The sequence below is a fragment of the Streptomyces iconiensis genome, from assembly GCF_028657195.3.
Taxonomy (GTDB): Bacteria; Actinomycetota; Actinomycetes; order Streptomycetales; family Streptomycetaceae; genus Streptomyces; species Streptomyces iconiensis.
Genome location: NZ_JANCPR020000049.1, coordinates 1 through 57,671 on the forward strand (window position 1 = coordinate 1; position 57,671 = coordinate 57,671).

The 57,671-nt window shown below is 71.9% G+C and carries 40 protein-coding genes and 2 pseudogenes (1 of these 42 running past the window's edge); 9 read left to right on the forward strand and 33 right to left on the reverse strand.

Annotated features, from left to right (window positions below; genetic code table 11):
* The 7 genes from NMN56_RS34505 to NMN56_RS34535 form a co-directional block, all read right to left on the reverse strand.
* Positions 1 to 1,694, reverse strand: a 1,694-nt coding sequence (locus NMN56_RS34505; RefSeq protein WP_283742535.1) for an alpha-amylase family glycosyl hydrolase, incomplete at its 3' end; no start/stop codon positions are given.
* 180 nt (positions 1,695 to 1,874) lie between these two features.
* Positions 1,875 to 3,497 (reverse strand): hypothetical protein, encoded by a 1,623-nt coding sequence (locus NMN56_RS34510; protein WP_274041346.1) that lies wholly within the window; start codon positions 3,495 to 3,497, stop codon positions 1,875 to 1,877.
* 267 nt (positions 3,498 to 3,764) lie between these two features.
* A complete protein-coding gene (locus NMN56_RS34515; protein ID WP_274041345.1) occupies positions 3,765 to 4,670 on the reverse strand; it encodes an SAM-dependent methyltransferase in 906 nt (301 codons plus the stop codon).
* A gap of 632 nt (positions 4,671 to 5,302) precedes the next feature.
* Positions 5,303 to 6,613, reverse strand: coding sequence for a CaiB/BaiF CoA transferase family protein (locus NMN56_RS34520; RefSeq protein ID WP_274041344.1), 1,311 nt, complete (start codon positions 6,611 to 6,613; stop codon positions 5,303 to 5,305).
* A gap of 23 nt (positions 6,614 to 6,636) precedes the next feature.
* Positions 6,637 to 7,812: an acyl-CoA dehydrogenase family protein gene (locus tag NMN56_RS34525; protein WP_274041343.1), complete on the reverse strand. Its 1,176-nt coding sequence runs from the start codon at positions 7,810 to 7,812 to the stop codon at positions 6,637 to 6,639.
* A 3-nt stretch (positions 7,813 to 7,815) separates the two neighbouring features.
* Positions 7,816 to 8,649, reverse strand: a complete 834-nt coding sequence (locus tag NMN56_RS34530; protein WP_274041341.1) for an HpcH/HpaI aldolase/citrate lyase family protein — start codon at positions 8,647 to 8,649, stop codon at positions 7,816 to 7,818.
* Positions 8,649 to 9,167: a MaoC family dehydratase gene (locus NMN56_RS34535; RefSeq protein WP_274041340.1), complete on the reverse strand. Its 519-nt coding sequence runs from the start codon at positions 9,165 to 9,167 to the stop codon at positions 8,649 to 8,651. Before NMN56_RS34535 ends, NMN56_RS34530 begins: the two co-directional genes overlap by 1 nt.
* Before the next feature lie 235 nt (positions 9,168 to 9,402).
* On the opposite strand from NMN56_RS34535, the gene NMN56_RS34540 reads away from it, so the two are divergent.
* Together NMN56_RS34540 and NMN56_RS34545 are read left to right on the forward strand one after the other, a co-directional pair.
* A complete protein-coding gene (locus NMN56_RS34540) occupies positions 9,403 to 10,131 on the forward strand; it encodes an IclR family transcriptional regulator (RefSeq protein ID WP_274041339.1) in 729 nt (242 codons plus the stop codon).
* Between the two features lie 479 nt (positions 10,132 to 10,610).
* A complete protein-coding gene (locus tag NMN56_RS34545) occupies positions 10,611 to 11,945 on the forward strand; it encodes an MFS transporter (protein ID WP_274041338.1) in 1,335 nt (444 codons plus the stop codon).
* A 131-nt stretch (positions 11,946 to 12,076) separates the two neighbouring features.
* Here the strand turns inward: NMN56_RS34545 and NMN56_RS34550 are convergent, their stop codons facing one another.
* From NMN56_RS34550 to NMN56_RS34560, 3 genes and pseudogenes are all read right to left on the reverse strand, one after another.
* Positions 12,077 to 12,841 (reverse strand): DJ-1/PfpI family protein, encoded by a 765-nt coding sequence (locus NMN56_RS34550; protein ID WP_274041337.1) that lies wholly within the window; start codon positions 12,839 to 12,841, stop codon positions 12,077 to 12,079.
* Positions 12,838 to 13,824: a GlxA family transcriptional regulator gene (locus NMN56_RS34555; RefSeq protein ID WP_430542789.1), complete on the reverse strand. Its 987-nt coding sequence runs from the start codon at positions 13,822 to 13,824 to the stop codon at positions 12,838 to 12,840. Before NMN56_RS34555 ends, NMN56_RS34550 begins: the two co-directional genes overlap by 4 nt.
* Positions 13,825 to 14,054: 230 nt before the next feature.
* Positions 14,055 to 14,900: pseudogene (locus tag NMN56_RS34560) on the reverse strand (helix-turn-helix transcriptional regulator); the annotation flags it as partial.
* Positions 14,901 to 15,027: 127 nt separating this feature from the next.
* Here NMN56_RS34560 and NMN56_RS34565 point away from each other — a divergent pair.
* Entirely contained in the window at positions 15,028 to 16,023 is a 996-nt protein-coding gene (locus NMN56_RS34565; RefSeq protein WP_274041335.1) for an aldo/keto reductase, read from the forward strand.
* Between the two features lie 154 nt (positions 16,024 to 16,177).
* Here NMN56_RS34565 and NMN56_RS34570 read toward each other — a convergent pair.
* A pseudogene (locus NMN56_RS34570) lies at positions 16,178 to 16,801 on the reverse strand (MFS transporter); the annotation flags it as partial.
* A 265-nt stretch (positions 16,802 to 17,066) separates the two neighbouring features.
* A complete protein-coding gene (locus NMN56_RS34575; protein WP_274041334.1) occupies positions 17,067 to 17,906 on the reverse strand; it encodes a TetR/AcrR family transcriptional regulator in 840 nt (279 codons plus the stop codon).
* A 173-nt stretch (positions 17,907 to 18,079) separates the two neighbouring features.
* Between NMN56_RS34575 and NMN56_RS34580 the strand changes: the two genes are divergently transcribed.
* Entirely contained in the window at positions 18,080 to 19,276 is a 1,197-nt protein-coding gene (locus NMN56_RS34580; protein ID WP_274041333.1) for an FAD-dependent monooxygenase, read from the forward strand.
* A 12-nt stretch (positions 19,277 to 19,288) separates the two neighbouring features.
* Here NMN56_RS34580 and NMN56_RS34585 read toward each other — a convergent pair whose 3' ends face one another.
* Together NMN56_RS34585 and NMN56_RS34590 are read right to left on the reverse strand one after the other, a co-directional pair.
* Complete coding sequence (locus NMN56_RS34585) at positions 19,289 to 20,617, reverse strand: MFS transporter (RefSeq protein ID WP_274041332.1); 1,329 nt, start codon at positions 20,615 to 20,617, stop codon at positions 19,289 to 19,291.
* 302 nt (positions 20,618 to 20,919) lie between these two features.
* Positions 20,920 to 21,561 carry a GntR family transcriptional regulator gene (locus NMN56_RS34590; protein ID WP_274041331.1) on the reverse strand — a complete coding sequence of 214 codons (642 nt, stop codon included), beginning with the start codon at positions 21,559 to 21,561 and terminating at the stop codon, positions 20,920 to 20,922.
* A gap of 156 nt (positions 21,562 to 21,717) precedes the next feature.
* Here NMN56_RS34590 and NMN56_RS34595 point away from each other — a divergent pair, with 156 nt between their 5' ends.
* Both NMN56_RS34595 and NMN56_RS34600 read left to right on the forward strand, forming a co-directional pair.
* Complete coding sequence (locus NMN56_RS34595; protein WP_274041330.1) at positions 21,718 to 23,955, forward strand: hydantoinase/oxoprolinase family protein; 2,238 nt, start codon at positions 21,718 to 21,720, stop codon at positions 23,953 to 23,955.
* Positions 23,952 to 25,676, forward strand: coding sequence for a hydantoinase B/oxoprolinase family protein (locus tag NMN56_RS34600; protein ID WP_274041329.1), 1,725 nt, complete (start codon positions 23,952 to 23,954; stop codon positions 25,674 to 25,676). Before NMN56_RS34595 ends, NMN56_RS34600 begins: the two co-directional genes overlap by 4 nt.
* Positions 25,677 to 25,833: 157 nt before the next feature.
* Here the strand turns inward: NMN56_RS34600 and NMN56_RS34605 are convergent, their stop codons facing one another.
* The 3 genes from NMN56_RS34605 to NMN56_RS34615 all read right to left on the reverse strand — a co-directional run bounded on the left by NMN56_RS34605 (position 25,834) and on the right by NMN56_RS34615 (position 31,480).
* The gene (locus NMN56_RS34605; protein ID WP_274041549.1) at positions 25,834 to 26,859 is read right to left on the reverse strand and encodes a LacI family DNA-binding transcriptional regulator; all 1,026 of its coding nucleotides are present in this window, start codon (positions 26,857 to 26,859) and stop codon (positions 25,834 to 25,836) included.
* A 77-nt stretch (positions 26,860 to 26,936) separates the two neighbouring features.
* Positions 26,937 to 28,514, reverse strand: coding sequence for a family 20 glycosylhydrolase (locus NMN56_RS34610; RefSeq protein WP_274041328.1), 1,578 nt, complete (start codon positions 28,512 to 28,514; stop codon positions 26,937 to 26,939).
* On the reverse strand, positions 28,511 to 31,480 hold the full coding sequence (locus NMN56_RS34615) for a family 20 glycosylhydrolase (RefSeq protein ID WP_280842699.1): 2,970 nt from the start codon (positions 31,478 to 31,480) through the stop codon (positions 28,511 to 28,513). The genes NMN56_RS34610 and NMN56_RS34615 overlap by 4 nt, the downstream gene beginning before the upstream one ends.
* Positions 31,481 to 31,764: 284 nt before the next feature.
* Here NMN56_RS34615 and NMN56_RS34620 point away from each other — a divergent pair, with 284 nt between their 5' ends.
* Positions 31,765 to 32,196, forward strand: coding sequence for a cupin domain-containing protein (locus NMN56_RS34620; RefSeq protein ID WP_274041326.1), 432 nt, complete (start codon positions 31,765 to 31,767; stop codon positions 32,194 to 32,196).
* Between the two features lie 165 nt (positions 32,197 to 32,361).
* On the opposite strand, the gene NMN56_RS34625 is transcribed toward NMN56_RS34620, so the two are convergent.
* The 6 genes from NMN56_RS34625 to NMN56_RS34650 form a co-directional block, all read right to left on the reverse strand.
* Positions 32,362 to 32,688 (reverse strand): ferredoxin, encoded by a 327-nt coding sequence (locus NMN56_RS34625; protein WP_430542788.1) that lies wholly within the window; start codon positions 32,686 to 32,688, stop codon positions 32,362 to 32,364.
* On the reverse strand, positions 32,685 to 33,944 hold the full coding sequence (locus NMN56_RS34630; protein WP_274041547.1) for a cytochrome P450: 1,260 nt from the start codon (positions 33,942 to 33,944) through the stop codon (positions 32,685 to 32,687). Before NMN56_RS34630 ends, NMN56_RS34625 begins: the two co-directional genes overlap by 4 nt.
* A gap of 48 nt (positions 33,945 to 33,992) precedes the next feature.
* Positions 33,993 to 34,784 (reverse strand): ABC transporter permease, encoded by a 792-nt coding sequence (locus NMN56_RS34635; RefSeq protein WP_274041325.1) that lies wholly within the window; start codon positions 34,782 to 34,784, stop codon positions 33,993 to 33,995.
* Entirely contained in the window at positions 34,781 to 35,779 is a 999-nt protein-coding gene (locus tag NMN56_RS34640; protein ID WP_274041324.1) for an ATP-binding cassette domain-containing protein, read from the reverse strand. The genes NMN56_RS34635 and NMN56_RS34640 overlap by 4 nt, the downstream gene beginning before the upstream one ends.
* Positions 35,780 to 35,834: 55 nt before the next feature.
* Positions 35,835 to 36,725, reverse strand: coding sequence for a DUF4097 family beta strand repeat-containing protein (locus tag NMN56_RS34645; RefSeq protein ID WP_274041323.1), 891 nt, complete (start codon positions 36,723 to 36,725; stop codon positions 35,835 to 35,837).
* A gap of 124 nt (positions 36,726 to 36,849) precedes the next feature.
* Positions 36,850 to 37,380 (reverse strand): toxin-antitoxin system HicB family antitoxin, encoded by a 531-nt coding sequence (locus NMN56_RS34650; protein WP_274041322.1) that lies wholly within the window; start codon positions 37,378 to 37,380, stop codon positions 36,850 to 36,852.
* A gap of 531 nt (positions 37,381 to 37,911) precedes the next feature.
* On the opposite strand from NMN56_RS34650, the gene NMN56_RS34655 reads away from it, so the two are divergent.
* Positions 37,912 to 39,030, forward strand: coding sequence for an FAD-dependent oxidoreductase (locus NMN56_RS34655; RefSeq protein ID WP_274041321.1), 1,119 nt, complete (start codon positions 37,912 to 37,914; stop codon positions 39,028 to 39,030).
* A gap of 70 nt (positions 39,031 to 39,100) precedes the next feature.
* On the opposite strand, the gene NMN56_RS34660 is transcribed toward NMN56_RS34655, so the two are convergent.
* The gene (locus NMN56_RS34660) at positions 39,101 to 39,964 is read right to left on the reverse strand and encodes an SCO6745 family protein (protein ID WP_274041320.1); all 864 of its coding nucleotides are present in this window, start codon (positions 39,962 to 39,964) and stop codon (positions 39,101 to 39,103) included.
* 124 nt (positions 39,965 to 40,088) lie between these two features.
* Positions 40,089 to 40,793, reverse strand: coding sequence for a GntR family transcriptional regulator (locus NMN56_RS34665; protein ID WP_274041319.1), 705 nt, complete (start codon positions 40,791 to 40,793; stop codon positions 40,089 to 40,091).
* A gap of 278 nt (positions 40,794 to 41,071) precedes the next feature.
* On the opposite strand from NMN56_RS34665, the gene NMN56_RS34670 reads away from it, so the two are divergent.
* Positions 41,072 to 41,605 carry a YbhB/YbcL family Raf kinase inhibitor-like protein gene (locus NMN56_RS34670; protein ID WP_274041318.1) on the forward strand — a complete coding sequence of 178 codons (534 nt, stop codon included), beginning with the start codon at positions 41,072 to 41,074 and terminating at the stop codon, positions 41,603 to 41,605.
* Positions 41,606 to 41,668: 63 nt separating this feature from the next.
* Here the strand turns inward: NMN56_RS34670 and NMN56_RS34675 are convergent, their stop codons facing one another.
* The 8 genes from NMN56_RS34675 to NMN56_RS34710 all read right to left on the reverse strand — a co-directional run.
* Positions 41,669 to 43,753, reverse strand: a complete 2,085-nt coding sequence (locus tag NMN56_RS34675) for an aminotransferase class I/II-fold pyridoxal phosphate-dependent enzyme (protein WP_280842698.1) — start codon at positions 43,751 to 43,753, stop codon at positions 41,669 to 41,671.
* Between the two features lie 129 nt (positions 43,754 to 43,882).
* Positions 43,883 to 44,860 carry an NAD-dependent epimerase/dehydratase family protein gene (locus NMN56_RS34680; RefSeq protein WP_274041316.1) on the reverse strand — a complete coding sequence of 326 codons (978 nt, stop codon included), beginning with the start codon at positions 44,858 to 44,860 and terminating at the stop codon, positions 43,883 to 43,885.
* Between the two features lie 14 nt (positions 44,861 to 44,874).
* Entirely contained in the window at positions 44,875 to 47,700 is a 2,826-nt protein-coding gene (locus NMN56_RS34685) for a non-ribosomal peptide synthetase (RefSeq protein WP_274041315.1), read from the reverse strand.
* Positions 47,701 to 47,778: 78 nt separating this feature from the next.
* Positions 47,779 to 48,933, reverse strand: coding sequence for an ATP-grasp domain-containing protein (locus NMN56_RS34690; RefSeq protein ID WP_274041314.1), 1,155 nt, complete (start codon positions 48,931 to 48,933; stop codon positions 47,779 to 47,781).
* A 580-nt stretch (positions 48,934 to 49,513) separates the two neighbouring features.
* Positions 49,514 to 52,564: a condensation domain-containing protein gene (locus NMN56_RS34695; protein WP_274041313.1), complete on the reverse strand. Its 3,051-nt coding sequence runs from the start codon at positions 52,562 to 52,564 to the stop codon at positions 49,514 to 49,516.
* The gene (locus tag NMN56_RS34700) at positions 52,551 to 54,431 is read right to left on the reverse strand and encodes a non-ribosomal peptide synthetase (protein WP_274041312.1); all 1,881 of its coding nucleotides are present in this window, start codon (positions 54,429 to 54,431) and stop codon (positions 52,551 to 52,553) included. The genes NMN56_RS34695 and NMN56_RS34700 overlap by 14 nt, the downstream gene beginning before the upstream one ends.
* Before the next feature lie 67 nt (positions 54,432 to 54,498).
* Complete coding sequence (locus NMN56_RS34705; protein ID WP_274041311.1) at positions 54,499 to 56,442, reverse strand: amino acid adenylation domain-containing protein; 1,944 nt, start codon at positions 56,440 to 56,442, stop codon at positions 54,499 to 54,501.
* A protein-coding gene (locus NMN56_RS34710) for a non-ribosomal peptide synthetase (protein WP_274041310.1) crosses the window boundary here: on the reverse strand, positions 56,439 to 57,671 show its end. It continues 2,037 nt past the right edge of the window; only the last 1,233 of its 3,270 coding nucleotides appear in the window; the start codon falls outside the window, past its right edge; the stop codon is at positions 56,439 to 56,441. The genes NMN56_RS34705 and NMN56_RS34710 overlap by 4 nt, the downstream gene beginning before the upstream one ends.

Consider the following 57,671-nt stretch of genomic DNA (forward strand, 5'->3'; position numbering starts at 1 on the left):
GTCCAGGTGTGGTGGGTGGGGTGGCCGGCGAACGCGGGGTCGTAGCCGTGCCAGTCGGAGTTGAGGCGGACGCGCCAGAGGCCGCCGTGCGGGACGCCGAGGGAGTACGCGTCGTAGCCGCGGTTGGCGAAGTTGGCGACGACGACGGTGCTGTCACGCGGGCCTGAGCGGGTCCAGCGGTGGTAGGCGATCACCTTGTCGGTGTCGTTGACGTGGTGCACGTCGATGTGCGGGCCGCGCAGTCCTGCCGTGGTGCCGCGCAGGTCGCGGCGGAGTGCGATGAGGTCGCGGTAGAGGGTGACGAGGCCGGCGAAGCGCTCGGCGCGTGACCAGTCCAGGGGGTCCTGGTCGTCGAACCAGCGGTCCTCCAGGAACTCCTGCCCCTGGAAGAGCATCGGCGTACCGGGCGAGGTCAGCACGAGTGCGGCACCCAGCGTGGAGCGCTTCTTGGCGAACCAGGAGTCGGCGTGGCCCGGCCAGATCTCCTCGGGCACCCGCGCGTGCCCGTTGGCGACCTCGTCGTGGGACTCGGTGTAGACGACGCGGCGCGGCGCTGCGGGGGAGTAGCGGTGGGTGAGCGCGTCCCGTACGGCGTACATGTCGCGGTCGCGGTCCTGCGGAACGATGACCGCGCGCCGCACCGGATGCACGAACCCGGCGTCCCACTGCGCGTCGAAGCCGGCCCCTCCGGCCGGGGTGGGCTCGGTGAGGCGTGGATCGCCGCGCAGGTCCTCGGCGACGCTCAGCTTCCACGGCTGGCGGCCGTCGATCTCGTCGTTGACCCAGCGCATCAGGTTCCAGCCGTCCGGCAGCGGGGTGCCGTCGGCCTCGCGGACGTAGGCCGTCGCGTCCCAGCGCAGCCCGTCCATCCGGTATTCCTCCAGCCAGTGCAGCGCGTTGTCCCGCAGATAGGCGCGGACTTCGGGGCGCCCGTAGTCGGGGCGCGTGTCGCCCCAGGGGGTGCGGGCGCGGCCGTCGTTGTAGAAGTAGATGCCGCCGCCTTCGCCCTGGTGCCAGCCGTCGTAGCGCCACAGGAGAAGGTCGCCGGGGCCCAGGTGGTTGTAGACGACGTCGAGGAGGACGGCGATGCCGTGCAGGTGCGCCTGTTTGACGAGTTCCTTGAGCGCCGTCGGGCCACCCAGGTCGGTCTCGACGGCGAACGGGGCTGACGGGTTGTAGCCCCACGAGAAGCCGCCGGGGAACTCGGCTGCCGGCATCAGCTCGATCGCGTTGACGCCGAGCGCCGCCAGGTGCGGCAGCCGTGCGACGACGTCGGCGAAGCGGCCGGGGCCGCCGCCCGGCTCGTCGTTGAACGTGCCCACATGCAGTTCGTACAGGACGAGTTCGTCCCAGCCGGGAGTGCGGTAGTCCTCCGTTCCCGACCAGTCGAAGTCCGGTCCGGGCACGAGGGAGTCGCCCAGCGAGCCGGTCATCGCGGACGCGTACGGGTCCGCGCGCCGCAGGAGGGTGCCGTCGGCGGCGGTGATCAGGTAGCGGTAGGCGTCGCCGGGCTTCACCCCCGGCACCTCGGCGGCCCACCGGCCCCCTTCCTCCGCCGCGAGCGGGGTACCGGCTGCTGCCCAGTCGTTGAACGTGCCGGTCACGGCGACGGCCCGCGCATGCGGCGCCCATACGCGGAAGAGCACACCGTGGCCGTGCGGCAGGGGACCCATACGTACGCGGGCATCGTTCACCTTCGCGCTCCCTTCACGTTCACGTCCGCCGGCCCCCCGCAGCCGTCCAGGGGCCCGGCGCTGAGTGCTCGCGGACCGGTGTCGCGGGGCTCGCGGGCCGGTGTCGCGTGGGCTCGCGGTTCCGGTGACTGAGTGCGCGCCGGCCGGTGTGGGTGCGCCCGCGCCGGCCGGGGCGCCGGGTCAGCCGAACCAGAGGGTTCGCCGGAACACGTCCAGTGCCTCGTCGGCCCAGCCGATGGCGCGCAGGCCCGAAGTGACGTTGCCCGGTGGGCGGTTGATGAGCGTGTCGTGGCGGATGAGCCGGGCGAAGTCGACCCGTACGGGGTCGGGGCGCGTCGCGCCGTTCGGAGTGCGGAACTCCACCCCGGCCAGCCGCATCACGTCGATCAGCTCCTGCGCGAGGATGCCGTACGCGACGGTCGTCGGATGCACACCGTCCAGCGAGAACAGGCCGCCGTCGCTGCGCCGTGTCCCGTCGCTCAGCAGGAAGCGGGAGTTGGGCACCGGCGTCAGCGCGCTCAGCTCGTCGGGCAGCGGATACGGGGTCCACCAGCCGGGACGTGCGCGCGGGTCCTCCGCATAGCGGCGGGAGGCCAGCCGGTCCAGCAGACCGGCCGTGTCCATCAGGTACCAGTCCCTGCCGTCCTGCCGTGCCTGCCTGACGACCTCGGCCATGGCCTCGTTGTACTGGTCGATCGCCTCGTCGATGGAGCGCACCTGCTCGCCCGTCAGATGCGGGTCGCGGCGTACGTCGAAGTCGGAGTCGCTGATCCAGGGCCGCGTGTAGTACGGGAAGTAGCGCGAGCCGGGCGCCATCTTGCCCCGTACCCCGCGCGCGATGGGTGCGATCGTGACATGCGGTACGGCGCACCAGATGACATGCCGGGCCCGTATGTCCCGTACGGCGGCGGCCAGTTCGTCCAGTTCGACCGCGAAGTGCTCCGGCCGCCACACGGTGAACCGGCCCTTGCGGCGCAGGTCGTCGTAACCCTCCTCGCTCCACACGAGCTTGAGCTGGATGACGGAGGAGAGGGCGTTGTTCGCGCCGACGAACACGATCAGGGTTTCGACGCCGTGCTCAGGATCGCTGCCCTCGGCGCCGCCTTCGCCGCGCTCGGTCTTCGCACCGCGCCCGCTGCTCTCCTGCGCCGGGCCCGTCTGCTCGGACAGAGCCTTGGCCGCGCCGATCTGGGTGAGTGCGCCGGCGCCTGCGGGGCGGGTGGGCAGGGCGCGCAGTGCGGCGCGCTCGCCCGCGTCCCCGACCATCTGCTTCACCAGGTCGTCGCGGGGCGCCCCGATCAGCTTGCGGCACACGTCCGCCGACTTCTCCAGCGTGTCCCGCAGGTCCCAGCCGAAGACGGCCAGGTTGTGGTTGATGGCCGTCGTGGGGGAGGGGGAGGAACCGGGGCCCCGTTCCCAGTAGTCCTCCACCCGGTCCATGAAGCGCCGGGCCCTGAAGAGCGCCGGCGCCGTCTCCCACCAGTCGACCTTGCTGCCGTAGCGCTCCTCAAGGTCCCGCAGCAGCAGCTCCAGGTTGAGCGGCAGGCCCCCGCACCCCTCGTAACCCGGCTGCCGGAAGCTGTCCGCCCAGCCCAGCTCGTGCGCGATGATCCCGGGGTACGAGTCGTCCGTACGGAAGACCGCACAGCTCTGGAAGCCCTGGGTGAGGGAGTCCCCGATGGTCACCAGACGGTGCCGTGGCGTGCCGCGCCACGGGGTGGTGACGGGTATCCCCAGCCGGGGATCGCTGTACGGGCCGCGCGGGCCCTCCGGCGAGGTGGATGATGTGGCCGATGTCGTCATGGCGTGCCCCCGATGTCCTTGTGTCCCGCGTTTAGCAGAACGCGCGGGCCGTGGGCAGGGCTCCGGGGCTCAACTACGGGGAATCTACGACTCATTGCGGGGGCTCACCGGCGGTTGAGCCGGTTGAGCCGGTTGGGCCGGTTCGGCCGGTTGCGCCGGTGAGCCAGTTGAAGCCGGTCCGGTCGGTTCACCCGGACCGGCTCGGCCGATGAGGCCCCGTTGTGCCCGGCGAGGCCCGTTTGTGCCGGGCGAGGCCCCTTGTGTCCGTCAGGCCCGTCCGGTGGAACCGGGCTTGCGCAGGAGCAGCACGTGGTATTCGAGTTGGTCCTGGCAGAAGGCGCGGAACGGCGCCATGATCCGGTCCGTCTGCCGGGTGACCTCCTGGCCGTAACGGGCCTCGATCTCCTCGTGCTTGTCCTGGTAGAGCACGTACATCAGCTCACCGGAGATCCTCACGTTCGCGGTCATGTCCTCCACCCGTACGACGGTGAGGCCCGCGTTCCCGATGTCCTCGGCCAGCGAGGCGAAGGTGCCGGGGTCCCTGCTGGTCCACAGCTGCCGGTAGGCGGCCAGCCCGGCGGGTTCCGGGGTGCCCTGTACGGTCAGCTCGGTCAGCACCAGATGCCCTCCGGGCCGCAGCACGCGGTACGCCTCGCGCAGTGCGGCGGCGCGGTCGGACAGATGGGGCATGCAGTCGATGCTCCAGGCGGCGTCGAACGTCCCGTCGGGGTGGGCGAGTTCCATGGCGTTGCCGTAGGCGAACTCCACCCGCGCGTCGAGCCCCGCCTCCCGCGCACGCAGGCGGCACCTGTCGAGCTGGGTCTTGCTGACGGTGATGCCCGTGACCCGGCAGCCCACGCGCTCGGCGAGCCGCAGCGCCGGCCCTCCCGTACCGCAGCCGATGTCGAGCAGGTGCGCCTCCGGGCGGAGGCCGAGGGTGTCGATGAGGTGGTCGGTCTGCCGGTCCTGTGCGAGATCGGTGAGATCGATGAGCGTGCTGGCGGGATCACGCGTGCCGGGCGGCACGAACATCCCGATGTGCAGAGCCGCACTGCCCTGCGTCAGCTCCAGCATTTCCCCGAAGGTGTCGTACATCGCGCCGACTTCCTCGGGCGTGGGCACCGCCGCCGTGCTGCCCTGGTCCGCCATTTCGCCGTGGTCTGCCGTTGCCATGGGAGTGGTCCCTTCGCGTCGGAGGCACCGGCCGACGCTAGCGCCGATCCGGGGGCGCGGACAGGGCGCACGCGTGTGCGGTCCGCCGGAGCCGTCTTGGAGCCCTCGCCTGCCGCAGGGCTCGCAGTCTCGGAGGCCAGGCATGTGTTCAGCTGCCCTGGCGTCCTCGGGGAGGGGGGACCGCCATCGCGCCCGGGTTCGGCCGGAGGAACGTGGGGGTGCGCCACCAACGCCCTTGCGTGCGGCGGGTTTTAGGCGTCCAAGGCGAAAGGTGGGCAGGGGCGATCCCCTACCCGTCCGCGACCGCAGGGCGGACCCGCCGTGGCGCCAGGGCCTTGCTGTCACGTCGCAGCAACACGTGCGTCCCCACGAGGCACGCGAGGAACAGCGTCAAGCTGAGGCCGGCCCAGGCCACCGGTACGAACCCCTCACCGCTCATGAGGCGGACCGCGAGCAGGAATGCCCATAGCAGGGCCGCACCCGTGTGGAGCCAGCGGGCGGAGCGCAAGATCCTCCGGGTTCGTCGGGGGAGCGGATACGTGGTCCGGCGGCGGAAGGTCTTCATCGTGTTCAGCTACCCCTTCCGTGGCGGAACCCACCTGCCGGCTGTGGCGTTCAGCTCGCTGCTACGTTCAGCCGTCCGACCCCGCGTCCCCCGAATCCCCGGCACCGCGTGACCCCTCGGCACCCCCCGAGGCGCCCGCGGACCCCGCATCCCCCGCGGCCCCCGCCGCGAGCGCGGCGGTGATCGCGTGCTCGTTCAGGCCGGCTGCTCGCAGCACTGTGCGGGTGTCGGCGCCCGGGGGGCGGGGGGCTGAGTGGACCTGGGCTGGGGTGCGGGTGAGGGAGATGGGGGTGGTGAGGCCGTGGTAGCCGTCGTGTTCGACGACGGTGGCGCGGTGGCGGACCTGGGGGGAGGTCAGGGCCTCGGCGACGTTGTGAACGGGTGAGGCGGGAATGCCCTTGTCCAGCAGGGCCGTTGCCAGTTCGGCGCGCTGCCGGGCGGCGATGCGCGGGGCCAGTTCGGCGCGCAGTTCGGTGACGTTCCGTACCCGGTCGGGGTTGGTCGCGAAGCGTGCCTCGTCCGCCAGTTCGGGGACGCCGAGCAGGGAGGCGAAGGCCGCGAACTGGCGGTCGTTGCCGACGCCGATGAACAACGGCCCGTCGGCGGCCTCGAACGCGTCGTACGGCGCGATCGTCGGATGCGCCGAACCCGTACGGGGCCGCACGCCGCCGTCGGCGAGCCAGGACGCCGAGTGCGGGTGCAGCAGGCTGACGGCGGTGTCCAGCAGTGTGCAGTCCACGAGTTGGCCCAGGCCGGAGGAGTTGCGTTCGTTGAGGGCGAGCAGGATGCCGGAGAAGGCCAGGATGCCGGTCACCATGTCCACCACGGGGACGCCCACCCGCAGCGGCCCGCCGTCCGCCTCCCCGTTGACGCTCATCAGCCCGCCGTACGCCTGGAGCACCGCGTCGTATCCCGGCATGCCGCCCATCGGCCCGTCCGTGCCGAAACCGGTCACCCGGCAGTGCACCAACGCGGGGAAACGGGCGCGCAGTTCGTCGTCCGGGTAGCCCCACCGGGCCAGCGTGCCCGCCTTGAAGTTCTCCACCAGCACGTCGGTGTCCCGCAGCAGGGTGCCGAGGAGGGCGCGGCCCTCGTCGAGGGAGAGGTCGAGGACTATGTTCTGCTTGTTGCGGTTGAGGTTCTGGTAGTAGGCGCTGGTGGTCCCTGCGCCCTCGGGGCCCTGGTCGACGAACGGCGGCCCCCAGCCCCGGGTCTCGTCGCCCGCGGGCGGCTCGACCTTCACGACCTGTGCGCCGTGGTCGGCGAGCATCTGTGTGCAGTACGGGCCCGCCAGCACCCGCGAGAGGTCCAGGACCTTCAGCCCGCTCAGCGCCCCCTTCGGCGTCCCCGTCCCCGTCCCCGTCCCCGTCCCCGTCATCGGCGTCCCCGTCCCCGCCCCCATCAGTACGACCTCGGCAGGCCGAGCACGTGTGTGGAGACGTAGTTGAGGATCATCTCCTGGCTGATGGGCGCCAGCCGCAGCAGCCTGGCCTCTCTGAAGTACCGCTCCACGTGGTACTCCTTCGCGTACCCCATGCCGCCGTGCGTCTGTACCGCCTGGTCGGCGGCCTGGAACCCCGCGTCGGCGCAGAGCCACTTGGCCATGTTGGCCTCTCTGCCGCAGGCGAGGCCCTGGTCGTAGCGCCACGCGGCGTTACGTGCCATCAGTTCGGCGGCGTCCAGCCGGGTCGCGGCCTCGGCCAGTGGGAAGGCGACGCCCTGGTTCTTGCCGATCGGCCGGTCGAAGACGACCCGCTCATTGGCGTACCGCACGGCCTTGCCCAGAGCCGCCCTGCCGATCCCGAGGGCCTCGTGCGCCAGCAGGATCCGTTCGGGGTTCAGGCCGTCCAGCAGATAGCGGAAGCCCTTGCCCTCCTCACCGACCCGGCGCGAAGCGGGTACCCGCAGCCCGTCCATGACGACCTCGTACGAGGAGACCGCGTTACGGCCCATCTTGGGGATGGCACGCAGCTGTACGGCGTCCGAGTCCAGGTCGACCAGGAACAGGGACATCCCGTCGGTCGGCTTCTCCGCCTCCTCGCGCGGGGTGGTGCGGGCGATGAGGACCATCTTCTCCGACTGCCCCGCCTTGGTGATCCACACCTTGCGCCCGTGGACGAGATAGTCGCCCGAGCCGTCCTCGGCCCGCCGCGCCACGGTGGATATGCGGGTGGTGTCCGTACCGGCGTCGGGCTCGGTCACGCCGAAGCACACGTGCAGCGAACCGTCGGCAGCGCCCGGCAGGATCTCTCCGCGCAGCTCCGGACTGCCGTGCTTCACGATGGTGTTGAGGCCGAAGATCGTCAGGTGCATGGTGCTGCACCCGTTCATCCCCGCGCCCGAGGCCGCCACCTCCTCCAGGAGCAGCGCGGCCTCCAGGATGCCGAGCCCTCCGCCGCCGTACTCCTCGGGGATGGCCATACCGAGCCAGCCGCCCTCGGCGAAGGCGTCGTAGAACTCGTGCGGGAACTCCACCGACTGGTCCTTCTCCATCCAGTACTCGTCGGAGAAGGAGGACGCCAGATCCCTGACGGCCTTGCGGATGGCTTCCTGGTCCTCGGTGAGCTGGAAGTCCACTGGTCACTGCCCTTCGTGCGTGGTGGGTGCCGCGGAGTGGCCCGCGATGGCGCGGGCCTGGGCGAGCAGCGGGGCGTCGATCATGCGTCCCCTGAAGACGAAGACACCGGCCTCGCGTCCGGCAGCGGCCAGCACGTCGCGGGCCCAGGTGGCCTGTTCCTCCGTGGGCGCGAACCCGGCCCGGATCGCGGGCACATGGCTGGGGTGGATGCACGCCTTGGCGCGGAAACCCGAGTCGGCGGCCCGCACACTCTCCTCCCCGACGCCAGCCAGGTCCCCGATGGCGATGTGCACGGTGTCGATCGCGGGGCGGCCTGCCTCGCCCGCTGCCAGCAGCACCGTGGAACGCGCCTGCTCCACGACCGGGTGGTACCGCCCGTGCGCGTCGCGGGCGAAGCGGCCACCGAGGTCGGCGATCAGGTCCTCGCCGCCCCAGAAGAGCGCGGCGCAGTGCGGGGAGTGGGCGAGCGCACGCGCGTTCAGCACCCCGGCGGCGCTCTCGCACAGGGCCACGACCTCGAAGTCACCCAGCGCAGCGAGGTCTTCGGGCCCCGTCGCCTTCGGCAGCATCAACTGGCGGGCTCCGGCCCGGCGCATCGCCGCCACGTCCGCCTCGTGCCAGGGCGTGCCGATCGCGTTGACCCGTACGACCACGCGGTCGCCCAGCTCCGGCACGGCGTTCGCCACCTCGCTCCTGGCCCGCTCCTTGGCGTCCGGCGCGACGGCGTCCTCCAGATCGAGCAGCACGGCGTCCGCCGCCGCTGCCGCCTTCGCATAGCGGTCCGGCCTGTCGCCCGGGCAGAACAGCAACGCGGGCCCGTGGTCGAGGAAACCCATCAGTCCTTCGCCCCGCCTTCGCCGTCCGGGCGGCAGCGCATCAGTGCGGTGCGCCGCGCGGTGGCCACCGTCTCGCCGTGCTGGTTGAGCGCGGTGTGCGCGAACTCCACGATTCCCGTGCCGGCGCGTGAGCGTGACAGGCGCTTGCTGAGCACCTCCGTACGGGCGTACAGGGTGTCGCCCGCGAACACCGGCCGGGGGAAGGCCACTTCGCCGAACGCGAGGTTGGCGACTGTCGTGCCCTGCGTGAGCTGCCCGACGCTGAGCCCCACGAGCGTCGAGAGCGTGAAGAGGCTGTTGACCAGCCGCTCACCGAACTCGGTCCCCGCGCTGACGGCCGCGTCCAGGTGGAGGCTCTGCGGGTTCATCGTGAGCGTCGAGAAAAGGGTGTTGTCCGCCTCGCCGACGGTTCTCCCGGGGCTGTGCGCGTAGGTCACCCCCTGCCTCAACTCCTCGAAGTACAGCCCCCGTTGCTCGACCACTTCATGCGTCACATCGCTCGTTACGTCGTTCGTCACGCCGCTCACACCGTTCATCACGCGCTCACACCGCTCGCCGCTTTCCCGTCTCTTCGCCGCGCCGTCCCGCCGTCCCGCCGTCCCGCCGGGTCGCTGCTGCGGCTTCGTACGTCGCGCGGGTTCGTATATGCGATTCATGGATCGGATATACGGAACCTTACGAGGGTGCTCAGGGCCGGTCAAGGACGCGATACGGTTCGTGTATACGAACCCGAGGGCCCAAGGGGAGCAGTCCGTGAGCGAGCCCGTCGCCAAGGAGCACCGCACCGTCAGCCGTGTCACCGGCATCCTGGAGAGCGTCGCGCGCCAGGGCGGCGCGCGGATGCACGAGTTGGCCGAGGCCCTGGACGCACCCAAATCCTCGGTGTTCGGGCTCGTCAAGGGGCTTGTCTCGACCGGATATCTGACCGAGGAACGCGGCGTCTACCGCCTCGGGCCCGCACTCGGCAGCCTTCTGTCGCCCTCGGCGCCCGATGTCATCGAGGCGGCGACGCCCAGCCTGGAGGCGCTGCGCGACGAGTTCGGTGAGACCGCGATGCTCGGCACCGCCGTGGGTGACTCGCTCATCTACATCGCCGCCGCCGAATCGCAGCAGCTCATCCGGTATTCGGCGCCGCTGCGTACCCGCCGGCCGCTGTACCCGCCGAGCGCGGGCAAGGTGATCCTCGCCTGCCGGTCGGCGCGACGGCGCGACAGCTACCTCGACGCCGTGCTGCCCTCCGCCGTCGAACGGAAAGCCGCGAGGGACGAGTTGGCCCGGGTGTGGGCCGACGGTGTCGCCTTCAACCGAGGTGAGACGCTTCCCGATGTCAGCGCAGCCGCGCGGCCGATTCTCGTCCGAGGCGAGGTGCGGGGCGTCATCGCCGTCGCCGGTCCCACGTCCCGCATCCTCGACCGGCTCCCGGCCGTGGCCCGTGCGTTGACGGGCGCGGTGGAATCCGCGGCCGTCCGCCTGTCGGTCTAGGCCGCCTGGCGGCCCGGCCTGGCGGCCCCTGGCGGCCCGGCCTGGCGGTCTCGCGGTCTCGCGGTCTCGCGCCGGTTCTCCGCCCGCTTTTCCGTTCCTCCCTCCCCGCCGGGGCATCGGCGTGTGCCCTGCCCGTTCATGCGCCGCCCCCTCGCCCCTCAACCTGCTCGCCCCCAAGTGCCCGTGGCCTGCTGTACGTAGCTGCCCGGCCCGCCCCCTGTGCGTAGGCCGGGGAAGGCTCTGATGTGCGGGGCGGGCCCCGGACCTCGCCCCGCGATCCAGCTACCGGCCGCGGGCCCGCAGGAGGTGGCGGAGCCTTCCGGTATGCGTCCCCAAGGTCACGCATGCGCCCTCCACTTATGCCCCCGCTTGCCCGCTCCACCTCCCTTGACGCTGTCTCAAAGTGGCGCCTAGCATCCGGATATTCGACACGGCGTTCGCAAATACGAACGCTCCGTCTCATAGGCGAGCGGAGACCCATGGCCAGCACCCTGACAGGCAGCGAGACAGGACCGCCCCCGCCCGAAGTGCCGAAGAAGAGTCGGGTCGGGATGTCCGTGGTGGTCGGCTCCGCCGTCGAGTGGTTCGACTTCTATCTGTACGCGTCGATGGCAGCGCTGGTCTTCAACAAGGTGTTCTTTCCGTCGGGAAACGCGATGGCGGGCACCATGGCGTCGGTCGCCACCTTCGCTGTCGGCTTCCTCGCGCGTCCCGTCGGCGGCATCTTCTTCGGGATGCTGGGCGACAGGCTCGGGCGCAACAGGGTGCTGTCACTGACGTTTCTGCTGATGGGGATATCTTCCGGATGCATAGGTCTGCTTCCCGGATACTCCTCGATCGGAATTCTCGCGCCGGTCCTGCTGGTCGTGCTGCGGCTGCTCCAAGGGCTGGGCGCAGGCGCTGAGTTCGGCGGGGCCATTGCCCTGGCGTACGAGCACGCCGAGCCCGGAAAGCGTGGACGTCAGGGGTCCTGGCCCGCGCTCGGCGTGAACATCGGGCTGCTCGCGTCCTCGCTGACCGTCGCGGTGCTCACGAGCATGAGCGACAGCTTTCTCTACGGCTATGGCTGGCGCATTCCGTTCCTGCTGAGCTTCGGGCTCGTCGGTATCGGGTTCTGGATGCGCCGCCGCATTCCCGAGACACCGGAATTCGAGAAGGCGGTACGCGAGGCCCAAGTACGGCGTAAGAAGCGCAGGTCGCCGCTTGTCGAGCTGTTCCGGGGCGACTGGCGCGGACTGGCGGTCGTCATGGCGATCACCGCCGGATACAACGGCGTCAGCTATGTCTTCAAGACCTTCTCGCTCGCCTATCTCACCAGTTTCCGCGATGTGGAGGCCAGCGTCGGCTCCCTGGGCATCAGCATCGCGAGCCTCTGCGCGATCATCGTCGTGCCGATCGCTGGCCGCCTCGCGGACCGTACGGGCGCCAAGAAACTCGTCATCGCCGGCGCGGTGGCGACGGGACTGCTCGCTTTCCCGTTCTTCTGGCTGCTCGACACCGGCAACAGCTGGCTGATCTGGCTCGCGCTCACCCTCGCGACCGGCATCGTGGTCCCGCTGATGCTCTCGGCCCAAGGTGCCTTCCTGGCCAAGCAGTTCCCGACCGAGGTGCGCTCCTCCGGCCTCGGAACGGGCCGCGAGGTCAGCGGCGCCGTCTCCGGTGGCCTCGCGCCGCTCGCCGCCCTGGCCATCGTGCAGGCGGCGCCGGGGCACGCCTCCTGGGGCGTCTCGCTCCTCTTCGTCGTGGGCGCCCTCTTCATCGGCATCGGCGCCGCGTGCGACCAGAGCAAGCGCTACAGCGACAGCCTCAACTGACACGCCTCGGCCCGTCAGCTCTGCGCGGCGCGCGGCGCGCGGCACGTGGCGATCAGCGGGGCGAGGGCGTCACGATGCGCGTTCCGGTGGGCATTGGGGTGGGCGCTGAAGCAGAACGGTGCCGGCCTCGGCTACACCTGCGAGGCGGCGAGCAACCGCAGTGCCCTTTCCTTCAGTTGAGGGCCGGCCTCCGCGGCGTTGCCGGAGTCGAAGGGTGGCTGTGGGTCGTACTCGACGGCGAGCTGGATCGCTTTGGCCGTGTCGTCGTCCGCGATGAGGGAGGCGAGATACAGGGCCATGTCCACTCCGGCCGACACCCCGGCCGCGGTGATGATCTTTCCCGAGCGTACGTAGCGCTCCGGCACGTAGGTCACATCGAACGTGGAGCCGAGGTACTCGGCGGAAGCCCAGTAGGTCGTCGCCCGCCTTCCGTCCAGCAGCCCGGCCGCCGCGAGGACGATGCTGCCGGTGCACACGGAGGTCGTCCACTGGCTGTGCCGGTGGATTCGGCGGATCCAGCGCAGGAGCGCCTGGTTGTTCATCGCAGCGACGGTGCCGCGGTTGCCCGCGCCCGGCACGAGCAGAACGTCGAGACGGTCCACCTCGTCGATGGACCGCTCGGCGACCACGGCCACGTCTCCCGTATCGGTGCGGATCGCGCCGCGCCGCTCGGCGATCATCGTCACGGTCGCGTCCGGCAGCCGGGACAGCACCTCGGCAGGGCCTGTCGGGTCCAGCAGGCTGTAGCCGTCGTACAGCAGCATGCCGATGTTCGGCCCAGCGCCGCCCCGCCGAACGGCGTGCGCCGTCCCGGTCGGAGCCGCAGCCGTGGCGGTGAGTGCGGCCGTGGCCACGGTCCCGCGGAGTATGTTTCTGCGTGTCGTCGCATGCCTCATGGCCCGGGAGTCTTCTGCATCGGCGTGCCGCGCGCAGCCGGCATGTCCGGCATCCTGCGCATCCTGTCCCCGGTGACCCCGTAGTGGCCGAGGAACGCCTGCCGCAGCGTTTCCGCCGACCCGAAACCGCAGCGACGGGCGATCGCCGCCATGGACAGTCCGCTGGACCGCACCAGATGCGCCGCCGCTTCGGTACGCGCCGCGCGCACGGCCCGTGCCGGGGTCGTACCGAGGTGCGTGGTGAACAGGCGTGTCAGGTGCCGGGTACTGACTCCCGCCCGTGCGGCCAGGGTTGTGGGCGTGAGGTCCTCGGCCAGATGTCCCGCGACATGGTTCACCAGGTCCCGCACCAGCCGGTCCTCCGGGGGCGGAGCGGCCAGGAACACGGAGATCTGCGCCTGATCGGCCGGCCGGTGCAGATACGTGACGAGTTCCCGGGCGACGGCCCGGGCCAGCGTCGGGCCGTGGTCGTCCTCGATCAGCGCCAGCGTCAGGTCGAGTGCGCTGGTGACCCCGGCCGAGGTGTAGACGTTGCCGTCGCGTATGTAGAGGGGAGCGACGTCCACGGCCACGGCGGGGTGGCGCCCGGCCAGCCGCTCCCCCCACCCCCAATGGGTCGTGGCCCGCCGGTGGTCCAGCAGTCCCGCGGCGGCGAGCACGTAGGCGCCCGTACAGACGGAGGCCACCCGCCGGCTGAGTCCTGCCAGCCGGCGCACCTGGCCGAGCAGGCGCTCGTCCGACGCCGCGTCCTCACAGCCGATGCCGCCGACCACGAACAGGGTGTCCAGCTGCCCGGCGACCGTCTCCAGCCCCTGCCCCGCTCCCACCGGAATCCCCGCCGAGCTACGGGCGGCCCGACGGCCCAGGGTCCCCAGCTCGATGGAGTACGCCGGCTCGGCGCCGTACCGGTTGGCGATGTCCAACGCGCCGCTGGGACAGGCGATGTCGAGGATCTGCGCACCGTCGTAGGCGACGATCAGCACACGCCGCTTGTTGTCCATGCCCTGATACCAGCACACCCCGCAACGGCACTCGCGGGCGCGGCAGCGACGGTTCAAGACCGCGGACGGCTGTCCGTGTCCGTGTCCCTGCTCGTGTCCCCGCTGCTCGCGTCCCTGTCCGTGTCCGTTTCCGTGTGCGGGCCTGTGGACGTATCTGCGGGCCTGTCCGTAGATACGTCTGCCGATGCCTCCACCGACGTGTCCGCCGACGTGTCCGCCGACTCGGCGGGGAATTCCTCGATCCCGAGCACCCGCAGCAGCTCCAGCCGCTCGCGGGTCTCGGCGTCGGCCGGGGTGAGCACCAGCAGCATCTGTCCCTGGTCGGGAGTCATCAGGGTCTCGCAGTCCATCACCAGCCGGCCCATCCGGTGGTGCAGCAGGGTCTTACGGTCGGCGCGTCTGACGGCGACCTCGTGTTCGGCCCAGAGGCGGCGGAAGTCGGCGCTCGCGGCCTGCAAGCGGTCGATGAGTCCGGTGACCGTAGGGTCGCCCGACCTGCGTCCCGCGGCGGCGCGGAGGTCGGCCACGAGCTGGCGGGAGTGGTGCTCGCACTCCTCTGGCGGGGTGACGGCGCGGAGCGCGGGGTCGGTGAACCAGCGGTGTGCGAGGTAGCGCCGGTCGCCGGAGAGGCCGGTGTGGTCGCCCATCAGCAGGACGGCAGCCCGGTTCTGGGCGAGGGCCTCGCCCAGGTCGGACAGCACCACGGCAGGAGTGTCGCCGAGCAGGTCGAGCAACCGGATCAGGCCGCCACGGGCCATACGGGCCACCCCGTCGGCGGGCACGGGCCGGTGGCCTGCCAGGTGGAACAGGTGGGCGCGCTCGTCGTCGGACAGCCGCAGCACCCTGGCCAGCGCGCCGAGCAGCTGGGTCGAGGGCTGGCTGCTGCGGCCCTGCTCCAGACGGACGACGTAGTCGACGGACATGCCCGCGAGCATGGCCACCTCTTCCCTGCGCAGCCCGGCGGTACGGCGGCGTGGTCCGTCGGCGATACCGACCTCGGCCGGGCGGATCGCCTCGCGGCGGTGGCGCAGGAAGTCGGCGAGCTCGTCACGTTGCATGGCCCCATGGTCCCCCGCGGCGGCCGGGCCGATCCAGGGAGCGGCACTCCCATGATGAACGCTCCGCTCCCGTTCGCCGCCGCGCCGGCGCAGGGTGGGTGCCAGAGCGACGACGAAGGAGAACGTGATGCGGACACGAACACTGGGCAGCACCGGCCCGGCCGTTTCGGCGCTGGGCCTGGGCGCGATGGGCATGTCGGACGCCTACGGCCCGACCGACCGCGCGGAGAGCATCGCCACCGTGCACGCGGCCCTGGAGGCCGGCGTCACGCTGATCGACACCGGCGACTTCTACGCCATGGGCCACAACGAGCTGCTGCTCGCCGAGGCGCTGCGCGGCCGGGACCGGGACAGCTACCAACTGAGCGTCAAATTCGGCGCGTTGCGGGGTCCGGGCCACATCTTCAGCGGGACCGACGGCCGTCCCGAGGCGGTGAAGAACTTCCTCGCCTACTCGCTGACCCGGCTGGGCACCGACCACATCGACATCTACCGCCCCGCCCGGCTGGACCCCGCCGTGCCGATCGAGGAGACGGTGGGCGCGATCAAGGAGATGGTCGACGCCGGGTACGTGCGGCACATCGGCCTCTCGGAGGTCGACGCGGCGACGGTCCGCCGCGCGCACGCCGTGCATCCGATCGCCGACCTGCAGATCGAGTACTCGCTGATCTCCCGCGCGGTGGAGGCCGAAGTGCTGCCCACGCTACGGGAGTTGGGCATCGGTCTGACCGCGTACGGTGTCCTGGGCCGCGGCCTCATCTCCGGGCACTGGTCCGCGGGGCGGAACGGTGCGCCGGGCGACAGCCGCGGCTTCGGCCCGCGGTTCTCGCCCGGGAACGTGGAACACAACCTCGGCCTCGTGGAGGCGCTGCGCCGGGTCGCCGGGTCCAAGGGGTGCACCGTCGCCCAACTGGTCATCGCCTGGGTGGCCGCACAGGGCGAGGACATCGTGCCGCTGGCCGGTGCCCGCACCCGCGAACGGCTGGCCGAGGCGCTGCCCGCAATGCGGCTGAACCTCACGCCTGACGACCTCGCGGAGATCGAGAAGGCGGTGCCGCAGGGCGCGGCGCGCGGCGACCGGTACCCGGCCGCGTTCATGTCAGGGCTGGGCGTGGGGAACTGAGCCCGTCGCTGAACGCCGGCCCCCAGAGGGGTGGTTGGCAGCAAGCACGCCGCTGCCGACCCGGTCGTGGCGGCGCCGCCGGCCTCACCCCGGAAGGCCGTCGCCGACCCCGTCACGGGCCGGGGGCGCCGCCCCCTCGCGCCGGCCCTCGGTGGCCCTGGCGCCGTGCGGGCTCCGCGCGTGCCTCGGCAGGCACCAGCCTGAGCGCCGCGAGCAGGAGGGCGCCGGCCAGGAACACCGGGGCGAAGAACACCCAGCGCCAGCCGAGTTCGGTCAGCAGTCCGCCGATGACGAGGCCCAGCGAGAAGCCTCCGGCGCCCACGCCGGCGAAGACCAGCAGGGCCTTGTCGCGCCGCGGCCCCTCCGGATACGAGGTCGTGATGATCGACATGGCGGCGGGGGTCATGAAGGCCGCAGCCACGCCGGTGACGAACCGGGCCACGACCAGCGTCCAGCCGTTGGTCGCGAAGCCGCCCAGCATGGAGAAGGCCAGGAAGACACCGAGCCAGGTGAGGAACATCCGACGCCTGCCCAGCACATCGGCTGCCCGGCCGCCGAGCAGGGTGAAACCGGCGTAGCCGAGCACGTAGCCACTCATCACCCACGCCGCGGTGCCGGTGGTCAGGCCGAGGTCGGCGCGGATGGTGGGGACCGCAACGGCCAGCATGGCGACGTCACTGCCCTCAAGGAAGATCGTTCCGCACAGGACGAGCTGCAGGGCCCATGCCCGTCCGCCGTCGCGGTCCGCGGGGGCGGCGGGCACCGATGGGCTCTTCATCTGCCGAGCCGCTGGGTCGTCCGGGATTCACCGGCAACGGACCCTGTCCGTCCCGCAAGCCACACATGCCCGGCCACATCGCCCGTGCCCGCGCGGCCCGCGCGCAGAACCGTCCGCCCCTGAGCCTCCGCAAGCGCCATGGCCGTGACCGTATCGAGCAGCAGCGACCTGGGACACGCCCTTTTTCCCCGGGCCCGGGGGTTCCTGGATCCGGAGGTTCCCGGACCTGGAGGTTCGCGGACGAGTGCCGTGGGGGCGGTGCGAGTCAGTCGGTGTGGTCGGTGCCTTCGGTACGTTCCATGTGCTCAGCGCGTTCGGCGATGAGCAGGCCGAGGCCGTCCAGAATGCGTTCCAGTCCGAAGTCCAGGCCCTGGTCCCGGCCTCCTTCGGTGGCCGTCGCGGAGAGGGCGGCGCTGAGCGCGGGGAAGTCGGCGCCGTGGTCGCGCATCAGCCCGGCGAGACCGGCCGCGAACTGCTCCTCGGGGCCGTGCCCGGGTCCGTCCCCGGTGCTCTCCGCGCCCGCGGTCCGCTCCCCGCCCCCCGTGCCCTGTGCGTCCCCGGCGCTCCCCGCCGCCCCTGCCCCCGCCGCGCGGGCCTGCTGGGCGATCTCGCGTACGTGCCCCGTCAACAGCATGACGGCGTCCAGGCGTTCGGCGCCGGTCAGTCCTGTGCCGTCCAGGGCGGCCAGGGCCCGTTCGGTCCAGGCCAGTTCGCGGGGGCCGGTCACCCTGGGGCCCGGCATCGCGTCGAGCAGCCATGGGTGCCGCTCGAAGACGGTGACCAACTGGCGGGCCCAGGCGGCGAGTTGGGGCCGCCATCCGCTGTGTGGCCGGGCGGGTGGCGGCGGGGTCTCGCCCAGTGCGGCGTCCACCATGAGTGCGACGAGTTCGGCCTTGCCGGGCATGTACCGGTAGAGCGCCATCTTGGTGACGTCGAGCAGCCCGGCGACGCGCTGCATCGAGAGGGCCGCCAGGCCCTCGCCGTCGGCGACCCCGATGCCCGTGCGGGTGATCCGCTCCAGGGTGAGCGCGGGTTTGGGCCCCCGTGAGGGCTTCGTGGGTGCGTCCCACAGCAGCCGTACGGCCCGGCCTCGTTCGTCGCTCATCTCTGCGACCACCTCTCCCACTCGCGGCGGGCCGGCGGTCTCACGCCGGCCGCTCCCGCCCGGTGCGCCGTCCGGCCCCGCCGGGTCCCGCTTGCCGGGACCGGAAACTGTGTCTACCGTACACACAGAGAACAGTATCCGCCGGATACAGTTTCCAGGGGAGTGGTGTACGCATGAACAGAAACGTCCTCATCTCCGGCGCCGGCGTCGCGGGTCCAGCGCTTGCCTACTGGCTCGGCCGTTACGGGTTCAGCCCCACCGTCGTCGAACTGGCGCCCGCCCCGCGCGGCGGCGGGCAGGCCGTCGACTTCCGGGGCGAGACCCACCTGACCGTGCTGGAGCGCATGGGAGTACTGGAGGAGCTGCGCGGCCTCGGGACCGGCGGCAGCCCGATCACCTTCGTCGACGAGCGGGGGCGCGCACACCTGCGCCTGCCCGCCGAGTTCGCGGGCGGAGAGGTGGAGGTGCTGCGCGACGACCTCACCCGGGTACTGGCGGCGCACGGCCTCCCGTACACCGAGTACGTCTTCGGTGACACGATCACCCGCCTGACCGGGACGCGCTCCGGTGTACGGGCGGAGTTCCGGCACGGGGAGCCGCGCGAGTTCGGGCTCGTGATCGGCGCCGACGGCATCCACTCCCATGTGCGGCGCCTCGCCTTCGGCCCCGAGGAGCGCTTCGTGACCCATCTCGGCCACTACGCCGCGACCTGGGAGCTGCCCAACCACCTGGGCCTGGGCGCCGGTTCGGTCGCCCACACCGCGCCCGGCAGGTTCGCGGGAGTCGGGGGCGACCACCGCGATCCGGCGCGGGCAGCCGCGTTCTTCCTGTTCGCCTCGCCCCGGCTCACCTACGACCGCCAGGACCCCGAGCAGCACAAGTCCCTGCTCACCGGCGCTTTTTCCGGGCTCGGCTGGGAGGTGCCCCACCTTCTCGGGTCACTGCACGACGCGCCTCAGCTGTACTTCGACTCCCTCAGCAGGGCCGATGTCGGCACATGGTCCCGGGGCCGGATCGCGCTCCTGGGGGACGCGGCCTGCGGCGCGACCATCGGCGGCATGGGTACCGGAACCGCCGTCGTCGCCGCCTATGTGCTCGCGGGCGAACTCGCCCTGGCCGACGGCGACCACGGCGCCGCCTTCACCCGTTACGAGGACAGGGTGCGCCCCTACGCCGAGGTGTGCCAGAAGGGCGGCGAGCGTACGGGACGTTTCCTGGCGCCCGGCACGCGGACCGCCATCCGCCTGCGCGACACCCTGCTGAGCAGGCGCCCGGTCATGAACTGGATGCTCAGGGAGGGCCAGAAGATCAGCACCCTTCCTCTTCCCGACTACCCGGCGCTCGTGGAAGCGGGGGCCAAGAGCACCTGAGGCGGGCCGTGCCTACAGGGCGGCGCCGGTCGCGAGTCTGCGTGGTGCGGTCTCCCGTGTGGCGAGGACGACGCCGAGGGTCACCAGGGCAGCCGCCATGACGAAGAACGCGGGGGAGGCGGTGATGCCGGTCCTGGCCACGAGGAAGGTGACGAGGAAGGGCGCGGTGCCGCCGAACGCCGATACGGACAGGTTGTAGCCCAGCGAGAAGCCGCCGTAGCGCACACGCGTGCTGAACAGCTCGTTCATCGCGGCGAGCGTCGGGCCGAGGAACACGCCCAGGACGAGGCCGAGACCGGTGTGCGCCAGCACGGCCCACAGCGGGCTGTCGCTGTCCATCAGGACGAACAGCGGGTACGAGAGCGCCAGCGCCAGCACACACGCGCCGCCGAGTACCGGCCTTCTGCCCACCCGGTCCGAGAGCGCGCCGGCCGCCGGGATCACCGCGCAGGTGAGCGCCATGGAGATGACGGAGGAGACGGAGGCCAGCCGCGCTGTGTGGTCAAGGGTCTCCTCCTGGTAGGAGGGGATGAAGGTGAGGATCACGTAGAGCGCGGCGTTCTGGAACAGCGCGTATCCCGCGGTGCGCAGGATGGACCGCCAGTGGTGGACGACCGACTCGCGCAGCGGGTGCTTGGCGATCCCGCCCTCGGCGCGCATGGCCGCGAACTCGGGTGTCTCCTCAAGCCGGTTGCGGATGTAGAGCCCGATCATGCCCAGCGGCGCCGCCATCAGGAACGGGATGCGCCACCCCCAGCTCTGCATCTGCTCGGGTGTCAGCCCCAGGTTCAGCAGCAGTACGACCACCGAGCCCAGCAGGAAGCCCGCGATGCAGCCCATCTCGACCCAGCTCACCAGGTACCCGCGCCGCTTCGGCGGCGCGTACTCCGCCACGAAGGCCGAGGCGCCGCCCATCTCGCCACCGGCCGAGAAGCCCTGCACCAGGCGCAGCAGCACCAGCAGCACGGGCGCCGCGAGTCCTATCGAGTCGTAACCGGGCAGCAGTCCCGTGCACAGCGTGGCCACCGACACCAGGATGATCACCCACGCGAGGGTCTTCTGCCGGCCGATCCGGTCGCCGAGCGCCCCGAAGAAGATCCCGCCCAGCGGGCGTACAGCGAACGCGACGCCGAACACGGCGAACGAGCTGAGCAGCGCCGTCGTCGGGTCGCTGCTGGGGAAGAAGACGCCGCCCAGGACCGTGGCGAGATAGCCGTACACGGCGACGTCGAACCACTCGACGACGCTGCCGATGGTGGCGCCGACCGTCGCCTTTCTGAGCGTGGCCGGCGCGGGGGTGCGCTCCTGCCCGGGGACGGCAGGGGTGTGGACTGCGCTCACGGGTGCTCCCGGGGACGTACGGGCGGATTCGATGCGCCGGACGATACGTAATCGTCGGACGATGCTCAATAGCTACGCGGTTTCCGCGCTGTTAACGTCCGGCACTTTCGCGCGCCCCCGCAGTGCGTCCCCGCAGCGCCCCGCAGCGCCCCGCAGCGCCCCGCAGTGCCCCGCAGCGTCCCTCTGCGTGCGCCTCTACGTGCCCTTCTACGTGCCCTTCTGCGTGCCGTTCCGCGTGCCTCTCCGCATGCCTGGTCCGTGAGCGTGCCGCCCCCGCGCCTCCGCCTGACGGTGGCGCCGGATCAGTCCTCGTAGTCGTTCAGGAGTGCCTGTTCCGAGTCGGTGAGGTACGTGTCGAGGCGGGTGGCCGCGTCCTCGATGTCGCCGTCGCGCAGGGCCTCGGCGATCTCCCGGTTGCGTTCGAGGAAGGCGGCGTGGAAGACGCGGGTGTCGCCCATGTGCGCGTAGGCGAGCCGGAATTCGGCCAGGACACCGGCCATCATCGAGGACAGCCGCTCGCTGCCGGCGAGCGCTACCAGTGCCTCGTGGAAGCGGATGCTCGCCGCGGCGACGGCGTCCCAGCGCTGCTCGGCCGCCGCGTCGCGGCCCTCGGAGATCGCCGCAGCGAGCCGCCGCAGTCCGGAGGGCGTGAGCGTGCGGATGTGCCGCACGGCCGCGCACTCGACGATGCGCCGTACCTCGTACAGGTCGGCCACGTCGCGGCGCGAGAGCTGGCGCACGAAAACGCCGCGGCTCAGTTCGTGGACGAGAAGGCGCTCCCTGATGAGCCGCTGGAACGCCTCGCGCAGGGTGGACCGTGAGACGCCCTGCGCCTCGCGGACGCGTTCCTCTGAGAGCCGGGTGCCCGGCTTGAGTTCCCCGGCGACGATCTGCGCGCGCAGCTCGTCCGCGACTCTGCTCGCCGTCCCTGAGGACTCGGCCACGCCTGCTCCCTTCGCGGCCGTCCGGCGTCCACCGGTGGCCAGTTGCTCCCTGATCGGGTCGCTCTGCCGCCGCTGAGCCTACAGGTCGTCCGACGAAATCTTGCAGAATCGTCGGACGATCTGTAGCGTCCAGCCACCAGCTGACCGGAGGACCCAATGACCCACTCCCGCGCGCTCCGTGTCGGGGTAGACATCGGCGGCACGTTCACGGACATGGCGATACTCGACGACTCCGGGATCGTCGCCGTGGGCAAGACCCTCACCACGCACAGCGAACCCGCTGCGGCCGTCGAGGACGTACTGCGGCAGACCCTCACCGACCACCGCCTGGACCCCGCCGCCATCACCACCGTCGTGCACGGCACCACCCTCGTCACCAACGCGCTGATCGAACGGCGCGGGGCGCGCACCGCGCTGCTGACCACCGAGGGCTTCCGCGACGTGGTCGAGATGGGCCGCGAGCACCGCTACGAGCTGTACGACCTCGCGCTGGAGCTGCCGCGCCCTCTCGTGCCCCGCCATCTGCGGTTCGGCGTCAGCGAACGCGTGCTCGCCGACGGCAGTGTGGACACGCCTCTGGACACGGCGGCCGTCAAGCGGCTCGCAACGGAGCTGTCGGGCGCCGGTGTCGAGGCCGTCGCCGTCTGCTTCCTGCACAGCCACACCAACGGCGCGCACGAGCGGCAGGCCCGCGAGATCATCCGGTCCGTCGCGCCCGAACTGCGCGTCGCGCTCTCCAGCGAGGTCAACCCGGAGATCCGCGAGTACGAGCGCGCCTCGACCACCCTCGCCAACGTCTACGTCCAGCAGCTCGTCGAGACGTACCTGGAGGACCTGCGCGCCCGGCTGCGCGGACTCGGCCTGCGCTGCGACCCGTTGATCATGCTGTCCAACGGCGGTGTCGCCGCCGTCGACGTGGCACGGCGCTTCCCCATCCGGATGCTCGAATCCGGCCCGGCCGGCGGCGCGCTCGGCGCCGTCGCGTTCGGCAGGGAAGCCGGCAGGCCCGACCAGATCGCCTTCGACATGGGCGGCACCACGGCCAAGCTGTGCATGATCGAGGCCCATCGGCCCCTGGTCACCCACACCTTCGAGGTGGACAGGGTCTACCGGATGCGCGCCGGTTCGGGACTGCCCGTACGAGCACCCGTCATCGACATGATCGAGATCGGCACCGGCGGCGGCTCCATCGCCCGTGTCAGCCCGCTCGGCCTCATCACCGTCGGCCCCGACTCGGCCGGCTCGGAGCCGGGCCCCGTCAGCTACGGGCGCGGCGGCACCCACTGCACCGTCACCGACGCCGATGTCGTCCTCGGCTACCTCGACCCGCACCGCTTCCTCGGCGGCGACATGGCACTCGACGCCGACGCCGCGTACGCCGCCGTCAAGGAGCAGATCGCCGACCCGCTCGGCATCACCGTCGCCGAGGCGGCCTGGGGCATCCACGCGACCGCGGACGAGAGCATGGCCAACGCCGCGCGCGTCCACGCCATCGAACGCGGCCAGGACCCGGCCCGCCTCCCGCTGTTCGTCTCCGGCGGCAACGGGCCCCTGCACGGCCCCGGCGTCGCGGCTGCGCTCGGCTCGCCCTCCCTCGTCGCGCCCCCGGCGGCAGGCGTCCTCAGCGCGCTCGGCTTCCTCTCGGCGCCCATGTCCATCGACATCGTCCGCTCCCGGCACGCCACGCTCTCCACCGTCGAACACAGCAGCGCGCGGGACCTGTTCGCCGAGATGGAGCACGAGGGGGCCGAGGTGCTCGCCGCCTCCGGGGTGGATCGCGGGGACATCGTGCACGAACGCACCCTGGAGATGCGCTTCGCCGGCCAGGGCAACGAGATCGAGGTGCCCGTGCCGCACCTCGGCGACGGCTGGCGCGACGCGCTCGCCGCGAGCTTCGCCGAGCAGTACCGGCAGCGGTTCGGCACCGTCGCGCCCCGCGGAGTCGAGACGGAGATCCTCACCTGGCGGGTGGCGTCCCGCGGCCCCGACCCCCGCGCCCGCCTCCACCTCGCCGGGACGCGGGACGGAAGCGGCGCGCGTACCGGCGAGCGCGACGCCTACTTCCCCGCCGTGGGCGGCTACGTGTCCACGGGCGTCCACGACCGCTACCGGCTCGCGCCCGGCACCGTCCTCGAAGGCCCCGCGCTCGTCCAGGAACGCGAATCCACCCTCGTCGTCCCGCCCGGCGCGCGCTGCACCGTCACGGAGGACAGCAGCATCCTCGTCGAGTTCACGCCCGCCCCGGCCGAACGCGCCCCGGCCGAACGCGACCCGGTCCGGCACGATCCAGCCCGTCCGGACCAGCACGACCCGGCCCAGCCCGACCCAGCTCACTACGGCACGGCCCAGCACGGCCCGGCCCAGCGGGACTCAGCCCAGGGAGAAGACCGATGACCCAGGCCACCTCAGCCGACCCCGTCGTCGTCGGGCTGGTCGCCAACCGGCTCCACTCGCTCCTCGACGAGCAGCAGGCGGCCCTCGTCAACACCGCCTTCAGCCCCGTCGTCCGCGAGTCCCTCGACCTCGCCTGCGCCGTCTTCGACAGCGACGGCAACATGATCGGCCAGTCCTCCGGCGGCACCCCGGGACACATCAACGCCATGGCCACCGGCATGGAACACATCGTCGCCACCTACCCGCCGCACGCGCTCGCCGACGGCGACGTACTCCTCACCAACGACCCGTGGATGACGGCAGGCCAGATCAACGACCTCACCGTCGCCACCCCTGTCTTCCGCGAAGGCACCCTCGTCGCCTGGTTCGCCAGCTGCTGCCACTCGCCCGACATCGGCGGACGCATCCTCTCCGCCGCCGCGACCGAGGTCTACGAGGAGGGCCTGCGCCTGCCCATCCTCAAGCTGCGAACGGCCGAGGGCCCCAACGCCACCCTCGAAGCGCTCATCCGCGCCAACGTCCGTACGCCCGACGAGACCATGGGCGACCTGTACGCGCAGGTCGCAGCCAACCAGGTCGGCGCCCGCAGCCTCACCGCGATGATGGACGAGTTCGGCCTCTCCGGCATCGACGACATCGCCGCCGAGATCATGCGCCGCTCCGAGCAGGCACTCCGCACGGCACTGCGCGCACTGCGCGACGGCCGCTACGAGGCGCGTATGACCTCCGACGGCTTCGAGGACGAGCCCATCGAACTCGCCGTCGCCGTCACCATCGAGGGCGACCAGGTCTCCATCGACTACGCGGGCTCGTCCCCGCAGTCACGGCACGGCGTCAACGTCGTCCTCAACTACACCCGCGCCTATACGTCCTTCGCGGTCAAGGCGGCCCTCGCGCCCGACGTGCCGCACAACGCGGGCTCCTTCCGGCCCGTCCACGTCACGGCGCCGCGCGGCTCGGTCCTCAACTGCGTCGACCCCGCGCCCGTGGCCTCCCGCCATCTGGTCGGCCACTTCCTGCCCAGCCTCCTGTTCGAGGCGCTGCGCCCAGCCGTGCCCGGCGGGCTGCCCGCGACCAGCTCCGACGCGCTGTGGATGACGGTGTGGCGCGGCGGCGACCTGGCGGAACCGAGCCCCTTCACCCTCACCGTCTTCGGCGCCGGCGGCGTCGGCGGGCGCCCCGGCAAGGACGGCCTCAACACCACGGGCTTTCCCACCGGCGTACGGGCGGCGCCGACCGAGGTGCTGGAGACCCTCACCCCGCTCGTCCAGACGCGGCGCGAGCTGCGCCCCGACAGCGGCGGCCCCGGCGCCTACCGGGGTGGCCTCGGCCAGCGCGTCGAGGTCCGCCGCAGCGGCGGCAACGGCTGGACCGTCAACGCCAACATCGACCGCGTCGAGCACCCCGCACCCGGCGCCGAAGGCGGACTGCCGGGCGCGGCCGGAGACTTCACCGACACCGCGACCGGCGCCCGCCTGCCCCGCAAGCGCCTGGTCCGGCTCGCGCCCGAGGCACACGTACGCCTTCTCTTCCCCGGCGGAGGCGGCTACGGGCCCGCCACCGAGCGCCCCGTCGCACGCGTACTGGACGACGTGGTCAACGGCTACGTCTCCCTGGAGGCGGCCCGCGAGCACTACGGCGTCGACATCGAGTACACCGGCGACCCCGAGGCACTGGTACGCCCGCCGGAGTCGTACACCGTACGGGGACACACACGCTGACCGCGGTACGGCTGACCGCGGTACGCGAGCACGCCCGCCGCACCGCTCAAGTCCCGCAACGGAAGCGCCCGTTGAGCAGTCGCGGCGTCTCTGGGCAGCCGCGGCGCCGCTCGGCGGGCACGGTGCGGCCCGTCGAGCCGGCGCGGCGCAAGCCGGTTCAGCCGCCCGGGGGAGGGGCCGTGCTCTCCCTCGGGATCAGCCGGGGCAGCGGGACCGTCACGCGCCGTCCGGGGCCGCCCGTGAGGACGGCGAGGAGCGCTTCGGCCGCATGCCGGCCGAACTCCTCGGTGTCCCGCGAGAGCGAGGTCAGCTGGGGGTGCAGGGTGCGGCAGAGCACCGAGTCCTCCCAGGAGACGATGGAGATGTCGCGCGGCACGGCCAGCCCCCGTTCAGCTGCCACGCTCACGGCCGCCACGGCCATCACCTCGTTGTCGCAGATCAGCGCCGTGGGCGGGGTCGTCTGGGCCAGCAGTCCGCGAGCCGCCTCAGCGCCCTGGGCATCGGTGTAGTCGGTGGTCACCGAGCGCGCGTCGGCCAGCTCGGCCCTGGCCGCCTCGGCGCGCAGCGCCTCGATCCTGCGCTCGGTGTGCGCGAACCCGCCGATGCCCCCGATGTGCGCGACACGGCGGTGGCCGAGCCCGTACAGATGGCGCACGATCGTCACCATCGCAGCCGTGTCGTCCGCCCACACGTTGGACAGCCTCGGTCCCGTCGGCGGTGCCTGACCCCCCGTCTCCATGCCGCCGACGACCACGGCAGGCAGCCCGAGCGAGGCCAGCAGCGCCGGGCGCGGGTCCTCGGTGCGCGGGTCGACGACGACGACGCCGTCCACCCGGCCCTCGGCCCACCACCTGCGGTACAGCTCGCACTCGCTGTCCAGGTCGTCGACCATCTGGAACAGCAGCGCGTGATCGCGCGGCGCCAGCGCACGCTGGATACCGGACATGAGCTGAAGGAAGAACGACTCCACCCCGAGGCTCCCCGCAGGCCGGGCCAGCACCATGCCCAGCACCCCCGCGCTCTCACCCGACAGCGCACGCGCGGCCGAGTGGGGCCGCCAGCCGAGCCGTTCGGCCACCCGCTCGATACGGGCGCGGGTTCCGGGCGAGACCCCGGCGCGGTTGTTCAGCGCGAAGGACACCGCGCTCGCCGAGACGCCGGCCTCGCGGGCGATGTCCTTCATGGTGGGCCGCTTGGGCGGCACTTCCTCCACCGCGCTCTCCTTCGTCCTCAATGGCTGACCTGGTGACCGGTGGCGGCTCAGCGCGCCGCGTCCAGCACGGCGTATCTCCTCTCGAAAGCCTCGTGGTCGCGTGCGGAGTCCGAAGGGCACCACATGCGCTCGGCGAAGGCACGCTTCCACGGCGCGGTGTCCTGAGCGATCTCGTCCTCCGTTGCCGGCCCCGGCGCGTCGCACCACACCGACATGTGCGCGCCCAGCAGCGTGCCGCCGCCCTGTACGCCGGGCTCGTCCGCGAGCAGTTCGGCGTCCTCGCCCGGCGCGTCCATCACGGTGCGCGGCGTCCAGTCCTCGTAGATCCCGGGCGCCGACTTCTTGCCGCGCGAGCCGGGGCCCGCCATGTGCGGAGCTTCCCCGGCGTGCACGTAGTACAGGTGGTCGCCGTGGCCGTTGACCACGTCGTACCCGGCGCGTAGGTAGTCGGCGGCCGACGGCTGCGCGTGGCTCCAGCGGATCCAGGTGTCCACCTGTACGTCCTGGTGGAGGCGTACGGCGCCGGACGGCACGATCTCGTCGTTCCACACGCGGGCCCGCTTGCCGTGTGCGCGCAGGACACCGGCCAGTTCGTTGAGGTAGGCGGCGTACCCGTCGTGCAGCGTCGCCTCCTCCGTCCCCGCGTGCTCCCGCGCGTACCGCGCCAGTTGCGGCGCCAGCTCGGGCGTGATGCGGTGCTCCGGCTCCCAGAAGTTGCCGAAGTACGCGTCACCGCCCAGGTGGAACAGGTCGCCCGGCATCAGCTCCGCGTACTCGTGCAGCAGGTCGCGTACCAGCGCGCGTGCCTCCGGCAGCGAGTAGTCCAGGTTCTCGCCGCGCACCGTGCCGTCGGCGAGCCGCAGCCGCAGCTCGGGGTGTGCTTCCAGGACCGAGCGCAGATGGCCCGGCGTGTCGAACTCCGGTACGAGCGCGATGTGATGCCGCGCCGCCAGCCCGGCCAGGCCCCGCAACTCCGCCTTGGTGAGCGCCTGAGGGGACACGATCTCCGGATGCGTACCGCTCTCCACCCGGAAGGCGAGCGAATCCGACAGATGCAGGTGCAGCTCGTTCAGCTTCAGCGCCGACAGCTCGCGGATGAGCCCCTCCAGCCACCGCACGCTGAACGCCCTGCGCCCCGCGTCCACCGTCAGCCCTCGTACGGGGTAGGCGGGCCAGTCCGTGACCTCCCACGCGACGCGCGGCTGGGCCGGGCGCAGCGACTGGAGCAGGGTACGGCCCGCCTGGTGCACGCCGCGTTCGGTGTGCGCGGTGAGGACGGCAGGCGCCGCGAGCGTCAGGTGGTACGCCTCCTGCTCGCCGCCCGGCGCTCCGGAAACGGTGTCCAGGCGCAGCACCAGGTCCTCGGGGCCCGCCTCCGACTCCCCGGCGTACGGCGCGACCTCGGGCAGTCCGGGGGTGTACCCCTGGCGTGCCAGGTCCTCGGCGAGTACCCGGGCCGTCGGCGCCAGCCGGTCGTGGTGCCGCTCCTGCACCAGCACCCGGGTGCTGGCGCCCGGCCGCCAGGCGGGCGCGTCGGCCGCCGTGACGCGGCGCGGTTGCGGGACGAAGGCGCAGGCACGGCCCTCGGGCGCGGGCGAGACGGTGTCGGGGTATGGCTCGCTCACGTTGCCTCCTGGGGAACGGGGACGTACACAGTGCGGGGGGCTTGGGCCGGGGCTCGCAGGCGGGCTTCGAGGAGCTGCCCTGCCGTGCGGGCGAGTACAGCGGGCGGCGGCGTGAGGGACCGTACGGCCAATGTGCCCGCGAAGGGGATCAGTTGGGACGGCGCCACGTCGTGCACCAGCAGCGTACGGGGGGCGCCGGGCGCGGCGGCGGCGAGGGGCAGCGCATGCGTGGCGAGGGGCCCGTCGGCGAGCACGAGCGCGTCCACCGGTGTGTCACCCAGCAGCGCCAGCGCCATGGGTACGCTCTCACCCGGCGGCGCCGCCTCACACAGCACGGGCCCCACCGCGACCCCCGTCGCCTCCGCCGCCTCGTGAAAGGCGCGCAGCCGTTCGCGGCCCGTGAACTCCTCGCCGGGGCGGCCGAGATAGCCGGCCGTCGTGCCCCGGGGAAGCCTGGCCAGCGCCGCGCGCAGGGCCACCGCCTCGTCACCGAACACGGTGTCGGCGACCGTTCCAGCGCCGTCCCCCGGCAGCGGGCGGCCGAGGGTCACCACCGCCAGGTCGTGCCCCGGTCCAGGTCCTGGTCCCGGCCCCGGTCCTGGTCCCGCGCCCGCCCCCGAGCGCCTGGACGGCACGAGCAGCAGACCGTCGACGCCCCGGGCCACGAGCGCGGCCAGCGCCTCGCGTTCGGCCGCCGGATCGTCGTCCGTCGCGCTGAGCAGCAGCGCGCGCCGCACCGAGCGGGCCCACCGCTCGGCCGCCTCGGCGATTCCGGCGAGATACGGGTCGGCGAGCGAGGGCAGCACGAGCGCGACGGTGCCCGACCTTCCGCCCCGCCGCAGCACCCGCCCGCTCTCGTTGAGCCGGTAACCCAGCCGCCGTACGGCCTCGCGCACACGGCGGGCCATCTCCTTGTTCACCTGCTCGCCGTTGACGACGCGCGAGACCGTCTTGAGCGAGACACCGGCGGAAGCGGCGACATCCTTCATCGTCGGCCGCCACCCCTGCGCCCGGCTCCCGGCAACGGAATGCTCAGCCGCCGACTCCTCGACACCGGCCGACCCCCCGACACAGGCTGCGCCCTCGGCCCCGGCGGAACGCTGAGCACGTGCGGAGCCCTCGTCCCTCGCGAAGCCGCCCGCCTCCACAGACTCCTGTGCGGCCACAGGCTCCTGTGCGGTCACCGCCTCTTGTGCGGTCGTTGCCTCCCGTGCGGTCGCCCCCTCCCGTGTGGTCACGGATTCCTCGGCGCCCGCCCGGTCCGGGGTCGGCGGCTCCCGTTCCTCCTCCGCGCGGGCCGTCGCCGGTCGGGCGCGGGGGCCGGTGCCGCCGCGTTGCCAGGGGCTCGGGCCGGTCGGGCTGCGGTGGTTGACGCCGCATCTGTCGAGCAGGGAGGCGTACGCGGCTGCACGTGCCATGAACGGGTGTGCCGCGCGGGTCGCCGGCGGTGTCCAGCCCGCCTCGGCGAGGGCGCCCAGGCGGGGGAAGGCCATGTACTCGACGGCCTCCGGTGTCGGCAGGTACTCCGACCAGAGCTGCCCCTGAACGCCCAGCACACGCCCCGCACCCGGCGCCTCCAGGGTGCCTTCCGGGATACCGGCGGTGTGCGGTTCGAAGGCGGCGACCTTCTCCAGCGGCAGGTGGCCGCCCTGGGCCAGGGGCTCGCCCGGGTCCTCCGACTGATAGTGGTCGAGGTAGGTGAAGCCGGTGGGGCACTGCACGATGTCGTGCCCGGCGGCGAGCGCGGCGCCGGCCACACCCGGCGTGATCCAGTCCCGCCAGGCCAGCACGAGCGCGTCAGGGGGCGCGTCACCGGAGGCCACCATCTCGTCCCACCCGGCGACCCGCCGTCCCGCGGCCCGCGCATGCGCGGCGAGGTGGCCATGGAACCAGCCCTGGATGCCCTCGACGGAGGCCAGGCCCAGTTCACGCGCCCGCGCCCGTACGGCGGGGCTGGAGCGCCACTCGGTGCGCGGGCACTCGTCGCCGCCCAGGTGCACCACGGGCCCGTCGAACACGTCGAAGACCGCGTCCAGCACGTCCCGCGCGAAGTCCAGCGCCCGTTCGGTGGGCGCCAGCACATGGTCCGAGACACCCCAGCCGCCCGCCACCTTGTGCGGCCCTGTCACGCCCAGTTCGGGGTAGGCGGCGAGGGCCGCCCGCACATGTCCCGGCATGTCCACCTCGGGTACGAGGGTCAGATGCCGTGCCGCCGCGTACGCGGAGATCTCCGCCAGGTCGGCGCGCGTGTAATGGCCGCCGTGCGGTGTGGGGTCGTACCCCGACGGCTGGGTCGCATGTCCGGTCAGGGTGCCCTCGCGCCAGCCACCGACCTCGGTGAGCAGCGGCAGACCCGGCACCTCCAGCCGCCAGCCCTGGTCGTCGGTCAGATGCAGATGGACGGTGTTGAGGCGGTGCAGGGCGGCCAGATCCAGCATGCGCAGCACGGCACGCTTGGGCAGGAAGTGCCGCGCCACATCCAGCATCACCCCCCGCCACGGGAAGCGCGGCGCGTCCTCCACGAGGCAGCACGGCAGCTCGTGCCCGTACGCCAGCAGCAGCTGGCGCAGCGTCTGGACGCCGCGCGCCAGCCCTTGCCCCGTACTCGCGCGCAGTTCCACGCCACCGGGCGCGATCTCCAGCCGGTACGCCTCGGAGCGGGTGTCCCCGGTGGCACCCACGCCGTCGATGTCCCGCAACAAAAGACGTACATACGGCAGTTCCCGGTCACCGTCCGGACCTACCAGCACCCGGCTCTCATCGAGCGCGGCGCGCAGCAGCGCGCCTTCCCGTGCCGTGTCCCGGCCGTACTCGACGCGTACGCCGGCCGTTACGCCGCCCGCCGTGCCGCCCGTCGCGCCTGCGATTACGCCGCCCAAGCCGTCCAGGCGCAGCGAACCGGGGCATACCCGCACAGAGGCGGGATACGGGACGAGAGGCAGCGACCCTTCAGGTGCGGCGGTCACAGGCTCTTACCTCCACACGCTCCACAGGTCCACGGGCCGGACAGTGGGACAACGTTATCGGCGATTCTCCGAACTGGCCGATATGGCCCCCGAATCTGCCCGGGACAACGTTGTCCGACAGGTGCCTGATATTCCCCAAGTCCCGCCCCCCGCCGCCGGGTTGGCCACCGATGCGCCGGAACGGGCCGTTATAACCTGCCGTGACAACCTGAGCGAACGAGCTGGCTCCCCGCCCCGCGGACCGGGTGCCACCGCAGCACACCAACACCGAAAGGAACCGGTTCATGGGTAGTGATTCCTGCGCTGATCTCCCGCTGGTCGGGACCGTTGTCGCCGAAGACTTCGCCCGCTGGAGCCCCGAGCTGCGGAAGGAATTCGACAGCAACGCCCACAACGGCTGGATGGGCCAGTCCCTGGTGAAAGAGACCGATTCACTCCGTATATGGGAGACACACCTTCAGCCGGAAGAGCGCATTCCCGTCCACCGCCATGTGCTGGACTACTTCTGGATAGCCCTCACAAGCGGCAGGGCCCGGCAGCACTCCGGTGACGGCACCACGCGCGAAATCACCTACGTCGGCGGCCAGACCTGGCATTTCCGTTTCACAAGCGGCCGTTACCACCTTCACGACCTGAAGAACATCGGCGACGACGTACTGTCGTTCCTGACCGTGGAGACCAAGGGCGGAACGAACGCCCCTCTACGGCTCCCCTGAGCCTGCTGCGTATCCGATCGGGCCCGAAACCGGCCTCGGACCGCGCCGCCCACTCCGACTCCGCCAACCACCCTTGGCGTGGTGGGCGGAGCCCGCACACACGAGAGCCCCTCACCGTGCGCCATGCGCGGTGCGGGGTTCCCGGTCCGGGCAGTGTCACGGTCGCTACGAGCCCGAGGAGTCAGGGGAGTCCGGGGAGCCCGGGGAGTCAGGGGAGTCCCTGGAGCCCGTAGTGCCCGTGGGGTCCGGGGAGTTGAGGGCGATGGCTCCGGCGGGGCAGAGGCCGACGGCCATCCGGGCCGCGGCCCGGTGCTCAGGGGCCGGCACGGGGTTCAGCAGCACCACCAGCCCTTCCTCGTCGTCCTGGTCGAAGAGAGCGGGAGCCGTCAGGGCACACATGCCGGCGCCGGCGCAGCGGTCACGGTCGGCGCTGAGGCGCAGCGGCTCCCTGGGGTGTTCCCCGCTCGAAGCGCTCGGGGCAGGCGCGCTCATGGCTGCTTCTCCTCCTTGTCCCAGGTGACGGGCAGGCCGACCACCCCGTAGATGTTGGAACGGTCGCGCAGCGGCACCTCCTCGGGCGGCACCGCGAGGCGCAGGGTGGGGAAGCGGGCGAAGAGGGCGGGGAACGCGACGGTCATCTCGACGCGGGCGAGCTGCTGGCCCAGGCACTGGTGGACGCCGTGGCCGAAGGCCAGATGTCCGGTGGCCCTGCGGTGGATGTCGAGCCGGTCGGGGTCGGGGAACTTCCGCGGGTCGCGGTTGGTGGCCTGCACGGAAACGGTCACCGTCTCGCCCGCCTTGATCAGTTGCCCCTCCACCTCCACGTCCTTGAGCGCCGAGCGTGTCAGCGGGTCGGCCACGCTGAGGTAGCGCAGCAGCTCCTCCACGGTCCGCTCGGCCAGTGCGGGATCGGCGCGCAGGGCCGCAAGCTGGTCGGGGTTGCTCAGCAGGGCGAAGGTGCCGAGCGCGAGCATGTTCGCTGTGGTGTCGAGCCCGGCGGCGAGCAGCAGCAGGCCGATTCCGCCCAGCTCCTCGTCGGTGAGGTCGGAGGTGGTCAGATCGCTGAGCAGGTCGTCGGTCGGCTCGGCACGCTTGGTGAGGACCAGCTCGTTCAGGTACTGGAGCAGCGCGGCGTAGGCCCCACCCTTCGCCTCCATGTCCGCCGTCTGGTCGAAGATGATCGCCACATGGCTCTGGAAGCGCTCCCTGTCGGCGTACGGCACCCCGAGCAGCTCGCAGATCATGAGCGCGGGCACGGGCTGCGCGAACGCCTGCACCAGGTCGGCCGTGGGCCCGGCCTGTTCCATGGCGTCCAGACACTCGGTGGTGAACTGCTCGACGCGCTCGGCGAGTTGACGCATGCGGCGGACGGTGAACTTACCTGTGAGCAGGCGCCGGTAACGGGTGTGCTCCGGGGCATCCAGGCCGGTCATGTCGCCGACCTGCGCCGGCGGTAGCTCCTCCGGTATGTCCCCCATCGGGAATGGCAGGTGCAGGAGTTCGTAGCGTGAGCTGAAGCGCGGGTCGGCCAGTACCGAGCGGCCCGCGGCATGGCCGGTGACCAGCCAGCCCACGTGTCCGTCGGCGTAGCGCATACGGCGCAGCGGCTTGTCGCTCAGCGCGGCGAGTTCGGCGGGCGGGTCGAAGGGGCAGCCTGTGCGCCGGTCGGTCGGCAGCGTGGGAGGCTCTTCGGCGCTGACGCTGCTGGGAACGGCGCTGGTGCCGGCTGCCGTCGGGTCGTACGCCATGGGGTCCATGGGATCCTCCTGCGGGCGTTGGGTGTTGGGTGTTGGCGCTTACTTGGGGTCCCGGTTGAACACTGCCGTCGACCAGCGGTAGCCGAGCACGCTCAGTGCGAGGCACCAGGCGAGGGCGATCCAGCCGTTGTTGCCGATCTCGGTGCCGAGCAGCAGTCCGCGCAGGGTCTCGATGGCCGGGGTGAAGGGCTGGTACTCGGCGATGGGCTGGAACCAGCCGGGCATGGTTTCGGCGGGGATGAAGGCGCTGGAGATGAGGGGAAGCAGGATCAGCGGCGTCGCGTTGTTGCTGGCGGCCTCGGCGTTGGGGCTGATCAGTCCCATGCCGACGGCGATCCAGGTGAGTGCGAGGGCGAACAGCGCGAGCAGTCCGAACGCCGCGATCCACTCCAGCGCCGTGGCGTCGGTGGAGCGGAAGCCGATGGCCACGCCGACGGCGCCGACGAGAACCACGCTCATGACGGATTGCAGCACACTGCCGAGTACGTGCCCGATGATCACGGAGCCGCGGTGGATCGCCATCGTGCGGAAGCGGGCGATGACCCCCTCGGTCATGTCGTTGGAAACGGAGACAGCGGTGCCGACGACGGTGCTGGCGATGGTCATCATCAGGATGCCGGGGACGATGTAGGCGATGTAGTCGGAGCGGTCGGCGCTCCCGCCGCCGATGCCCGCGCTCATCACGTCGCCGAAGATGTAGACGAAGAGCAGCAGCAGGATGACGGGTGTGAGCAGCAGGTTCAGGGTGAGGGAGGGGTAGCGCCGGGCGTGCAGGAGGTTGCGGCGCAGCATCGTGTTCGAGTCGCGGACGGTGAGGGAGAGTGCGCTCATCGGACGTTCTCCTCGGGCTGGTTGGGGAGGTTGGTGCTGCCGCTGGTGAGGGCGAAGAAGACGTCGTCGAGGTCGGGTGTGTGCACGGTCAGCTCGTCGGCTTCGATGCCGGTCGAGTCGAGCCAGTCGAGGATGGCGCGCAGTTCGCGCTGGCTGCCGTCGCTGGGGATGGAGAGCGACAGTGCTTCGTCGTCCCGGGTGACCTCGCGTAGTACGTCGGCGGCGGTCCGGTATGTGGCCGGGTCGGAGAACCGCAGCCGCACGTGTCCGCCGGGGATGAGTCGCTTGAGCTCGTCGGCGGTGCCCTCTGCGGCGATCTTCCCGTCGTCGAGGACGGCGATGTGGTGGGCGAGTTCGTCGGCTTCTTCCAGGTATTGGGTGGTGAGGAAGACGGTGACGCCGTCGGAGACGAGTTCGCGGATGATGCCCCACATGTTGTGGCGGGAGCGGGGGTCGAGTCCGGTGGTGGGTTCGTCGAGGAAGATGATCCGCGGGTTGCCGACCAGGGTCATGGCGAGGTCGAGGCGGCGTTTCATGCCGCCGGAGTAGCTCTGGGCGGGCTTCCTGGCGGCGTCCACCAGGTCGAAGCGTTCCAGGAGTTGGGCCGCGACCCGGCGCCCCTCACTTTTCGAGAGGTGGTGCAGGTCGGCCATCAGGAGCATGTTCTCCTCGCCGGTGATGAGTCCGTCGACGGCGGAGAACTGTCCGGTGACGCCGATCGCGGCGCGTACCGCCTGCGGATCGACGGCCACGTCATGCCCACCCACCCGCAGCTCACCACCGTCGGCAGAGATGAGGGTGGAGAGGATCTTCACGGCGGTGGTCTTACCGGCGCCGTTCGGGCCGAGCAGGGAGAAGATGGTGCCGGCCGGCACCGACACGTCGATGCCATCGAGCACGAGCTTGTCGCCGTAGGACTTGCGCAGCCCGGTTGCGGTGATCGCCGGTGCCGCCGTTTTGCCGGCTGTCGGTGCGGATAGCTGAGTCGCGGTCATGCCGCTTTCCTTCCGTGGACGGGCAGTTGGGACAGCTGGGGGAGCACGCGGCGGGTCAGGCGCGGCGGATGATGATGTCGCCGGTCGCGGTCCTGGCGTGCACCTCGACGGTCTCGTCGGAGCCGGTGGGGCCCGAGGCGGAGCCGAGCGAGTTGCGTACCGTGCCGTACTTGGGGTGCAGGTCGAGCCAGGCGGCGGTGCCCTCGCGGATGCCCACTTCGAGGTTGCCGACAGAGGTACGCAGGTCGACACGGCCGCGGGCGACGTCGCCGACGCGGATGCCGCCGGTGGAGGACATCGCGTCGACCCCGGCGTGTGCGACACCGACCTCGATCCGGCCGTTGGCGCACTTGGCGCCGACGCTGCTGTGCGCGACGCCGACGGAGATGTCGCCGTTGGCCGCACTGGCCTCCAGGCTGCCGGTGGCCTCGCCGACCTCGGTCGCGCCGTTGCCGTTCTTGACGGTCGCCACACCGGCGACCGTGCCGACCTCGATCCGGCCCGAGCCGATGACTTCGATGTCCCCGCTCGACCGGGTCAGGCGGATGTCGCCGAGGCCGGTCCTGAGATTGGCGCTGTCCACCTCGTCCACCTGGATGTCGCCGAGCCCGGTCTTGAGCACGACCTCACCGAGACGGCCCTCGCAGGAGAAGCTGCCCATGCCCGAGGCGCCCCGGACGTCGGATCCGGCGGGCAGTTCGATGCTGACCTCGACGGCGCCGGGCTTGCCGAACGGGGACCGCTTCCTGGCCGTCCTGACGGTGAGGCGCCCGCCCGAGCAGGTGACCTGGGTCTGCTGCACGGCGCGTACGTCGTTGTCGTCGGAACCGTCGCGCGGCAGCACCTCCACGACCGTGTCGGTGCGCTTGCCCGCGGTGATGTGGGCGGTGCCGGCCTCCAACTCAAGGGTGGCGGTGACCGGTTCGGGGGTGTCGAAAGCAGGCATGGCTGTCCCGTCCTCGTGGCGTGGGTGAGCGGTCCCGCTGGTGAGGCGGGTGATGAGTGAGACGTCGGCCGGATCGGCGATCCGCCGGTGAAGTGGGGTGGGGTGGGGCCGGTGAGCGGCGGCCTTAGCGGACCCAGCCGGTGAAGCCCCGGCGCCCCGCGTCCTTGTCGCGGCCCGCAGGGCTGGCGCGCTGTCCGCCGTCGAGCGAGGTGGACACGGCACGTACCAGCCAGGCGTTGACCGACAGCCCCTCCGCCGCCGCCGCGTCCTCGGCGCGTGCCTTGAGGTGGGCGGGAAGGCGGAGGTTGATCCGGGTCATGGCGCCGTCGTCGGCCTCCGCGTGCGGCGGGGCCGGCGCTGCCGGGGCGGGTTCAGCGACCGGCTCCCGCGCCTCCTGGAACGGCTCGGGTACGGGCGGCGCCGTGACCACGAACTCCGGGTCGAGCCCGCGCAGCCGCACATCGACCGAACCCGGCGCCAGCTCCCGCGTGACCTCGCCCATGGCGGCGGACAGTGCGTTGAGCAGAGTCAGGCGGGCGGCGGACTCCAGGGGAGCGGTGAGCCGCTCGGCGAGGGCGCGGGCATCGTCGCCGCCGGCTTCCGCGGCGACGGCCAACTCTTGCCGGAGGTTGTCGACGTAGGGCGTGAGGTCCATGGCGCCATCATGGCACAACGATTGTGCCTTGGTGAGCCAGTTTGGCTCCTAACCTGGCAGCCACGGCCCTGAACTGGAGTTACTCCCCAAAATTGCTATGCCCTCGTACCGTTCCGAGGGTGCGGTGACTCCGTGTCGGCACCTCGGGTGATGCCAAGTGGTGCCAAAATGGCACCGGCCCTGCGCTACCGCGCTGCCGGGTGCGGGCGCCCTCGTGGGGCCTCGCCGAGCTGAGCCCGGAAGGGGGCCTCGCCGAGCTGAGCCCGGAAGCGGTCATGGGGTGACCTTGGAGACCTGATCCGCTCGAATCCCGGTCGACGTGCCGGCGTCCCCGCGGTCCGGGCGGCGCGTCCCGAACTGCCGCCCTCCGCCCTCGCTTCCGCCCCGTGTCGGCGCCGCCCTGATCCGTGAGGGCGGCGCCATCTTTTTGACAGCTCTGGAGCGTTGTTCCACTATCGAATAGAACGACATTCCAGAGGTGTCCCGCCGGTCTTCGCCCGGGTGGCTGCCTCATTCCGTGAAGGAGTCACCATGCGCACTCATGTCACGATCATCGGCGCCGGACTCGGCGGACTCACCCTCGCTCGCGTCCTGCACGTCCACGGCATCCCGGCCACCGTCTACGAGGCGGAGGCGTCACCGACGGCGCGGTCGCAGGGCGGGATGCTCGACATCCACGAGGAGAACGGCCAGTTGGCTCTGCGCGCGGCCGGGCTGATGGACGAGTTCAGCGGCCTGATCCTGGAGGGCCGCGAGGCAACCCGGATCCTCGCCTCGGACGGGACCGTTCTGTTCGACGACGACAGCACGCGTGGCCGCCCCGAGGTGCAGCGCGGCGAGCTGCGCCAGATCCTGCTCGACTCGCTACCGGCCGGGACCGTCAGGTGGGGCCACAAGGTCAGCGGCGTCCGCTCCCTCGGCGAGGGCCGCCACGAGGTGACCTTCGCCGAGGGCACCGCCGTGGAAACGGGCCTGCTGGTCGGCGCCGACGGCGCGTGGTCGCGGGTCAGGCCGCTGCTCTCCGAGGCCAGGCCCGAGTACATAGGTCGGTCGTTCGTCGAGACCTGGCTTTTCGACAGCGACGCCCGGCACCCGGCCGCGGCGAAAGCGGCCGGCGGCGGATCGATGTCGGCGCTCGCGCCGGGCAAGGGGATCCAGGTGCACCGCGAGAGCGGCGGCACGCTGCACACGTACGTGGCACTCGACAAACCCCAGGACTGGTTCGCCGCCATCGACTTCACCGACGCCGCCACCGCCACCGCACGGATCGCGCGGGAATTCGACGGCTGGGCACCCGAACTCACCGCACTGATCACCGCCGGCGACACCCCGCCGACCCTGCGCCTTCTCAACGCCCTGCCCCTTGACCACCGTTGGGACCGGGTACCGGGAGTGACGCTGCTCGGCGACGCCGCCCACCTCTCGGGCCCGAACGGCGAAGGTGCCAACCTCGCGATGTACGACGGCTCCGAACTCGGCACGGCCCTCGCCGCGCGCCCCGACGACATCGAGGGCGCACTCACCGTGTACGAACAGGCCATGTTCCGACGCGGCGTCGAGGCCGCAACCGACGGCGCCAAACTCCACGAGTTGATGTTCGGCGACAACTCCCCCGAGAGCCTGGTCGCCATGTTCACCGGCCACGCGTAACTGCCGCCAGGCGCGCGCCGTCGAGGGAGGCGTTCGGCGCCGGGCGGTCGCTGCCCCGGCCGCTGGTGCCTCAGCCCTTGCCGAAGTGCGCCGTGGGGAAGGCGCCTGCCGCCCTGAGGGCTTGGGTGAAGCCGCCGGCCAGTTCGGTGAGGCGTGTGGTGGCGGCCGGGCCGAGATGGTCGTAGGGGGCCGTGTCGAGGCGGTCGGTGAGCGCCTCCGCCTCGTCGCGCAGGGCCGTACCCGACTCCGTGAGGTCCCCCGCCTCGTCCAGCAGGCCGCGCTCGCGCAACTGGTCACGGGCGGCGGCCCACTGCTCGGCCGACCAGCCGCGGGTCCGCATGAACAGTGCCGATGTCGGTGCCTTCCCGGTGGCGTTGTGCAGGACCAGCGCCTCGATTCCGGAGAGGCCGGCGACCGTCAGCGCGGCGAGGTGACCGTCGCCCCGGTGCTCGCGCAGCAGCGTCGCCGCGTGCCACAGGGCCACGTGCGGTTCTTCGGGTATGGGGAGGCCGGCGTTGGCGGCGTACAGGGGCCTCGCCTCCCGGTCGCACGCCTCGGTGGCACGCAGCGCCAGCTCGGCGGCCTCGGCCATCTCTTTCGAGGTGAGGGCTTCCTCGCCGAGCAGCCGCCGCAGCGTTCTGTCCGCGCCACGCAACCGGGCCGTGAGCACCGCCTCCGGCGTGGCGACGGACCACGCGGCGGGGATGTACCGCTCCACATGTTCGTGGTTGAAGTTGTAGAACGTCGCCGTGACGGTGCCCGCGCCGACTGCCCCGAGCGGGGCCGCTCGGCCCGCGAGGTAGGCCATGGGTCCGCGCTCCAGCCCGATCGCCGCGAATTCGGCCTCCGGCTCCGGAGCGAAGTAGACGCAGGAGTGCAGGGGTTGGACGATGTTGTGGCGGTGGCGGCCGGTGCTCGCCTCGAAGGAAGTCATGCGGTAACTCCGGTATCGGTGGTCGGTCGGTGGGGTCCGTGGGGCTGGTCCAGCTGGTCCAGCTGGTGTGGCCGGTCAGGTCCTTCGGCGGGGTCGGCACGGCGGGTTGGGGCGGCGGGGCGCATCAGGCTCGCTCCGCGGGTTCGTCGTGGGAGTCGCCGGTCAGTACGGCCGCGGTCTGGGTGAGGTGCTGGGTCAGCACCTCGGCCGCGGTGTCGGCGTCGCGGGCCAGCGCCGCCTCCTCCAGCCGACGGTGCTCGCCGACGCCGTCCCGTTCGGGGTTGCGGTGCGCCGACCAGCGCCGGACCAGCTCGCTCGCGGTCCACATCCGGTCGAAGGTCTCCAGCAGGAGGGGGTTGCGGCACCCCTCCAGCAGGGTGCGGTGGAAGACCCGGTGGGCTTCGGCCCACGCGTCGCTGTAGTGCTCGCCCTCGCCTGGTACGTACGCCGGGGTACGGGCCAGGCGGTGGTGGGCGGCTCGTACGCGGGCCTCCCAGTCGACGTCGCCGCGTTCGACGGCCATGCGCAGCACGGCGGGTTCGACGGTCCGGCGGGCCTCCGCGATCTCCTGCCATCGGCTGTCGGAGACGGCCGGTACGGCGAAGCCGCGATTGGGCAGCCGGTCGGCGAGCCCCTCGCCGACCAGCCGCACGAGCGCCTCGCGCACGACGGCCAGGCTCACGCCGCGTTCCTTGGCGAGGTCCTGCGGTTTGAGCGCGTCACCGGGGGAGTGGTCGCCGCGCATGATCGCGTCCCGCAGGTAGGTGTGGACCTGCTCGGAGAGCATCCGCTTCGCCGAGGAGGTCGAGGTGTGGGTCGTCTGGGCCATGGGCGCCATAGTAGACGATTTCTCGGATAATCGATTCTTGGTGCTACTGTCGATCCATCGGTGAGCGCACGCCCGACAGCGGCGCCTCCGGCACAACGCCGCGTGTACTGCGTCGGCCCCTGCACGACCGGGCCCGCACACGACCGGCCCGGCACGACGGGGCCCGGACGACCGGGTCCGCACGACGGGGCCTGACCGGGCCCGCATGACCGGGTCGGCACGACCGGCCCGGCGCCAGTACCACCTACCCCGCAGCACGACCCGAAAGGAACGACGCGATGAGCGCCAACGACCCCTTCGCCCGCCTCCCCGAGGCGGCGGCCTTCACCGTCACCAGCACCACCGTCGCCGACGGCGCCATCTGGCCGGCCGAGCAGCACTCCTCCGGCATTCCCGGCGGGAAGGACGCCTCCCCGCAGCTGACCTGGAGCGGTGCGCCCGAAGGCACCAAGAGCTATGCCGTCACCGTCTACGATCCCGACGCGCCCACCGGATCCGGCTTCTGGCACTGGGCGGTCGCCGACATTCCGGCCACCGTCACCGAGCTGCCCGAGGGCGCGGGCGACGACACCGGGTCCGGCCTGCCCGAGGGCGCATTCCAACTGCCCAACGACGCCCGCATGGCGCGCTTCCTCGGCGCTGCCCCGCCGGCGGGGCACGGCCCGCACCGCTACTTCGTCGTGGTCCACGCCCTCGACGTCGAGTCCATCGGCGTCCCGGCCGAAGCCACCCCGGCCTTCCTCGGCTTCACCATGGCCGGCCACATCCTCGGCCGAGCGGTCCTGACCGCCACCGCCGAAACCCCCGCCTGACGAGCGAAGCGCGGGTGGGCCCCGACCGGTCGGGGCTCACCCGCGCCGCGGCAGCCCGCGAGGTCACCGCGCCCGTCCGGGTCCCGCCGGGCCGGGCGACCCTGGGCCGGTGCCGACGGAGGAGAGCGCTGCGAGCAGGGCGTTGTTCGCGCGCCGGGTGCCGATGGAGAGGCGGCAGGTGCCGGGAACGAGGCGGGCGGTGTCGGCCACGAGGATGCCCGCACCGCGCAGATGGTCCATGACGCGCTCGTGCTCGTGCAGCCGGACCAGCAGGAAGTTGGCCTCCGAGGGGAACACCCGCTCCACCGCCGGGTGTTGGGCCAGCGTGGCCGCCATGTGGTCACGCTCGGCACGGATGCGCCGTACGGCGGCGAGCACCGGACGTGAGTTGGTCAGCCGGTTCCGTACGGCGCGCTGTGAGGCGTTGGTGAACCCGAAGGGCACCTGCACCCTGCGCAGCGCCTCGATGATGCCGGGGTGTGCCAGGGCGACCCCGCAGCGCGCGCTCGCCAGCCCCCACGCCTTCGAGAGCGTCCTGAGGACGATGAGGTTGTCGTGCTCTCCGGTCAGCCCGGCGTACGAGGGCGTCTCGCTGAACTCGACGTACGCCTCGTCGATGACCACCAACCCCCGGCTGCGTTCCACCAGTTCGCGTACACGCGCCCTGTCGAGCCTGGTGCCGACGGGGTTGCCCGGATCGCACAGGAGCGTCACCCGCGCGTCGGCCGCGAGGATCCGCTCGGTGTCGAGCCCGCACAGGTCGTCGCCACGTAGCGGGGCCTCGACGACGGGCAGGCGCAGGACGTGGGCGAAGTGGGCGTACAGCTCGAAGGTGGGTGGCGTGACACAGACTCGTTCGCCGGGCGAGGTCAGTGCCATCAGGAGCGCCATGACGCCGTCGACGGCGCCGCTGGTGAACAGCAAGTGATCCGTACTCAGCGCACCGACACCCTCGTGGCCCGGCAGTTTCGCGAGGGTGCTCAGATACGTCCTGGCCAGTTCCGCCGTATCGAGTTCGGGATAGTGACTCGCGGTTCCCAGATACGGGTTGGTGTTGCTCGACAGGTCGACGAGGTCGAACCGTGGCCGGTGGCGGAAGCGGACCGGGCCCGGTGCCGGCACCGTGGCGACCGGCGGGGCCGCGAACCGCGACGGCGCGCGCTCCTCCGCCGCCCTCTCTCCTTGCCCTGCCCTTTCCCTTTCCCTTTCCCCGTCTCCTGGCGCTGCCCGGTCCCGCGCCGCCGCCGGGGCGGGCGCGCGCAGCCAGTGGTCGAGAGGCACGAACAGGTCGGCCCCGAGGCGGCGCATGCGGTCGGCGTCCCCCTCGCCGAGGTGTACCCAGTCCAGGCCGGAGCGGCGGGCGTGGAGGTACAGCCGGTACAGGGAGGCCACATAGAGGTTGCGCGGCGCGGCGGGATCGTCGTGCGCGACGGCCTGCGTGAGGTAGTACAGGCCCCGGCCGTTGTGCGAGACCGTCAGCAGCCCGGCCTGGACGACGGCGTTCTTTCTACGGCGCACGAAAATCTCCGTACGCTCGGCCAGCGCGCCGCGTGCCAGGGCATCGAGCGCTTCGGCGTTGTACAGGTTCTCCTGTCCTCGGTGGCGCTCGGCGCTGCGCTGGTGCAGTTCCACGAAGGCCCGGCGTGCCCAGGGCTTCCCGTCCAGCTCGCTCAGCGGTATCCGTTCCCAGGTGACGTCCTGGGAGACGGCGCGGTGGCGGCGGCGCAGATCACGGAGCTGTCCGGCACCGACGCGGTCACGCAGGAGCGCGTCCACCTCTCCGGACAGCCGGACGACACACTCATGGCCCGCGGCGACGGGTACGAAGCCGGCGGCGCGCAACGCGCCGGTGTCCTCGCCACGGCGCACACGGGGCACAAGGATCTGCGGTACGTCCAACGCACCCGCGCGGCGCACCAGTTCGTCGACGGCGTACGGACTGGGAGCGGGGCCCGTGGGGCCGTACGGGGCTCCGGCGGCCACGAGCGTAGGGCGCTTGAGCGCGGCGGGATCCAGGGCGGAGGGACCCGGGGCCCCGAACGTGTCGGCTTCCGGAAGCAGTTGGGCCACGGAGCACACCGGCTCGGCGGAACCCAGGGCAGCGCACAGCACGCGCTCCAGTTCATCGACATCAGCTGACCTGCGCATATCAGCCTCGCTCACAGACGAACGCGGGCATCCGGCCGCCGGCTTCGCGCGGCGGCCTGCCACCGCCGTCCTCGGCAAGAGCACAGTGGGGGTACACAAGCACGTTCTCCACTCCTCCGTTGCTCCGTGTCATACGGGTGTGCCGGCGCCGTGCTCGTCGGTGTACGTGCCGTGCTCTGCGGCGTACGCGTCGATGCGGTCGCGGTATTCGCCGAACAGGTCGGCCAGCGTGCGGGCGATACCGCTCCGCCAGCCGATGGAACAGTCACCGATGAGGGCGCGGCGCTCTTCGTGGTCGAAGAGCGCGGTCTCCCGGCTGTGGTCGCCCCGGTCGAGCAGGACCGGTACCCCGGTGAGGGCGGACATGTACTCCAGCAGGTCGGTGATGCCGACCTCTTCGTCACCGCCCCAGTTCACGACCTGTGCGGGTGACCGTGCCGCCTCCCACAGCAGCGGCACCTGGCGTACGACGTCGTCGGTGTGCAGCAGATTGCAGTGGTTCTGCCCCTCGCGGGGCACCGCGCAGGGCTGTCCCGCACGCATCTCGTTGAACAGGATCATGGGCACACCGCCGTGCCCGTACGGTCCGTAGGCGATGTTGAGCCGGGCGATCACCGTCGGCAGCCCGAGGGCTTCGGCCAGGCCCCGTGCCACGGCCTCGGCGGTGAGCTTGGCGACGGGGTACGTCGGCAGCCAGGGCGCTGCGCCGCCCAGCGGGTCGCCCACCTGGTAGCGGTGGGTACGGTCGGCCCGGTGGTAGACCACGCCGGAGGAGACGTACAAGAACGCTTCGGCCGCCGAGCAGTGGCTCATCAGCCGCGCGGTGCCGACGGCGTTGACGCGCGCGGTCTCCTCGAAGTCCCGGCCGTCGCCCCTCCGCACAGCCGAGTGCAGTACGTGCGTGAAGTCGCGTGGCAGGCCCTTCAGATCGTCGGAGGCCATGTCCCAGGTGACGGTGCGGGCGCCCCGTTCCTGGAGGGCCTTACAGGCTGCCGGGTCACCGAACCGGCCCAGACACCACACCTCGTTGCCGGCCGCGAGCGCCTCGGCGACGGGCCTCGCGACCTGGCCGGTGCCGCCGGTCACGAGAATCTTCTTACCTTGCATACCGTTGTCCGTCCTCAGCCGAGCGCACGGGCCAGTTCCTGCCGCAGCACCGCCTGGAAGGTGTGCACGTGCTGCGGGCTCATCAGGGTGTAGTGCTCGCCGTCGACCTCGATGTACGTGTTGCGGTCACGGGTGAAGTCGTCCCAGGGGCGCAGCTGCCGCTCCAGCCACTCCTGTTTGGTGCCGCGCAGTGGGGTGCAGTAGAAGACCCGTACCTGCCCGACCGTTCCCGACGGCTCATAGGTGCTGCCCAGGTGCACCATGTTCTGCGCCAGACGCACCCAGTTGGTGAACCGCTCGGTGGTGAGGTCCAGTTCGGTCAGGCGCCGCTTCGGGGCCTGGCCGATCAGACGGGCCAGTTGCCGGGCCTCGGGCAGGCCGCTGAGCGTGGCGGTCAGCTCGCCGACATCGGCCGCGTCGATCAGTTCGAGGAACAGCGCCAGATTGATGGCGCCGTCGGTGAAGGTGATCTCCTTCATACGCCCCGCGATGTGCGGCGGCAGGTTGAAGACGCCCACGAAGTCGACCTTGTCGCCGTCGGCCTCCAGCCGTTTGGCGATCTCGAACGCGACGGCCCCGCCGTAGGAGTACCCGGCGACGGCGTAGGGGCCGTTCGGCTGGACCCGCCGGATCGCCCGCACATACGTGGCAACCATCTCGGCGAACGATCCGAAGTGGGTCTCGCCCTCCCCGAACCCCCGGGCCCGCAACGCGTAGAACGGCCGTTCGCCGGTGAAGTACTTGGCGAGATTGACGAACACCAGCACCTCACCCAGGCCAGGGTGTACGCAGAACAACGGCGTGCCGTCCCCGGTGACCTGAAGCGGTACCAGCGGATCGTAGGAGGCGTCCCCGAGCGCGTGCGGCCCGGCCGACAGGCGGTCGGCCAGTGCCCGCACGGTCGGCGCCTGGAGGAGCGTGGCCATCGGCACGTCGTCGATGCCGAACGCGGCCTGGATCTCTGCCTTGAGCCGCAGCACATCCAGCGAGGTGCCGCCCAGATCGAAGAAGCTGGCGGTCGCGGGCACCGCCTGGGCGTTCAGCACGCGGGCGTAGATGCCGGCCAGCGCCGTCTCGGCCTCTCCCTCGGGCGCCACGTAGGCCCCGAGGAACCTGGTGCTCACCTCGTCCGCGCCGCGGGCCGCGTCGTCCAGGCCACCGGCCTCGAAGGTTTCGCGCAGCCGGGAGCGCTGGAGCTTGCCGAGGTTGCCGCGCGGGATGCGGGCCGCCGTGACCGGGAGGATCACCTGGGGACGGAAGCCCCAGTGCATCACGGTGGAACTGCGGATCGCCACGAGCGCCCGGTACACGGCGGCTTCGTCGGCGGGGTCACCTGCCGGGACGAACGCGACGGCGAGCTGTTCGGAGTCGGCGCCTTCGGGGCGGACGGGGAAGGCCGCCACCTGCCCCGGCTTCACCTCGTCCAGCCCGTTCAGCACCGCTTCGAGGTCGTGGCTGTAGTAGTTGACACCGTTGACGATGATCGAATCCTTCGTCCTGCCGACCAGTGTCAACCGGCCCTCGGGGTCGAGACGCCCCAGGTCGCCGGTGCGGAACCAGCCGTCGGGGGTGAACGCCTGCGCCGTGGCACGGCCGTTGCCGAAGTACCCGCCGGTGACCATGGTGCCGCGCAGCTGTACCTCTCCCGGCCCGCCTGCCTTGCCCGGTCCGCCTGCCTCTCCTGGCCCGCCTGCCTCTCCCGGTCCGCCTGCCTCTCCCGGTACGGGGAGGTCGGACGAAGCCAGCACGGTGCCGTCGTCGTCGGCGATACGTATGCGCAGTCCCCGCACGGGGCGGCCCAGCGGCGGGAACTCCGTATCCAGGTCGCGCGCCGCGAAATCGCGGTTGAAGACGCTGCCCGCGCATGTCTCCGTCATACCGAAGGCGGGCACGATCACGTCCCGGCGCAAGCCGTAGCGGGAAAGCCGCTCCAGGAACGTCCCTGCGGTGGCGGTCACGGTGGCCTCACCGCCGGAAATGATGTACCGCAACCGGGACAGGTCCACCTCCTCCCGCAGGGCGGGCCCGTGTGCGAGCGCCTGATTGATCTGTCCGAACAGGAAGTTGGGGGTAAAGGTCACGCTCACCCGATGGGCTGTGAGCAGCCGCAGGAATTCCACGGGGTCTGCCAGTACGGTCGCCGGGGTGGCCATGATCTGGTCGGCGCCTGTGAACATCGGCAGCAGGTGCGCCTCGATCGCGGCGATGTGGTCGGCCGAGATCCAGTTCATCGTGGTGTCGTCGGGCCCCAGTTCCAGCGCCTCCGCCTTTCCGGCCAGCGCTGCCAGCAAGTTGGCGCCGGTGAGCTGGACCGCCTTGCTCGCGTCGGTGGATCCGGAGGTGAGCATCAGAACGGCGAGAGCGTCAGGAGCGGACGCGTACCGTGCCCCGTGCCTCGGCTCGGCCTGGCTCATCTCCTCCACCGTTACGGTCGGCAGTCCGAGCGCGGGCAGATCCGCGTAGGCCGCCTTCGGAACGATCACCAAGGGGTCGCCCAAGAGCGCGCGCAGGTGCTCCAGTTGGGCATTCCACCGGGCGGGGTCGGCCGGTGGCGCCACAGGGCACGGCACCACGCCGCTGAGCACGCATCCCCAGAAGGCGCGGAAGGAATTCTCAGGATCGTCGGCGACGATCAGCGCCCGGTCTCCCGGAGAAGCGCCCTGGTCGCGCAATCCCTGCGCGATCCGGCCGGCGTTCTCCCACAGATCGGCGTAGGAAAGAAACGAGCCGCCGACAAAGGTGATGCCCCGGTGGGTTCCACGGGCCGCACTCTCCAGCAACTGCGGAAGCGCCGGCCCGTAAGGGCGATCAGGTATGGCAGGTTGTTGTTGATCCGGCATAGAGGCGAAGTCCTCCGATCGGAAGGGAAGGAACCGTGGCGGGCAGCCGGGTGCGCGGGGTCTCCGCCCACCGCTGACTCAGCCGGCCTCGTTGAATCGCGCGATTGCCTCGATCGTTTTCCGCAGTTCCAGCTCGTCCTGATCGGACACGATCGCGTGTCCGACGCTGCCGTAGGGACCCGGCGGCTTGTCAGGCGTATAAGTGAGCTGATCGAAAAGGAAGTTGCTCTCGAAATCCTTCTGCGTCAGCTCTCCGCTGCCTGAGGGACGCAGCAGTATGTATCCGTAAAGGCGCTCCGGCGCACCGCTGTCCGGGGTCCGTTCCGGCTCTTCCCCGAGTGCGAGGCTGATCTCGACATCGAAGAGGTCGACGCCGAAGGTCAGTTTGTTGGTCTGCGGGGACAGCGCTCCGGGAAGGCGGATGGCGCACTCACCGAAGGTCAACCCGCCGTCTCCGGCGAAGACTTCCAGATGGAAGACGCAATCGGGGGCGCCGAGACGCGTCAGCACCTGCTCGGTGAGCGTCTCAGCCTGACGGAACAGGGTGGCGTGCCGCCGCCTGTCCAGTATGTGCGCTGCCAGGATGCCGCCGTGCGCGGCGGCCAGCGGCGAGACGTGATAGCGGGTCATGGAGGACCACTGAAGCGCGCCCTTCCTCCAGATGCCGTCGACATAGACTTCCGGCGCCGCGACGAAGGACTCGGCGACGATTTCGACATCCGAATGGTCGGGGAGTTGCTCCAGTGCGCGTGCGTAGTCCTCCGGAGAACGCACGATGTTGGTACGGAGAGAGCCGGCTCCGGTCGCCGGCTTGACAACGAAGGTGTCCCCCAGCTCTTCGGCAAGACCGGTGAACGAGGTGTCCCGCGCTATGTAGCGGCAGCGTGCCCGTTTGATGTGGGACGGCACCTTGCTCTTCTGGAGGTATTTGTCCCTGAAGTAAAGGGCCGTCTTGGAGTCTCTGTTTCCTGGAAGGTTCAGCTGCTGCCGCAGACAGGTTGCGCCGAAGACGCCCATTTCATGGACGCTGAGCACGCCCACCGCGTCTTCGATGTCTGCCGCCAGCACTGCCCGCGATATTTCCTGGACGTTCTCGATATCGGTGACGCGCGTGAATCTCCGGCCCACGACCGAGGCCGTCGGCGGCTGCACAAGGTAGTAGGGGTCCAGGTTTCTGCGGCGTAATGCCTCATCGAGATCCGGCCTGTACCCGAGAACGATCATTGTCGGCATGCTGTCCCCCGAATTACGGCTTGCCGGAACCTCCAAGAAGTCATCCGCTGCGCTGCGCCCGAATGCCTCGTGAGCGCTGACTTCGTCGGAGGCCAATACCGAGGCATCGTGCCACAGGGACACATGTGGTGGGGACATGCCGGATCATGATTCTTTGCAGCTGAGATGTGATGTAAGTCACATGGCCGGGCGGCCAGTTGTCGTCGGAATCCTTACGAACTTCCTGCTCGCCGGGGGTATATCCGCCCCTTGGCTCCTACCTCTTCGTGCAGGCGGAATTACGAAGAGTATCGGCTCAGGTGGAGGCTGTGAATTCCGTCAAGGCAGGAAAAAGAGAGCTATATACCCTTACACAGAGAAAAGGCACGGAGGGAAGGCCGAGGGATTCCCTCATGCTGGCCCCGCCGTGCCCTCTTCCGTCTCCGTGCCCTCTTCTTCCACGCCCTCTTCCGTGCCTTCGCGCGAATCATGTGCCTGCGCGCGAATCAACCGCGGGGTCACCGTGCGAAGAAGGGCCCACGGCGCCCGATGCGGACGGGGCCCCGGCCGCCGCGAGGGTGGCCGGGGCGGGCGGGAGGGGTCAGTTCTGGGGCGGGCTGACCATGGCGGTGAGCACGGTGCGCCAGTCCTCGTCGGGTTGCGGGAGCAGCGCCGCGGCGAGCAGGCCGGTGCCGTAGTGCCAGTGGTGGTCCAGGTCGCGGGGGAACTGCGCGGCGTGCCGTACAGGGGAGGTGCTGCCCAGCAGCCGGGTCAGTTCGGCGGCGAGGTCGGGCCACGCCAGGTGGCCGCCGACCGCGTTGGCCACGCCGTGCGCCGGCTGGTCCAGGCAGGCGGTCAGTGCACGGGCCAGCGCCGCTGCGTGCACCCACGGCGCCCCGTACCAACCGTGCGGCCCGTGCTGCGGATCGGGCAGGGCCAGCGGTTCCCCGGCGAGTGCGGACTGGAACAGGGCGCCGGTCGCTCCCCAGCGCAACTGGTCGCGCAGCCGGTCGTGCGGGCCCCAGACCAGCGGTGCGCGTACCGCCGATGCCCCGCCGCGGCCCTCGGTGCCCGCGGCGTTCAGCAGCATCCGTTCGCAGTCGAGCTTGGCCTGCCCGTAGGCGCTCAACCGCCCCTGGCTGGGCGCTCCTTCGGCGACCTCGGCGGCTTCCGGCTGCCCGTAGGCGTCCACGCTGCTGACGAAGACGAACGGTCCGCTGTGCCAGGCGTCGACCAGGGCGCGCATGGCGGCGCGGTCCACCTCGGGTGCGGTGAAGGTGCACGCCGAGTGGATCACGGCGTCGGCGCCCCGCGCGGCGGCGCGCAGGCTGTCGAGGTCGGCAAGGTCGCCTTCGACGACCTCGATCCCCTCGCCGGCGACCCGGTGTGCCGACTCCGGGCGCGTCAGTGCGCGCACCGGGCGGCCCTGGGCGGCCAGTTCACGGAGTACGAACGCGCCCACTCCACCCGTGCCGCCGGTGACCAGGACCGTTCCGGGGCGGCTGCGGTTGCGGCTGCCGGTGGTCCGGGTCGGTGCCGAGGGCGCGGCTGCGGCCTCGCGTTCGGCCTCACGCTCCTCCAGCAGGGTGGCCAGGGCCCGTGGTGTGCGCCGTTCCATGATGTCCAGGCCGGTCAGCGGCAGCCGCAGCCGGGTGCGGAGCCGTTCGGCGAGCTGGACGGCGACGAGGGAGTGCCCGCCGAGGACGAAGAAGTCGTCGTCGGGGCCCGGACGTTGGCCGAGCGTGTCGGCGAATGCCTCAAGGACGGTTGAGACGCCCGGTCCTTCCGGGGGCGTCGGTCCTTCCGGCGCCGTCCGTACGTCGGGTGCCGTCCGTACGTCGGACGGACCGGGTGCTGCCGGGGCCGGGGCCGGGGCGCCCGGTAGCCGGGCCGCGTCGACCGCGCCGTGCGGCGTGCGCGGCAGCGCGTCGAGCAGGGTGACCGCCACCGGAACACGGGAGGCCACGAGGTGATCGCGCAGGTGCGCGCGCAACTGGACAGGAGAGGTGCCGCCGACGCCGTGCAGTACCGCGTACGCCAGCAGCGGCCGGCCCGGACTGTCCAGCACCGTGGCCTCGGAGACCTCCGGGTGACCGAGCAGGCACGCCTCGGTGGGGTGGAGGGAACGGGCGGACTCCGTACGTTCCGTCAGGCGGGTGCCGGGCAGCCGGGACAGGGGCAGCGCGGGCTCGTCGACCACGGCTGCCAGCAACTCGCTGAAGGCGCCCAGCAGTTGCTCCCCGTCCTGCGGTGCGAGGGCGGTACGGCTGTGCTGAAGCAGGCACTGAGGGCTGTCGGTGTCCTCAAGCAGGAAGGACAGGTCGAACTTGGCGGTGCCCAGGTCGACCTCGGCCGGCTCGGCCGAGGTTCCGGGCAGACGCAGCGCGGTCGGGGCGCGCAGTACGTCGGCGGTGACGCCCACCAGCGGCTCGCCGCTCTCGCCGCGTGCCGCGGCGCCGAGGCGTTCCACGATCAGGTCGAAGGGGACGTCGCGGTGGCGCTGCGCCTCCAGCAGCGCTTCGCGTACCCGCCCCAGCAGCTCGCCGAAGCCTGGGTCGCCGGAGGCATCCACGCGCAGCGGAAGGGTGTTGACGCACAGCCCGACGAGGCCGCGCATCGCGCTGCCCTCGCGGTGGCTGCTGGCGCAGCCGATGACCAGGTCGCTCTCGCCCGTCGCGCGACGCAGGGTGGCGAAGGCCGCGGTGAGGACCACCGTGAACAGGGTGGCCCGGTGCTGCTGCCCGAGCCGGCGCAGTCCGTCGCACACCGCCGGCGCCAGCGGCGCCGTGTGGGTGTGGCCGCGCCGCCCTTCCGTGGCCGTGACTCCGGCTCCGGCTGTGGTTGCGGCTCCGGTCGCGGTTGCGGTCGCGGTTGCCGGAGTGGGTTCGGGCCGGGGGAGTGCGAGGGGGCGTGCTCCGGCCAGCCGGGCGCTCCAGTGGTCCAGCCCGGCCTTGAGCCGTTCGCCGCCGGCCTGCTCGCGGCGGGCCAGGTCGGCGTACTGGGGCGGCGCGGGGAGCGCGGCCGGCCGGCCGTCCTGTGCGGCGGCGTAGAGCGTAGCCAGCTCGGTGGCGATCACCTCCAACGAGGCACCGTCCACCGCGATGTGATGCAGCGTCAGCGAGACGGTGTGATCCGCGGGGCCGTGCCGCAGCACCAGGGCACGCAGTACGGGCCCTGTGGCGAGGTCGAACGGGCGGCTCGCCTCCTCCCGCAGCAGCCCGGCTCCCGGACCGGGCGCCTCGACCACGGGCACAGGTACCGGCGCCGGATCGGTGACGTCCTGGTAGGGCTCGCCGTCCCGCACCAGGTAGCGGGTGCGCAGCACCTCGTGCCGGCCGACCAGGGCGGTCAGTGCCGTGCCGAGCGCCTCGATGTCGAGCGGGCCGCGGAACCGGGTGGCGAACGGTACGTGGTAGCCGGCGCCGCCCTGGCCGAGGCGGTCCATCAGCCACATGCGGTGCTGGGCACGGCTCAGCTGCGCCGGTCCCGTGGCGGCCGGGACCGCCTCGGCGCCGCCGGTGGCCCCGGTGCCGCCGGTGGCCTGTGCGGGGTTTCCCGCACGGGCGCGGGCAGCGCGCAGCAGCGCCTCCTGGCGGGCCGCGGTGGCGGTGGTGGCGGTGGTGCGGGGACGGTGGGCTTCAGTGCTGGCCATCGGTGTCCTCCGGCAGTGCGTCGGGCGCGGGGTCGCCGTGGGCGTCGGGCGCCGGAGCGCCGTGGGCTTCGGCCAGGGGGTCGCCGTGCGTTGCGAGCAGCGAACGTTCCACGAGTGCGGCCTGTCCGGCCACGGTGGGGTTGGCGAAGAAGTCGGCGAGCGGTATCTCCACGCCGAGGGCCTCGCGGAGGTCGTCCACGACGGCCAGGACGAGGAGGGAGTGCCCGCCCAGGGCGAGGAAGTCGGCGTCGGGTGCCGTCACTTCACACTCCAGGCTGTGGCTCCAGACCTCGGCCACGGCCTGCTCGATCGGGGACAGCGCGGCGGAAACGGGCGATACGGGGGCCTGCCCCGGGGCGCTCTCGGCCAGGGCGCGGCGGTCGACCTTGCCCGAGGCGGTCAGCGGCAGCCGGTCGACCACCACCCATTCCTCCGGTACGAGATGGGCGGGGAGCTGCTCGGTGAGGCGGGCGCGCAGTGCCTCGGGCCGGGGCGAGGTGTGCTCGGCGGGAACGAGGAAGGCGGTCAGCCGGGCGTCCTCGCTGGAGATGCGGCGCACCGTCACCGCGGCGTCGTCCACCTCCGGCTGGGCACGCAGCGCGTGTTCGATCTCGCCGGGCTCGATGCGGAAGCCGCGGACCTTCACCTGGTCGTCGGTGCGCCCATGGAAGTCCAGGGTGCCGTCAGCGCGTGCCGTGACCAGGTCGCCTGTGCGGTACAGGCGCCCGTGCCCGGGGTGCTGGACGAAGCGTTCCGCCGTCAGCTCGGGCTGGGCGACATACCCGGCGGCCAGCCGGGGGCCGCCGATCCACAGCTCGCCGCGTGCTCCGCCGGGAACCGGCTGCCCGTGCGCGTCAAGGACATGCGCTGTGGCCCCGGCCACGGGGCGGCCGATGGGCGGAGGCGCGTCGCAGTCGGCGTCGGTGACGCGGTGCGCCGTGGCGAAGGTGGCGGTCTCGGTCGGCCCGTAGCCGTTGACCAGCTCCAGCCACGGAACGGCGCGCAGCACGGTGCGGGCGTGCTCGGCGGAGAGCGCCTCGCCGCCGACGACCACGGTGCGCAGCACCTGGAACAGCCGGGAGCGGCGGGCGGCGAGCTGGTGGAAGAGCGCGGTGGTGAAGAACGCGACGGTGGCGCCGTGCTGCTCCACGGTGCGCGCCAGGTCCTCGAGCGAGGGGCGCGGGGCCGTACAGACGACCACGGCTGCCCCGTTGGCCAGCGCGGTCCAGATCTCGAAGGTGGAGGCGTCGAATGTGGCAGGGGAGTGGAACAGCACCCGGTCGCGCGGTCCGACCGTGACATAGCCGGGCGCGGTGACCAGGTCGGCGATGCCGCGATGGGTGACAGCGACGCCCTTGGGGCGCCCGGTGGAGCCGGAGGTGAACATCACCATGGCCGGGGCGTCCGGCTGGTGGGCGACCCGGGGCGGCTCCGGCACCTCAGCCGCGCCGGGCGGCACCAGGTCGCCACCGGGCAGCTCCAGGACCTGTTCGGCGGGGATGCCCGCCGCCTCCAGCAGCTGCTTGTCCCCGCAGACCACCTCGGCCCGCGCGTCGGCGAGCACCGTGGCGGTACGCGGACGCGGGTGGGCCGCGTCCAGCGGAACGCAGACGGCCCCGGCCTGCCACAGGGCGAGTTGGGCGACGACGGTACGGGCCGAACGGGCGGTGAGCAGGCCGACCGCGTCCCCGGGGCGCACCCCGCGGTCACGTAGCGTGGCGGTCAAGTGCCCTGCTGCGGCGACCAGTTGGGCGTAGGTGAGTGCGGTGTCGCCGTCCACGACGGCGAGGGCCTGCGGGCAGTTGGAGGCGTGGCGGGCCACCAGCGCGGGCAGGCCGCCGGAGTGGTGGGCGGTGTCGGCGGGCACGGGGTGTCTCCTCCTGGGAGGTACGGGGGTGCGGGATCGGGACCGGTCGGAGAGGGGTGACACCACGTCAACTCCCGTATGCGGCAAGGCGCTTGTCCATCAGCGCCGCGATGCCGCGCAGATCGGGCTGACGCAGCAGCTCGGGCGCGCGCAGCCGCACACCGCAGGAGTCCTGGAGGGCGGCGAGCAGCCGTGCGGCGGCCAGTGAGGTGCCTCCGGACTCGGTGAAGTGGGCGTCGAGCCCGAGCCGCGGGAGACCGAGCAGGTCCCGGCAGAGCCGCAGCACCAACTGCTCGCTCGCGCTGCCCGCCGCTTCCTCGGCGCCCGCAGGGTCATCGGCGTTTCCCGTGTTCTCGGCGTTCTCCGTGCCCTGCGCGTCACCCGCGGCGGGTGCGGGCGGTGCGCTCTCCGCGGCCAGCAGCGCCGGGCGGTCCACCTTGCCGTTGGCGTCCAGCGGATAGCCCTCGACCACCCGGACCACGGCGGGCACCGCCTGCTGCGGCAGCCAGTCCCGCACCCCCGGCAGCAGATCGGGTCCCGTGGGCGCGGCTCCGGGCGCGGGCAGCACGAACGCGAGGAGCTGTGTCACGCCCTGCACCGTCGACCGGGCGGCGACCACGGCGCGGCGCACCCGCGGATCGTGCTCGAACGCGGCCTCGACCTCGGCGGGTTCGATGCGTACTCCGCCCACCTTGACCTGGTCGTCCAGGCGTCCCAGGAACTCCAGCTGCCCGTCGGCCCGCATCAGCGCCCGGTCCCCTGTGCGGTACAGACGCCCGTGCTCGGGGTGGTGCGCGAAGCGCTCCGCCGTCAGTTCCGGGTCCAGGTAGCCCAGGGCCAGGCAGGTGCCGCCGATGCGCAGCTCGCCGGGCTCGCCCCGGGGGACGGTGTGCCCTTCGGCGTCGGTGACGCAGAGGGTGGCTCCGGCGACGGGGTGCCCGATGGGCGGTGCCCCGTCCAGCTCCGACGGTTCCGCGCCGTGCATGGCGTAGGCGCTGCTGACGACGGTGGCCTCGGCGGGACCGTAGGCGTTGTGCACCACAGCGGTGACATCCGGGCCCGGACGGCGGCGCAGCCGGTCACCGCCCACGTACACGTGGCGCAGCGCCAGGCCGGTCGGCCAGGGCCGGTCCAGCAGCGGTTCGAGCATCGGCGTGGCGGAGACGCACACGGTGACGCCCGCGTCCCGCCACCAGTCGGTGAGCGCGCTCGGGTCCCAGCGCACCGCGTCGGGTGCGACCTGGAGGGAGGCACCGCAACTGAGCGCCGCCCACAGCTCCAGTACGTGCGGGTCGAAAGCGACGCCGATGAGCAGGCTGTGCCGGTCGTCCTGGGTCAGCGCGGTGCGGGCGCGGTGCCAGCGCAGCAGCGTACCGAGGGAACGTTCCCCGACGGCGACGGCCTTCGGGGTGCCGGTCGAGCCCGAGGTGAGCACCGCGTACCAGGTGCCGGCCGGCGCGGTACGCGCTTCGGGCGCCGGGGTGGTGAAAGCGGCGACGGCGGTGGCGGCGGCGTTCGCACCCTCGGCGGGTACGGGCAGCGCGCGCTGCTCGGCGTCCCGGTGCTCGTCCGGCAGCAGTTCGGGGTCGCCGATCAGGCAGGTCACCCGCAGGCCGCGGGTGGCGGCTGCCAGCCGCCGCTCGCCGGGGCGCGGCCCGAGGGGCAGGTAGACGGCGCCGATCCTGGCGAGCCCGATGGCCACGGCGACCAGCGCGGCGGAGCGGTCCAGCAGTACGCCGACGAGGTCGCCGGGAGCGACCCGGTCGCGCAGTGCGTCCGCGACGGCCGTGGCTGCGGCGTCCAGTTCGGCATAGCTCCAGCTGTGCTCGCCGTCACCGACGGCGAGCGCCTGCGGGGTGCTCCGCACCCAGCTCTCGTACCAGGCGAGGGGCGTCTCTCCGGTGCCCGGCGCCTCGGGAGCGGGCCCGCCGTGGATCACGCTGGGCAGCGGGGCGCTCTCCGGCGCGGTGCGGGGGGCGGAAGGTAAGGGGGTGCGTACGGACTCGGTCATATCGTCTCCGAAAGGGCAGCCGTCGCGTGGACGGCGGTCAGGGCGCGGGCCTGGTCGGCCAGCACGGGGTGCTGGAACAGCACGCGCAGCGGCGGCCGTTCTCCGATGCGGGGCTCCAGCCAGGCGGCGAGCTGCGCGGCGAGCAGCGAGTGCCCGCCGACCTGGAAGAAGTGCGAGGCGGGGGAGAAGCGCGCGTGGCCGAGCACCTCACGCCAGCCCTCGGCGAGCAGCGCGAACTCGGGGTCGGCGAGGGCCCCTGTGGCGTCCTCCTGTTCCTCAGTCGCCGGGGAAGGCGGCGCGAGCGCGGCGGCGGCGCTGCCCAGCGCCGTACGGTCCGGCTTGCCTCCCGAGAGGGTCGGCATCGCGTCCAGCCGCACCCAGCGGCCGGGCACCAGCGCGCCGGGCAGCCGCTGGGCCAGCGCGGTGTGCAGTGCCTGCTGGTCCGGCTCGTCGGCGGACTCCACGAACCCGACCAGGCGCGGACCACCGGGGGCCGCGCCGTCCAGGACGACGGCGCAGGACCGGCCACCGAGCGCTGCGGAGGCCGCGGCCTCCACCTCCTCCAGCTCGATGCGGTAGCCGCGCAGCTTGATCTGGTTGTCGCGGCGGCCCAGGAACCACAGCCGGCCGCGTGCGTCCCGGTAGCCCAGGTCGCCGGTGAGGTAGGCGCGCTCGCCGCCGAGCGCGGGGAGTGTCACGAAGCGGGCGGCTGTGGCCTCCTCGTTGCCCGGGTAGCCCTCGGCCAGACCGGCGCCGCTGAGGGCCAGTTCGCCGACGGCGCCGGCGGGCAGCGGGCGCCGTCCGGCGTCCAGGACATGTACGCGTTCGCCGGGCAGCTCGGTGCCGAGCGGGATCTCGGCGCCGTCCACCAGGTCGGCTGCAGTGATCTCGTGGACCGTTGAGCTGATCGCCGCCTCGGTCACTCCGTACACGTTGAGTGCGGCGGCGCCCCGCGCTTCGAGGGCCTGGAACAGGCCGCGCAGCGTGTCGGTGGGGATGCGCTCGCCGCCGAGTACGAGCAGCCGCGGAGTCCAGCGCCCTTCGCGCAGCGCTGCTCCCAGCTCCTCGCGCATGGTCAGCGCGTAACTGGTGGGCAGGTTGGCGACGGTGACGCGCGCTTCGGCCAGCAGCTCGACCAGCTCGCCACCTGTGGGCACCTCCTGCTCGGGGACGACCAGGCAGGCTCCCGCTGACAGCGCGGGCAGCACCTCCTCAAGCGACACGTCGAA

Excerpts from the sequence above, each read along its gene's own strand:
- NMN56_RS34510 (WP_274041346.1), bottom strand. The coding sequence starts at position 3,497 with ATGACGACATCGGCCACATCATCCACCTCGCCGGAGGGCCCGCGCGGC.
- NMN56_RS34515 (WP_274041345.1), bottom strand. The coding sequence starts at position 4,670 with ATGGCAACGGCAGACCACGGCGAAATGGCGGACCAGGGCAGCACGGCG.
- NMN56_RS34520 (WP_274041344.1), bottom strand. The coding sequence starts at position 6,613 with ATGACGGGGACGGGGACGGGGACGGGGACGGGGACGCCGAAGGGGGCG.
- NMN56_RS34530 (WP_274041341.1), bottom strand. The coding sequence starts at position 8,649 with ATGGGTTTCCTCGACCACGGGCCCGCGTTGCTGTTCTGCCCGGGCGAC.
- NMN56_RS34545 (WP_274041338.1), top strand. The coding sequence starts at position 10,611 with ATGGCCAGCACCCTGACAGGCAGCGAGACAGGACCGCCCCCGCCCGAA.
- NMN56_RS34550 (WP_274041337.1), bottom strand. The coding sequence starts at position 12,841 with ATGAGGCATGCGACGACACGCAGAAACATACTCCGCGGGACCGTGGCC.
- NMN56_RS34565 (WP_274041335.1), top strand. The coding sequence starts at position 15,028 with ATGCGGACACGAACACTGGGCAGCACCGGCCCGGCCGTTTCGGCGCTG.
- NMN56_RS34575 (WP_274041334.1), bottom strand. The coding sequence starts at position 17,906 with ATGAGCGACGAACGAGGCCGGGCCGTACGGCTGCTGTGGGACGCACCC.
- NMN56_RS34580 (WP_274041333.1), top strand. The coding sequence starts at position 18,080 with ATGAACAGAAACGTCCTCATCTCCGGCGCCGGCGTCGCGGGTCCAGCG.
- NMN56_RS34595 (WP_274041330.1), top strand. The coding sequence starts at position 21,718 with ATGACCCACTCCCGCGCGCTCCGTGTCGGGGTAGACATCGGCGGCACG.
- NMN56_RS34600 (WP_274041329.1), top strand. The coding sequence starts at position 23,952 with ATGACCCAGGCCACCTCAGCCGACCCCGTCGTCGTCGGGCTGGTCGCC.
- NMN56_RS34605 (WP_274041549.1), bottom strand. The coding sequence starts at position 26,859 with ATGAAGGACATCGCCCGCGAGGCCGGCGTCTCGGCGAGCGCGGTGTCC.
- NMN56_RS34620 (WP_274041326.1), top strand. The coding sequence starts at position 31,765 with ATGGGTAGTGATTCCTGCGCTGATCTCCCGCTGGTCGGGACCGTTGTC.
- NMN56_RS34625 (WP_430542788.1), bottom strand. The coding sequence starts at position 32,688 with ATGAGCGCGCCTGCCCCGAGCGCTTCGAGCGGGGAACACCCCAGGGAG.
- NMN56_RS34630 (WP_274041547.1), bottom strand. The coding sequence starts at position 33,944 with ATGGCGTACGACCCGACGGCAGCCGGCACCAGCGCCGTTCCCAGCAGC.
- NMN56_RS34635 (WP_274041325.1), bottom strand. The coding sequence starts at position 34,784 with ATGAGCGCACTCTCCCTCACCGTCCGCGACTCGAACACGATGCTGCGC.
- NMN56_RS34640 (WP_274041324.1), bottom strand. The coding sequence starts at position 35,779 with ATGACCGCGACTCAGCTATCCGCACCGACAGCCGGCAAAACGGCGGCA.
- NMN56_RS34645 (WP_274041323.1), bottom strand. The coding sequence starts at position 36,725 with ATGCCTGCTTTCGACACCCCCGAACCGGTCACCGCCACCCTTGAGTTG.
- NMN56_RS34650 (WP_274041322.1), bottom strand. The coding sequence starts at position 37,380 with ATGGACCTCACGCCCTACGTCGACAACCTCCGGCAAGAGTTGGCCGTC.
- NMN56_RS34655 (WP_274041321.1), top strand. The coding sequence starts at position 37,912 with ATGCGCACTCATGTCACGATCATCGGCGCCGGACTCGGCGGACTCACC.
- NMN56_RS34660 (WP_274041320.1), bottom strand. The coding sequence starts at position 39,964 with ATGACTTCCTTCGAGGCGAGCACCGGCCGCCACCGCCACAACATCGTC.
- NMN56_RS34665 (WP_274041319.1), bottom strand. The coding sequence starts at position 40,793 with ATGGCCCAGACGACCCACACCTCGACCTCCTCGGCGAAGCGGATGCTC.
- NMN56_RS34670 (WP_274041318.1), top strand. The coding sequence starts at position 41,072 with ATGAGCGCCAACGACCCCTTCGCCCGCCTCCCCGAGGCGGCGGCCTTC.
- NMN56_RS34675 (WP_280842698.1), bottom strand. The coding sequence starts at position 43,753 with ATGCGCAGGTCAGCTGATGTCGATGAACTGGAGCGCGTGCTGTGCGCT.
- NMN56_RS34680 (WP_274041316.1), bottom strand. The coding sequence starts at position 44,860 with ATGCAAGGTAAGAAGATTCTCGTGACCGGCGGCACCGGCCAGGTCGCG.
- NMN56_RS34685 (WP_274041315.1), bottom strand. The coding sequence starts at position 47,700 with ATGCCGGATCAACAACAACCTGCCATACCTGATCGCCCTTACGGGCCG.
- NMN56_RS34690 (WP_274041314.1), bottom strand. The coding sequence starts at position 48,933 with ATGCCGACAATGATCGTTCTCGGGTACAGGCCGGATCTCGATGAGGCA.
- NMN56_RS34695 (WP_274041313.1), bottom strand. The coding sequence starts at position 52,564 with ATGGCCAGCACTGAAGCCCACCGTCCCCGCACCACCGCCACCACCGCC.
- NMN56_RS34705 (WP_274041311.1), bottom strand. The coding sequence starts at position 56,442 with ATGACCGAGTCCGTACGCACCCCCTTACCTTCCGCCCCCCGCACCGCG.